Below are 44,239 nucleotides of genomic sequence, written 5' to 3'. Positions count from 1 at the left end.
TCGGGGCCACGCGGCTGACTTCGTCGGCCCTGCGACTGGCGTCGCAGCTCAGAAGTCTTCGGGCTGCGCCCGAATTCGCTGCGCTCTCGGGGCCACGCGGCCGACTGTCGTCGGTGACACTCTGCTCCTTTACTTGAGCAATGCGATCTCTTCGTAGCGCTTGCCGAGGATCTGTTCGACGTCGCCACCGAGCCAGTCGAGGCAGGCGGTGAACATCAGCCGGGGATCGAGCTGCGGGCGAAGATCGCCGTCGAGGAGGTCGCTGGTGTCGAGCGCTCCGAACAGCGCGCCGTTGACGGAGTTGCCCATGAGGAACGACACACCGGCTGCGCCGTGGTCGCAACCTTCGCTGGCGTTCTGAGCGACGCGTCGGCCGAACTCGCTGGTCGTGGCGAGCAGAATTCGATCGCTGGCACCGGCGTCGTCGAGCGTCGCCCAAAACTGGGACAGCCCGTTCGCCAGGTCAGCGAGGAGTGCAGCATGGGTTTCCAACTGTTCGCTGTGCGTGTCGAACCCGTTGACCGAGATGGTGACGACACGCGTTCCGACGTCGCCGAGAATCATCTCGGCGGCGACGGCCAGCCCCGTCGTGTAGGCACCGGATTGGGCCCCGAGGGCATCGGCGGCGCGCTTCGGAGTGCGTGCTCGTACTGCGTCAGCGATCTGGTCGAATTCTTCGATGGCGCCAACCGAATCGACGAATGCTCGCTGGGCGGCAGCAACGATTGGGTCGTCGCTTTGCTGCTCGCCGAGCGCTCGAATGGTGGCGTTACTCAGCGTTGAGGGGAATGCGAACGCATCGACGTCATCAATCACCGTGGCGCTTTTTGAGGCCCCGATGGCTACTTCGCCGACAGCGCCGAGTGACGTGGCGCCGAGCGAGGTGAGTTCGTCCGGCAGCGTGTCAAGCCAACGACCGAGCCAGCCGAGGCTGTCGTCGAGTCGGTCAGCACGCGCCCACCGATCCATCGACACGAAGTGCGATCGGTTCGGATCGTCGAAACCGATGCCTGCGAGCGTTGCCATGCGCCCGCTTTCTACAAACGGGAGGAGCGGACTCAACGACGGATGCAGGCCATGACCCTGAAGCGCCGTGCTCATCATGATGTCGCTCTCCGCCAGCGACAACGTCGGACGGAGATCGCGGTACGCGCCCGTCAAGGGCGGCAAAGTGTTGACCGCGTCGTTACCGCCCCGCAGTTCGACGAGCACTAAGACAGGTTGATCGACCATGGCTGCTGATGCGAGTTCAGGTGGGGTTGACACGGTGGTGACCACGCCTGCAGTGGTGGTTGGGGCTGTGGTGGTCGGAGCAGATTTCGCTGACGACGATGGAGACGATGGGGATGACGCGGACGATGAAAAAGTCGGGTCGGCCGGCTGCGTGGCAGCGCACCCGGTGGCGAGGAGGCCGCCCGATAGGGCAAGGAAGCGGCGCCGTGAAATGACGATCATGCGAGAAGGCTTTCCGGGCAGACGAGCGCAACGGTGAGGCGTCCGACAGGATCTGCTGTTGAGCCGATGGCGCTGCGCGTGCCAGCGCCGAACGGTTCGCGTAGGCCCAGGTGTTCGGCAAGCTGATCGACGTCGTTGTCTTCAGCAGCGATGTGGAGCGGCTCGGATGGGTCAGTAGCTGCGGCGAGCGCTGCTGCAACGTTGGTTCGAGCAATGAGCGAACTCGAGGTCAGCCACTCGGTTCCCCGGGGCCAACCGGCGACGCTGGGCGGGAACAGCGGGACCTGACCCATCTCGCGTATCGACTGGGTTGCTGAACGACGGAGCCCGCTCAAGTCGACGCCGGTCGCACGAGCGCAAATCACGAGCCAGCGGATCGGGTCGAGCACGACAGTTGTCGATGCTCCTTTGAGGCCGAGCCGTAGCGCCTGTTCAATGACCGCATCGAGGCGCCGACCAGTTGCTTTGTACGTACTGATCAAGTCGCTTCGCACGTCTTCGCGGGTGTCGCCTGTGAGGTCCCCGAGATATTCGGAGATGATGCGGTCGGCAACGAAGCCCGGGTGAGCCGGATCGTTGATGACCGCGTCGATGACCGATCCGACGTCGTTGACACCGGTGGCGCCGAGCAGCGTTTGCGATGTGTCGTCGTGGCGTCGCCGAACGAACTTTGCACTGCGGTCTCGTCGATCGATCGTCCACCCGGTGAGCGCAATCGCCGCAGCCTGCACGTCGGCCTCGGTGTAGTTGCCTTCGCCGAGGCCAAACAGTTCCAGTAACTCCCGGCCGTAGTTCTCGTTGGGCGCTTGAGCGGTGGACGTCCTGCCGTCGAGGTAGACGAGCATCGCTCGGTTGATGGTCAGATCACCCAGGAGGTCGGCGAAGTCAACGCTGCCGGACTGTTCGAAGAGCTGGATCTGTTCGACCATCGCTTCGGGATTTGGCACCTTGTCCAGCGAGCTGACCAGCCATCCATGCAGCATCCAGGTTCTGCGATCGTGGAACGGACGGTCGCTCGCGATGAGGGCGCCGAGCCAGGCTCGAACAGCGGCGGCACGGCCCTTGTTCTGTGGATCGAGATCGGTGTCGGCCCAGATGTGGCGCGGCGTAGCTGGTGGAGCAAAGAAGGCATCGAGTGAGTCGTCGGGGTCGCGCTCGACTTCGGCCTTGAGGTCATTGGGATGGAGGCCGAGCCCAGCTCGGCGATGCAGCCATCCGGCTGCCTGTTGTCTGTCCATGTACACCATCGTCCATGCCGAGGGTAAGGCGCTGGCAAGAGCAGCGCAGGAGCCCGGTTCGAACGGAGCAGCGCAGCTCGCGTACGTTCCCGTACATGGAGACGATCTCGCTTGCCCGTACCGGCCACGTGGTGACCGCCACGATCGACCACCCGAACTCACCGATGAATGCCGTCGACGCGCAGTTGCATCACGACTTCGGCGAGCTGTTCCGCATGCTCAAGATGGCCGACGGCGAACTGCTCGACGGGGCGAGGGTGATCGTGCTGACCGGATCGGGCCGGGCGTTCTCGGCCGGCGGCGACATGGCCTGGTTCCCTGAACTGCGGTCCCCGGATCGATTGACGCGACTGCGCCGCGAAGGGAAACAGATCATCTGGGATCAGCTTGATGTAGAGATTCCGATCGTGTGCGGGCTGAACGGACCGGCGGTCGGCCTCGGCGCTTCGATCGCGCTCATGTGCGACGTGATCGTGATGGCCGAGACAGCCGCGATCATCGATCCGCACGTCCAGGTCGGTCTCGTCGCCGGTGACGGCGGGGCGGCAATTTGGCCACTCCTACTTGGCCCAATGGCGGCGAAACGACACCTGATGCTGGGGGACCCACTCACCGCCCTTGAGGCACTCCGGCTCGGTGTCGCAGCCGAGATTTGCCCGGCCGAAGATGTTGGGGCGGTCGCCCTGCGGTGGGCCGAACGAATCGCAGCACAGGCGCCGCTGGCGGTACAGGGCACAAAAATCGCGGTCAACCAGCAGTTGAAGCAAGCGTTGCTCACAAGCTTCGATTTGTCGATGGCCTTAGAGATGCCCTGCTTTAACTCTGCTGACCACGCCGAGGCTGTTGCCGCCTTCGTCGAGAAGCGCACCCCCAAGTTCGAAGGCAAGTAAAATGGCTGCCACGGAACCAGCCCCTACGTCGACGGAGCGGCTCGAGTTTGATCTCCTCGACCCCGACTTTTACAGCTCGAACCCACACGGTGCGTGGGCCTGGATGCGGGCCAACGAGCCCGTCTATCGAGATGATCGTAATGGACTCTGGGGAATCACTCGGCACGCCGACCTGATGGACGTTGAACGACGATCGACGGTCTTTCTGTCCGGGCAGGGTTACCGGGCCGTCTGGTCGCCGAGCGAGATCAACATGATTGCTCAGGACGATCCGCGACATCGCCAACAGCGGATGTTGGTGCAGGGTGACTTCACGAAGAAGTCAGTAGAGCAACGTCAGGCCGGTATCGATGACCTGGCGCGTGAACTCATCGATGCCGCGCTCGCAGCCGGTGACCACATGGAAGTCATCGATGCGATCTCGGGTCAGCTTCCGGCGAGGCTGACAGCGCAGCTGCTCGGTTATCCCGAAGAACGTTGGCCTGACCTGAAGTCGTGGTCCGAGCGGTTGATGCGAACCGACATGCGCGAGCGCGACGGCAAGGTCTTCCGTGAGTTCTTCGCCGCGAACATGGAGTTTGTCGAGGCGCTGCAGGCAGTGGCGATGGAAAAGTATGCCGACCCCACCGATGACTTGATCTCGCGATGGGTGCATGCCACCATCGACGGCGAGCCGCTGTCGCCGGAGGCAATCGTCCACGAAGTCGGCCTCTTCATTTCGGGTGGTGCGGAGACGACTCGAACCGCAATCAGCCACGGGCTGCGCACCTTCGTCGATCATCCCGAGCAGTGGGACGCCATGGCAGCAGACCCGAGCTTGGTACCTGGTGCGGTCGAAGAGATCTTACGCTGGGTGACACCGCTCAACAACATGTTCCGCCGCGCAGCTGTTGATGCCGTGGTCGGCGGGCGCAAGATCGAGCGAGGGGACCGCATCGTGTTGCTGTACCCGGCAGCGAACTTCGACGAGGCGGTGTTCAACGAGCCGTTGACATTCGACATCCGGCGCAACCCGAACCCGCACGTCGCATTCGGCTTCGGGACGCACTTGTGTATCGGTACCCATGTTGCGCGGGCGACACTCAGCGCTGTGTTTGGTCAGCTGAGCCGGCGCGTGACCAAGCTGACCGTCATCACCGAACCCGATGTCGAGTCGAACATTTTCGCTCGTGCAGTTCGCTCCTTCGAGCTCGGCTACCGGATTAGAAGATCAGGCTGAGATTGATGTTGCAGGTGCCCGCGGCTCGTTGCATCGCGCCGACGACGACGTTGTTGTCGGCAGCCGACGCAGCGAGGGTCAGGCCCTTGCCGAGACCGTCGAGACCGATGTCAGTGACGAGCGCGGCACCGAAGCATTCGCTTTGGTCTTGGCGGAGGCGGCTCGAGCCTCTCCGTGACGTCAATGTCTCGCCGATGTAGCGGGCGAAGTCAGGGTTGCCAGCGATGTCGAAGGTGATGACGTCAGGGCTGGTCGGGGCAGGATCAGCACGCACCTCGTCCAGCTCGGTCTGTGCCGACTTGAGTTCCTGGCGCAGCGTGGCGATCTCGTCGGCCAACTGCTCGTTGTTGACGGTCAAGTCATCCGCCTGCGTGCGGAGCTGAGCCAGGTCGTCTGCGCCGGCTTCGAGCTCGGAGACGGCCCCGTCACGCTCGGCGGTCAGTGCATCGGTGGAAGCCTGCAAAGCGTCGAGATCAGCCCGAGCGGTCGCGAGTTCTGACTCGAGATTCGCTTGTCCGGTGGCGCTGGCCCCAGCGTCGGCGATGGCGGTATCTCGTGCGGCTTCGGCATCGCCGGTCGCGCTCTTTGCCGACATCCACAGCAGGCCCATCCCGACTGCCAGGACGAGAGCGAGTACTGCGACGATGCCAAGAATCGTGAGTCGGCGTCTATCGCTATTGTCGGACGGATTCGGCGGTGGGAATGCCGGAGGCGGGCTCGAGAACGTCGGCGACGCTGTTGCAGGAACCTTCTCGACTTTGGTGGCGGAGTTCTCCAACAAGCCGGTCATGGAAATACCATATGGTCCGGCCGAGCGGAGAGGAGGGATGCGTCGTGCCCTGTTGCGCTGATGTTGCGCTGATATTGCGCTGATATTGGGTCATTGATCTCGACGTGTCTATTGTCACGTCATGAGCGCCATCACGAACGTCGCCGGAATCGTCCGCACACACGGTGTGGGCAGGTCCGAGCACACCGCCCTGATCGAAGGGCAACGGCGTCTGTCCTGGGCCGACGTCTATAAACGGGCGCAACGAACCGCCCAGGCGCTCGCGTCGGTCGGCGTCGGAGCAGAAGACCGTGTGGCATTCCTCGACAAGAACGGCATCGAACATTTCGATGTGTTCTTCGGTGCGTCGCTCCTCAACGCCGTAGCGGTCGACGTCAATTGGCGCCTTGCTCCGCCTGAAGTCGCCTTTATCGTGAACGACGCCGAAGCCAAGGTGCTCGTTGCCGGGCCTGACTTTGTGCCGATCCTTGACGCCATCAAGGACGAGCTCACGTCGACGACGAAGATTCTGGTCATCGGTGGGGTCGGTGAAGCAAATGGCGGCTACGACGACTTCGAAACCTGGATCAACGGTTTCGCTGCCGAAGACCCCGGCGTCGAAGCGGTTGGCGGCGACGTTGCGTTCCAGCTCTACTCGTCGGGCACGACCGGCCGCCCGAAGGGCGTCATGCTGTCCAACGACAACTTCTTCAGCTTGCTTCCGATGGCCAAGGAGATCTGGGAGCTGTCCGGCGACGCGATCAACCTCGCAGCGATGCCGCTCTTCCACATTGGTGGCGGCGGCTGGGCGACTGCAGGCATGTACGAAGGTTGCACCACGGTGATCCTCCGTGAGCTCGACCCGGCTGGCCTGATCGATCTCATTCAGAACGAGAAGGTCACCCACGGTTTTGTTGTGCCAGCAGTGCTGCAGTTCATGCTGATGATGCCGAACATGGAGGGCGCCGACTTCTCGAGCCTGCAGATCCTTGTCTACGGAGCATCGCCGATCAGCGAAGAAGTGCTGGCGGCCTGTGTCGAGAAGTTCAAGCCGTGCAAGTTTTGGCAGGCCTACGGGCTCACCGAGACGACGGGCGCAGTGTTCAACCTGCCGCCTGAAGACCACGACCCGAATGGGCCGAACAAGCATCGCCTCCGTTCCTGTGGTGTTGCCGGCCCAGGGGTCGAAGCACGGATCGTGGGCGACGGTGGTGAAGACGTTGGGCTCGGCGAGGTCGGCGAGATCTGGGTGCGCACGCCGCAGAACATGCTTGGTTACTGGAAGATGCCGGAAGAAACAGCCAAGGCACTCACGGACGACGGCTGGTTCAAGTCAGGTGATGCCGGCTACCTCGACGTCGACGGCTATCTCTACATCCACGACCGTGTGAAGGACATGATCGTTTCGGGCGGCGAGAATGTGTATCCGGCGGAAGTCGAAAATGTGCTGATGAAGCACGAGGCCATTGCCGACGTCGCGGTCATCGGCGTGCCGCATGAGAAGTGGGGCGAAACTGGCAAGGCCGTCGTGGTCGCAGCAGAGGGTGCCACCGCCGATGACGCCACGGCTGCTTCCATCATTGCGTTCGCTAAAACACAGCTCGCTGGCTTCAAGTGCCCCACGACCGTCGATTGGGTGACCGAACTCCCACGCAACCCCACGGGCAAGATCCTGAAGAAAGATTTGCGGGAGCCGTACTGGGAGGGCCACACCCGCCGGGTCGGCTGATTCGGCCTGGATCGCTTGGCCCCACATATCAGACAGCACCACGCCGAGGGCGATGATCGCAACGAATGCTCGCAGACCTCGGCTGTGACTGTGATGTGACGCGGGGCGCATCGATCGTTCGGTTGTGAAACGTGGATAGCGTGGTCAATCGTGTCTTCTACAGAAACAACCCAGACGCTCGCAGACGGACTGTCGTCGCGAACTGACATCCGCAACCTCGCGATCGTCGCGCACGTCGATCATGGCAAGACCACGCTCGTCGACGCCATGCTCCAGCAGTCGGGTGCTTTCAGCGCACACGAAGAAGTCATTGAGCGAGTCATGGACTCCGGCGACCTCGAACGAGAAAAGGGCATCACGATTCTCGCCAAGAACACGTCTCTCGTCTGGGATGACAAAGCGAGCGGCGAGAAGATCACCCTCAACATCGTTGACACGCCCGGCCACGCCGACTTCGGTGGCGAAGTTGAGCGTGCGCTTACCATGGTCGACGGCATCGTGCTTCTTGTGGACTCCGCTGAGGGCCCGCTCCCGCAGACCCGTTTCGTACTCCGCAAGGCGCTTGCTCGCAACCTGCCAGTGATCCTCGCGATCAACAAGATCGACCGCGCCGACGCTCGCACCGCCGAAGTCGTCGATGAGGTCTACGAACTCTTCTTCGATCTCGATGCCCGTGAAGACCAGGTCGAGTTCCCGATCGTTTACTGCTCAGGCCGCGACGGCTGGGCAACGCTCGACCTTGACGAGGCGCAGGCCATTGTCAAGGGCGACGTGACCGGCAAAGACCTGACGGCGTTCGTCAACGTCATTCTGGAGAGCATTCCCGCACCGACCTACACCGAGGGTGCACCACTGCAGGCATGGGTCACCAACCTCGATTCCTCGCCCTACCTCGGACGCATGGCATTGCTCCGCATCATGGAAGGCGAGATCCGTAAGGGGCAGCAGGTTGCCTGGTGCAAGGTCGACGGCACGATCGCCCGAGCAAAAATCTCCGAGCTGTTCCTCACCGAACACCTCACCCGCGTGCCGGTTGAATCGGCTCGTCAAGGAGACCTCGCAGCCATCGCCGGTATCGAAGACATCTTCATCGGTGAGACGTTGGCCGACCTGGAGAACCCGATCGCGCTGCCGTTGATCATTGTCGATGAGCCCGCACTGTCGATGACTATCGGCATCAATACCTCACCGCTCGCTGGCCGCGAGGGTAAGAAGCTCACCGCTCGCTTGGTCAAGGCCCGCCTCGACCAAGAACTGGTCGGCAACGTATCAATCCGCGTCCTCCCGACAGCGCGGCCTGACGCCTGGGAAGTGCAGGCCCGTGGTGAACTGCAGTTGGCGATCCTCGTCGAACAGATGCGTCGCGAAGGTTTCGAGCTGACCGTTGGTAAGCCGATCGTGCTGACCAAAGAAATCGACGGCAAGGTCCACGAGCCAGTCGAGCGTGTCACCATTGACGTCCCCGACGAATACCTCGGTGCAGTGACGCAGCTGTTGGCCACCCGCAAGGGTCGGATGCAGAACATGGGCGGTAGCGGTTGGGTTCGCCTCGACTACCTCGTGCCAGCCCGTGGCCTCATTGGTTTCCGTACACAGTTCATGACGGAGACCCGCGGCACCGGCATCATCAGCCACATCTTCGAAGGCTACGAACTGTGGGCGGGCGAGATCCGTGCTCGTGCGCAGGGCGTGCTGGTCAGTGACCGTATGGGTCCCGTCACCAACTACGCCATGATCAACCTGCAAGACCGCTCGGCCATGATGGTCAAGGCTGGCGACGACGTCTATGAAGGCATGATCATTGGCGAGAACTCCCGCGCCGGCGACATGGACGTCAACATCTGTCGTGAGAAGAAGCAGACCAACGTGCGTGCGTCGTCGTCCGACGACACCGTCAAGGTCACGCCACCGAAGTTGCTGTCGCTCGAAGGTGCACTCGAGTTCATCAGCGTCGACGAATGCGTCGAAGTCACGCCAGACAACATTCGTATCCGCAAGGTCGAGCTCGACCCCACGATTCGGGCCCGTCACGCCAAAAAGGTCAGCAACGAGCTGAAGGCCGAAGACGAAGCCCGTAAGGGCTAATCAACTGGGCTCGGGCATACTGGCTCCTATGGTCGCCACGCTCGATCCCGCACTTGCAGCGAAGATCGAGGCACTCGACGCTGGACTGCGTCTGCTCGGCAACACGGTCATTGCATTTAGTGGAGGCGCCGATTCTGCGTTCCTGGCGGCCTCCGCCCGGCGCGTGCTCGGCGCTGAACGTGCCCACTGCGTCACCGCGGTGTCGCCGTCGTTGGCCGGTGACGAAGAGCGAGACTGTCGGGCACTTGCCCAAGAGTGGGACCTGCGCTGGACGCCGGTCTCGACCAACGAGATGGAGCGAGCGGCCTACCGGCTGAACGACACCGATCGTTGTTTCCACTGCAAAGCCGAATTGATGGACGTCGTCGGGCCGATTGCGCAGGCCGAGGGTGCAACCATTGTGCTGGGCGTGAACGTCGACGACCTCGGCGATCACCGCCCGGGTCAGCAGGCGGCCGAACAGGCGGGGGCAGTATTCCCGCTCGTCGATGCCGGTTTCACCAAGGCCGATGTCCGCGCAGCATCGGCCTACCTCGGGTTACGCACGCACGACAAGCCTGCAGCGGCGTGCCTCGCCTCTCGGATTCCGTACGGCACCGAGGTGTCGGTCGGGATCCTCTCGCGAGTCGATCGCGCCGAAGCAGCGCTTCATCGGCTCGGGTTCGCGCAGGTCCGCGTGCGCCACTACGACGACATGGCGCGCATCGAGGTCGAATGCTCGGAGCTCTTCGGAGCCGTCGAGCGGCGCGTCGAAATCGTCGACGCGGTCAAGGGCGCCGGCTACAAATACGTCACGCTCGACCTCGAAGGTTTCCGCAGCGGCAACCTCAACGGCTGAGTCGATCAGCTCCGTTTGCTTCGCCTCGATTGTTCGAGTGCAGAGCTGTTCACGTATCGTCAGATCCATGAAGCTCTCTATGCAGATCAGCTACTCCGGTGACTTCCACGCCGACGTCGCAAAGGTTCAGGAACTCGAAAAGGCTGGCCTCGATGTCGTCTGGGTGCCCGAGGCGTACAGCTTCGACTCGGTGTCGCAAATGGGTTACCTCGCTGCCAAGACCGACACGATCGAAATCGGTGCCGGGATTCTGAACGTGTTCTCGCGTACCGCGACGTGCATGGGTCAGACCGCAGCAGGCCTCGACTTCGTGTCGAGTGGCCGGTTCATCCTTGGCCTCGGCGCCTCTGGACCGCAGGTCATCGAAGGCTTCCACGGCGTTCCGTACGAGAAGCCAATGCCGCGCATCCGCGATTACATCAACGTCTGCCGCATGGTCACCAAGCGCGAGAAGGTTGTGTACGACGGCCCGACCGTGCAGATCCCGCTGCCCGATGGTGAAGGAACGGGTCTCGGCAAGCCGCTGAAGCTGATCAACCATCCGGTGCGCGAGCACGTCCCGATCTTCTGGGCCAGCTTGATGGGCCTGTCCGTCACGGCAACCGCCGAGCACGCCGACGGCTGGCTGCCAATCTTCTTCGACCCGGAGAAGTTCCACAACGTCTGGGGAGCAGAACTGAAGAAAGGCACTGCCAAGCGTGACGCGTCGCTCGGCCCGGTGCAGATCTCCGCTGGTGGCATGGTTGCGATTGGCGAAGACCTCGTTGGCGACAAGGCCAATGCGGTGCTCGACATGGCCCGCCCAAGCGTGGCGCTCTACGTGGGTGGCATGGGCGCCCGCGACCAGAACTTCTACAACACGATCATGCAGAAGTACGGCTACGTGGACGAAGCCATCGCAATCCAGGACAACTACCTCGACGGCAGCAAGGAAAAGGCCGCCTCGCTCGTGCCCGCCGAGATGCTTGCCAACACGAACCTCGTCGGCCCAGCGAGCTACGTCAAGGAGCGCATCGCTGCGTACAAAGAGGCTGGGGTCACGCACCTGTCGGTCAACCCGGTCGGCGCTGATTCGACTGCCATGATCGAGCAGCTCCGAGGACTTATCGACTGACGGGAACCAACCCGGTGGCTGCGACGTCCAAAGGACATGCAGCAGCGCACACAACTCCAACGTCTCGTGGCCGCAGCGGCGGTACTCACGCTGCTGATGACCGCGTGCGGGAGTGACGACTCCCAAGTCGGCATCGGCGTGAGCGCGCCTGCCTCGACGTCGGCAACCATCGAGGAGACAGTTCCTTCGACACCGCCACCGACACCGCCACCCATGACGGGCGGATGGATTGGCGGTGAACCGGAGTGGTCGGGCGGCGTAGGCGAACCCAAGCTTGCTGCTGAGTCCGGCGTCCTTGAAGACGTTGCTAGCGACTCGCGTGCCGAGCCGCTGCCCTTTGAAGACCGGCCAATCGAGCCGCCGATCGATGGGCCCGTCGACACGACCCCCCTGCGTGCGGGAAGCGTCGACGACAATGCTGACTACCAGGGCTTTCTGGACTATCTCGACCGCATTCAAGGGCTCGGCATCGTCACCCGCGACCTCGATGCTGCTGGGCGCACGATTGTCCGCGTTGTCGACGCGGCAGGCAACCCGGTTCCGGGCGCAGTGGTTGAGGCATCGTCGAGCACCCTCACGCCTGACGGGATTCCGATCAAACTTCGGACCACGGCCGACGGCACTGTCCGATTCCACCCGGGCTTCTACGGCGGGGCGACAGATGGCATTGTGGACTTCGGTCTCGGCAGAGGCATGTCCGACATGGAGTTGGTGGCGGCCGCAGCAGGCGAAGACATCACGATCGTCGCTCCGTCCGCAACGATCGCCTCGCCGGTGCCGCTCGACGTCTTGTTCCTGCTCGACGCGACCGGCTCGATGGGCGACGAGATCGATCGGTTGAAGCAGACCATCGACACCGTTGCAGCTCGCGTCGCGTCACTCGACCCGGCGCCTGACGTGCGGTTTGCAATGACGCTCTACCGGGATGAGGGCGATGTGTTCGTCACCGCAAACTACGACTTCACGTCCGACGTCGAGCAGTTCCGTGCCGCATTGGCCGATGTTGTGGCCGATGGCGGCGGCGACTATCCGGAGGCACTCGACGAAGGGCTCGCCGATGCGCTTGCCAAGCCAGCCTGGCGTGATCCGGCCCAGGCGATCCAGCTGATATTCATCATCGCAGATGCCCCGCCCCAGGTCGGTCGTCAGGTGGCGACGCCGTACACCGACTCGGTCGTCACTGCGATAGAGCGTGGAATAAAGATCTTCCCGATCGCATCGTCAGAGAGCGATGACCAAGCAGAAGCCGTGTTTCGCCAATTGGCGCAAGCAACCGGTGCCCCGTTCGTCTTTTTGAGCAACGGAGCAGGCGGCGCGGCGACCGGCGGGTCGACCGATATTGCCTCCACCGACTACGAAGAGCTCGCACTCGATGAGTTGGTCGTGCGGCTGATTGCCGAAGAGCTGTCGGAGTTGTCAGCCTTGTCGGGCACTGGCGCAGGCAACGTAGCGGTACCCACGACGGTCCCTCCGGTGAGCACGAACCCTGACGGCCAATAACACGGACCGTGATATCGCTTCGACACAACCGGTCGAGCGGGGCTGCGGGGCTGGGGGGGTGCCGGCGTTGTTCTCGCTCAAGAATTTCGGCGGCGGTACCGAAGGCAGAGCCGTGGACGGACCCGAAGGGGCATTGACATTCCAACGAAGGACGAAAAATGACGAGCAATCCCAGCAATGCCGATGTACTTGACGCCGTTGCTACGGAGCTGAGCAGATCCAGTTGGGACGTCGTCACTCCGCCTTCGTGATGAAGTCGTTGGCGTCGGACAGGCGACCGTGTTGACGCTTGTCGACCACCTGTTCTCACTTGTCGAGTAGCCGACCCCCTGGCCAAGCGAGAGCGGGCAACGTTGACGGTGCAGCAAGAGGCCCCGCCCTACCGGTACGTCATGGTCGAAGGCCCGGTGACCTTGGCGCCGCATGACACGGACACGAAGAACATCGACACGAAGGAGCTGGCCACCCGCACCTGGGCGCCGCGATGGGCGCGTGGTACGCCGAGAACAACCCTCCGAGCGACGACTCGGTAGTGGCACGTCTGGTATCAGAACAGTGGCTGACGGTCGACTACAGCAAGGTGATGTAAGTCAGACCATGCCCCTGAGCCAATACAGGCTCAGTGCCCAAGCAAGTGAGAGCAGCAGGAACGAGGCCATGGCCCAACGCCAGGTCAACTCCTTGACGATCTCGATCTCTTCACCCAGGGTGTCGCCGAGCGAGGCCTGAATCTGATCGTACGCCTCGACCAGTTCGTTGCCGGTACGGGCCTCGAACGACGCTCCACCAGTGGCCTCGGCAACAAGTTCCAGATCGGCGGGGCGAACAGGCACCGGCACCGGCTGGCCACCGACCGGGTCGTTGATCACGCCAGCCTCGGTGCCGAAGGCGATCGTGAAGACGGGGATCCCCGCGTCGGCCGCATCTTGAGCCCCGTCGGAGGTGAGCCGGCCCACCGTGGTTTCGCCGTCGCTGAGGAGGACGATCACTCCGGGAGCGATGCCGGCATCGGATGCAGGGACGTTGGCGCCGTTTTCGGCGGAGGACGTTAAGAGGTCGGTGGCGGTGCTGAGGGCGTCGCCGATCGCTGTCGACTCGGCCAGGACCAGTCGGTCGAGCCCTCGATCGAGCGCACTGCGATCGAGTGTCGGAGGAACCGCAACGGTGACCCTGCCGGAGAACGAGATGAGTCCAACTTCGACGCCGTCATCCACTTCGTCGATGAAGTCGCGAGCTGCGGCGCGGGCCGACTCGAAGCGGTTGGGGTCGACGTCGGTGGCCTCCATCGAGAGCGACACATCGAATAAGACCAGAATGCGGCCCTCGCTGTTGGTCCGTTCGGTGGACCGGTCCACGGGTCTGGCGATCGCAATGACGGCTGCTGCGAGGCCGAGCAACTGAATTGCCGCGATCACATGCCGCCGCCACTTGGGACGTTCTGGAACGATCTTGTCGAGCAGGTCGATCTGCGTAAACCGCACAGCCGTGCGACTGCGCCAACGCAAAGAGGCCACGTAGAGCGCGCCCAGTGCGACGACGATCAGGAGAAACCAGAGTCGTCCGCCTGCGATGAAGTCGGTACTCATCGGCGCAGGACGCCTCCCCGCACGGCCTGGGTGCGGCGTCGTTGCACGTGTTGCACGATGGAGCCGAGCCAGTCACCGTGAGTAGAGAGCTCGATGATCTCTGCGCCGCTTCGGCCGATGGAATCGAGGCGGCTCGAGCGTTGCTCGGCGGCAGCATCGGCGAACTTGCGTTGCACGTTGGCGGTGACTCGAACTTCGCGTGTCCGTCCGGTGGAAGGATCGGTGAGGTGGACGAGGCCGATGGGCGGGATGTCGTACTCACGTTGATCGTGGATCGTCACAGCGAGGAGGTCATGGCGAAGTCCGAGGCGGCCGAGCGGATCGACCCAGGCGTCGCCGGCGAAGTCGGAGATGACGCCGACGAAACCGCGTCGCTTGCCAACAGCTCCGACTCGGTCGAGTGCTCCGGCGAGGTCGGCAGCGCCGCGTCCTTCGGACGGTGGCGCCGATGCGATTGTCGACAGGATGGCGCGTACCTGGTTCTTGCCGGCTCGTGGCGGCACGACGTGGATGTCGGGCCCCGCAACCAAGATGGCGCCGACGCGGTTCTGGTTGCGAGCAGTGAGGAACCCGATGACTGCAGCAGCAGACAGGGCCGTTGCTGCCTTGTCGTTCGGGACGGTGCCGAATCGCATGGTGGCAGAAGTGTCGACGACGATCCAGGCGGTGAGGTCATGATCGGCGATCTGGTTGCGAATGTAGGTCTCGTTCGTTCTGGCTGTCACGTTCCAGTCGATGCGCCGGACGTCGTCGCCTGGTTGATACGGACGAGACTCCCCGGGCTCGGTTCCGTGGCCGGGGATCAGGCCTTGGTAGTTGCCGTGGAGTACGCCATCGAGCCGACGACTGATCGTCAGATCGAGCGTCCGGAGGAGTTCGGTGACGGTCTCGGTGGGCGGACCTTGGGCCCAGGTTCCCACCGTGCCGGACCGCCCAGCGACATCGGCAGCGGTTGTAGGTGCCGGCATCGATCAGCTCCGCTCGAAGGCGTCGTTCGGCTTGGGCGACACCCAGTTCGCCGGAACGGTGGCCAAGATCCGCTGGATCACGTGGTCGGCCGTGATGTCGCGGGCAAGCGCGTCATACGTCAGCAACAGGCGGTGGCGCAGGACCTCAGGCGCCAGATCAAAGACGTCCTGCGGCGTGGCGTACGTGCGGCCTCGGAGCATCGCAATGGCACGAGCGCCCTTGACCAAGTTGATCGATGCACGCGGGCTGGCGCCGAGGCCAATCACCGTGCTGAGATCAGCGAGGTTGAAACGGTCGGGGTAGCGCGTGCATTGCACGAGGTCGATGGCGTACTGCGAGACCGAACGATCGACGAAGACTTCGTCAGAGCGTTGCTGCAGCCTGATGAGCTCGTCGAGCGTGATGACCTGCGCTGGCACCGGCGCGGCGGAGGCAACAGCCATCCGGTCGAGGATCATCATCTCCTCATCGGCGCTCGGGTGATCGAGGACGATCTTCATCATGAACCGGTCGCGCTGCGCATCGGGGAGTTGGTAGACGCCTTCGGACTCGATCGGATTCTGTGTGGCGACGACGAAGAACGGCGGCTGGACTGGGTGGGTGATGCCGCCAATGGTGACCTGCTGTTCGGCCATGACTTCGAGCAGTGCCGACTGGACCTTGGCGGGTGCACGGTTGATCTCGTCGGTCAGCAGGAAGTTGACGAACACGGGGCCGAGTTCGACGTCGAAGGTCTCACTGCCCGCACGGTAAATGCGTGTGCCGACAATGTCGGACGGCAAGAGGTCAGGCGTGAACTGGATCCGGGCGAACGACCCGCCGACCACAGCGGCAAGCGTTTCGGCGGCGAGCGTTTTCGCGAGACCCGGAACCGATTCGAGCAGGCAGTGGCCGCGACATAACACGCCGACGAGCAAGCGTTCCAACAATCGGGACTGGCCAACGATCACCTTGCGCAACTCGAAGAAGATTTTCTCGAAGGTCTCTGCAGTCGCCGCGTCATTCATCGGAGCGACGGGCGGAGTGCGGCCGCCGCTCGTCGTCGGAGTGCCAGCATTGGGCTGGGCCGGGTCGGTATCGGCCATCTCGAAGTCGCTCATTCAACGGCTGACGTTAGCTGTCATGCATCGACGTCACTGTTCGGGGCTGCCTGCTTCGCGGCAGCGTTTCTCAGTATTCTTTCTGCATGAGCGACGATCTCGACACCGCCGCAGCTGCGAATTCCGACCGAGCCCACCCTCAGGAACTCGCCGGGTCGGACGACGAGTTGCAAGCGCGAATCATCCGCGACCGAGAGGAGTATCGGGCGTCACGGAAACTCTCCTCGATCGAAGCCGGTCGTCGCAAGGGCGGATTGCTCGGTGCAGCGTTGGCCGGGGCCATGATCACCCTCAGCGAGCTGTACGAGGGCAAAGAGATCAAAGACGACATCGAAGAGGTGTCGGAGAGCGCCGGCAAAGTGGGCGATATCGACAAAGACGGCATCGGCCTAACGGTCGCTGGCGTCAACGTCCACACCGAGCTCCCTGGCTGAAACGGTGATGTAACTGTTTACACATCGACGAGCGTGATCACGCACTTGTCGGTGAGCGCTTCTAGCCTGCACAACGTGAACGAGACCGTGTCGACCGACGTGCTGGTGGTGGGTGGCGGCCCCGCCGGATCGGCCGCAGCAATCGCTCTCGCTCGGTCTGGGCGTGACGTCGTGTTGATCGATCGAGCGGTCTTTCCGCGCGACAAGTGCTGCGGCGATGGCCTGACCACGCTGGCGTTACGTGAGCTTGAACTACTCGCCTTCGATCCGGGCACGGTCGTCGACTGGTTTGAGGTCGACGGCGCATCGCTGCGTTCGCCGTCAGGTCGTTCGGTCGATGTTCCGCTCGACGGGCCGGGCACGTATGCCGCTGTTGCGCCGCGACTCCAACTCGACAACGCACTCGTCGATCTGGCGCGAACTGTCGGAGTCGATGTGCGCGACGGATCCGGATTCGAGTCGATGATCGAGCATGATGACCGGATCGAGGTCGTCGCCGATCACCTCCACATCACCACTCGCTACGTGATTGCTGCCGATGGCATGTGGAGCCCAGTGCGCAAGGCACTCGGGATCAACGAGCAGGGTTACCTGGGGGAATGGCACGGCTTTCGGCAGTACGGGCGCGGTGCAACCGGCACAGCAGCAAAGCAGCTGCATGTCTGGTTCGACGCCGACCTTCTGCCGGGGTACGCCTGGTCGTTTCCCCTGCCGAACGGCCGATTCAACATCGGCTTTGGGGTCCTGCGCGGTGGCGAAGTCAAGACCAAAGACATGAAGGAACTGTGGCTCGACTTGCTCGAACGCCCGCACATCGTCGAGGCATTGGGCCCTGACTTCGAGCTGGAGGATCGCCACACCGCCTGGCCGATCCCGGCGCGTGTCGACGAAGCGGTTCTGGCTCGCAGGCGCGTCTTGTTCACCGGCGATGCCGCGATGGCGACCGATGTGATGACGGGCGAAGGCATCGGTCAAGCATTACTGACAGGCCGACTCGCCGCCGAGGCGATAGACGCCGCCGGCGCGCTCCACCCGAGCGTTGCAGCAGGCATTTATGAGCGGGAAGTCGCGTATCACCTGTTCGCCGACCACAAAATGTCACGGGCGCTCGGCAAGGTGCTCGCCAAGCCGTGGGGTGCTCGAGGTGCGATCAGAGTCGTCGCTGCGAGTGGCGTGTGGGGCAAACGCAACTTCGCCCGCTGGATGTTCGAAGACGAGCCGCGCTCCATCGCACTCACGCCGAGTCGATGGCACCGCAAGTTGTTCAAACGACCCGGCGTCACCCTCAAATAATTACGCATGGGGTCAGGCCCCTTTCGCAACTCTGTGCGGGCAGTGGTCTCCGACCCGATCAATCAATCCGCAGATTCATACAGTCGTCGGCATGGCACGACTCTGTGAAGGCAAGATCGCAATCGTTACTGGCGCAGGTCGCGGTATCGGCCGAGAGCATGCGTTGAGCTTGGCTCGCCACGGAGCGAAGGTTGTCGTGAACGATCTCGGTGGCGAACGCGATGGCACGGGAACCGACGTGTCACCGGCCCAGCAAGTCGTCGACGAGATCGTCGCCGGCGGTGGCGAGGCAATTGCGAACGGCGACAACGTGGCCGATTGGGACGGTGCCAAGCGGATGGTCGATATGGCGATTGAGACCTTCGGTGGCCTCGACGCGGTCGTCAACAACGCCGGAATCCTTCGCGACCGGATGCTTGCCAACATGACGGAGCAGGAATGGGACGCAGTCATCAACGTGCACCTGAAGGGCACGTTTGCTCCGGCTCGTCACGCAGCCGCCTACTGGCGTGAGCAGTCAAAGGCGGGCAATGCGGTTGCTGGCCGAATCGTCAACACGTCGTCGGTTTCAGGCATCTACGGCAACGTCGGCCAGTCGAACTACGGCGCAGCGAAGGCGGGCATCGCGGCGTTCACACAGATCACGTCGATGGAGCTCGGTCGTTACGGAGTGACGGTGAACGCTGTCGCACCGGTGGCGCTGACCCGCATGACCGAAGACCTCGGCCCAGCGCCGGAGACCGACGAGGAGCGCGAGGCTCGGTCGCCGAAATGGATCGCTCCGATTGTCACGTGGCTGGTCTCAGACGAGGCGGCCGACGTGACCGGTCGTGTCTTCGAGGCGTCCGGACAGTTCCTTGCTGTCGCGGAAGGTTGGGTGCGCGGACCGGCCGTCGACCCCACCGACGATCCTGAGTCGCTCGGGCCGATTGTTGAGTCGCTGCTTGCCGACGCCCGCGGGAGAACAGGCATGGACGGCAAGACCGTCACAGGCTGAACGCGAAGGAACCTCAGAAACCCCACAGCAAACGTCGACCAAACCAGGGAGCAACATCATGCCAATCAACCCCGATGCCGTCGGATCCACGAGCGATCCGGTCGAAGCCAGTTGGAACTCGAAGGATGCGTTGCTCTACGCGGTCGGCATCGGTGCCGGCCACGACGACTTGCCCTTCACGACCGAGAACAGCAACGACATCGAGCAACTTGTGTATCCGACGTTCCCCGTCGTCGTCGGGTGGGGGCGAGGCTCGGCGATGGGCAAGATCGGTTCGTTCAACCCGGCAATGCTCGTCCACGGTCAGCAGGCGGTCACGCTGCATCGCCCGATTCCCGTCGAAGGTACGGTCACCTTGACCAGCAAAATTACGGGTATCTATGACAAGGGCAGTGCCGCTGTCGTGGTGTCAGAGACGGTCGCCGTGATGGACGGCGAGCCGCTCTACACGAACGTGGGCTCATCATTCATGCGTGGCGAAGGGGGCTGGGGCGGCGACCGTGGTCCGTCCGGCCCGAAGAACGTGCCACCGGAGCGGCCTTGCGACCACGAAGTCACCTACGTGACCGATCGTGACCAGGCGTTCATCTACCGCTTGTCAGGTGACCGCAACCCGTTACACACCGATCCGGCCTTTGCCGCGATGGGTGGGTTCGACACGCCGATTCTGCACGGCCTCTGCTCATATGGCTTCACTGCCCGAGCGCTCCTGAGTGCATTGTGTGACAACGACCCGGCGCGTTTCCAGCACATCGAAGGTCGCTTTGCCTCACCGGTCATCCCCGGCGATGCGCTGCGAGTGCGTATGTGGTCGACCGAGAGCGGCGAAGCGATGTTCACCACGAGCGCACTGCCAGCCGGAGGCGGCGATGAGCGGGTCGTGATTGACCAGGGCTTGGTGCGCCAGAGGAAATAGTTGCGAAAGGGGCCTGACCCCAGGCGTAATTATCTGGCGAGGGCGATGAGATGGTCGACGATTGCTGAGGTCGAGATGTCCTCGCGCTCGCCGGTTTTGCGATCTTTGACCTCGATGGTCGGGTCGTCCTCGTTGCTCAGCCCGCGGCCCACAACGACGATCGTCGGGACGCCGATCAATTCGGCGTCCTTGAACTTGACGCCGGGTGAGGTCTTTGGCCGATCGTCGAGGAGGACGCGCAGGCCGGCGGCCTCGAGCGAGGCAGCCAACTCTTCGGCGTACGGCCCGTGCGCTGTGCCCTCTTTGCCGGCGCTGACGATGTGGAAGTCGGCGGGCGCAATCTCGCGCGGCCAGCACAACCCGTTGTCGTCGAGGGATGCCTCAGCGATAGCGGCGAGGCAGCGCGACACTCCGACTCCGTACGAACCCATGGTCGGGGTGACCGGCTTGTCGTTCTCATCGCGCACGGTCAGTTCAAGTGCTGCGGCGTACTTGGTGCCGAGCTGGAAGATGTGGCCAATCTCGATGCCGCGCGCGATTTCAATGCTCGAGCCACAGGACGGGCACACGTCGCCGTCGAGGATCTCGGCAGCTTCGACCACCCCGTCACCTGTGAAGTCGCGACCTGCAGTGAGGTGCAGAACGTGGTGGTTGTACTGGTCGGCGCCGGTGATCCACTGGGTACCATCGACGATGCGAGGATCGAGGAGGTAGCGGATGCCAGACGCTTTGTCGGCGCCGAGTGCGCCCGGCCCGATGTAGCCCTTTTTCAGGGCGGGGTACTTCTTGAAGTCGTCTTCGTCGAACGGGGCGACTTCGGCCGGAGCGACCTGAGCTTCGAGGCGCTTCATGTCGACCTCGCGGTGGCCTTCGAGGCCCACGGCCAGCGGTTCGGTTGTGCCGTCGGGGTGCCTCAACGTGACGACGACGTTCTTCAACGTGTCGGCAGCGGTCCAGTCACGGTCCGGGTGGCGCAGCGACGCATCGCCGTTCTCGCCGACACCATTCACGTAGTCGACGAGCTTGGCAATCGTCGGCGTCTTCGGCGTGTTGTGCACCATCGACGCGGGCAACCCATCGAACGGGATCGCATCGGGCACCGGCGTATGGACGGCCTCGACGTTTGCTGCGAAGTCGCAGGTGGTGCAGCGGACAAACGTGTCTTCACCAACCGGCAGGGGAGCAAGGAACTCTTCCGATGCCGAACCGCCCATAGCGCCGGAGGTGGCGGCGACGATGACGAACGGGAGCTGCATCCGCTCGAACAGCTTGATGTAGGCGTCGCGATGCGCTTGATAAGCGGCGTCGAGGCCGGCCTGGTCGAGGTCGAAGCTGTACGAGTCCTTCATCGAGAACTCGCGAGTGCGCAACAGACCTGCTCGCGGACGTGCTTCGTCACGAAACTTCGTCTGGATCTGGTAGATCACCAGCGGCAGATCGCGGTAGGAGCTGTAGAGGTCCTTCACCGTGAGGGTAAACATCTCCTCGTGCGTCGGCGCGAGCAGGAACTCGGCGCCGTGACGGTCTGTCAGGCGGAACAGATTGTCGCCGTATTCCTCGTAACGGTTGGTGGCCTCGTAGGGCTCTTTCGGCAGCAGTGCAGGGAAGTGGACTTCTTGGAATCCGGCAGAGTTCATCTCTTCGCGTACGATGCGCTCGACGTTACGAAACACCTCCCAGCCAAGGGGGAGCCAGCTGAATCCCCCGGGTGCAGCGCGGCGGATGTAGCCCGCACGTACCAGGAGACGATGGCTGGGAACCTCGGCGTCAGACGGGTCGTCACGCAAGGTTCGAAGGAAGAGACTGGACATCCGGAGCACGTGACGAAGCTACCGGCTGCTGTTCAGACAGTTCGCCTTCGGTTGATGGAGGTTCGTACGGTTTGGCCAGAAACGGTGCTCACCGCAACCGTCTGAATCGACGCTGCCATTCAATCGCGTTCCGAACCTCATGGCTCCGAACCCTTTCACAACTTCGACCTGGCAGGCGACGTGTTTCCAGTGAGCGACGAAGACACTGATTGGTTCGGCAATGGGTCTTGCCGAGTAGTAACCACCGTTCGGCCCGGCCCGGCCCGAACGGTGCGGTCTTCTGCTATCATTGAGATTCGCAATTTGGTTCGTGACCAAGGCGTGGGGCTCTGCCTCACGCCTTGTTCTTTGAACGGGTACAGAACAGTTACAGAAAGGAGGCAGATCGACATGACCGAGAACAGTGAGCTCGCACGCGTCCGTGAAATCGTCGAACCGATCGCCTCCGACCTTGACCTTGACGTGTATGACATCGAACGCCGAGGTGTCACGGTTCGCGTCACGCTCGACACGCAACCCGGTTCCGACGGTGGCATCACGCTCGACAATCTGTCGCTGGCTACTCGGCTGATCTCTCGTGAGATCGACCACGAAGATCCGATCACCACACGGTTCACGCTCGAAGTGACGAGCCCGGGCCTCGAGCGGCACCTCCGCACTCCACGCCACTTCCAGCGCGAGGTCGGCAAGGACATCACGGTCCGATTCCGTGATCCCAACGCCGATCCCCGTCGGATCGAGGGGCAGCTGACTGCGGCGGACGAAACGAACGTCACGATGCTGCTCGACGACGGCACTTCATGCACGTTCACGATCGATGAGGTCGATAAAGCGCGCACAATGTTTGAGTGGGGGCCGGGTCCGAAGCCGGGCGCTCCGAAGCAACACCCAAAGAACGCCGGGAAGAAGCAAGACGGCAAAAAGCAGCCGGCCAAGAACCAGGCTGCGAAGATGAACACGACCGCTACTCAGAAGGAGACGCAGACGTCATGACCAATATGGACATGAGTGAAGCAATTGGCATGTTGGCCCAGGAGAAGGGCATCTCCGAAGAGGCGCTCCTGCACGTCCTCGTCGACGCGCTGGCCTCGGCCTACAAGCGCCGCGACGATGCCGCCGACGAAGTCGTCGTCGAAGTGAACCCCGAAACGCTGGAGTTCTCCTTCATTGCGTACGACGTTGACGAAGACGGCAACTGGGTCAACGAGCGTGACGACACGCCGCGTAAGGAAGAGATGGGCCGCATCGCCGCCATGACCTTCCGTCAGGTGATGAGCCAGCGCATCCGCGAAGTCGAATCGGACCGCAAATTCGAAGAGTACGCGAACCGCGAGGGTGACATCGTCACCGGCATCATCCAACGCACCGACGCCCGCTACACCCTTCTCGACCTGGGCCGCGCCGAAGCGCTGCTGCCGCAGGCCGAGCAGGTGCCGTTCGAGCGCCCCGCCCAGGGTGATCGCCAAAAGGCATACATCGTCGAAGTTCGCCGGACGCCGAAGGGCCCGCAGATCGTCGTCTCCCGTACGCACCCCGGCCTCATCAAGCGGCTCTTCGAACTTGAAGTTCCCGAGATCGCTGACGGCATCGTCGAGATCAAAGCCTGCGCCCGTGAACCCGGACACCGCACCAAGATCGCCGTCTGGTCGAACGACCACAACGTCGATCCCGTTGGGGCCTGCGTCGGTGCGCGTGGTGGCCGTGTTCGTATGGTCGTCAACGAGATGCGTGGCGAGAAGATCGACATCGTGCCGTTCAGTGAAGACCTCGCCGACTTTGTTGCCAAGGCACTCTCGCCGGCAAAGGTCACACAGGTCATCATCTCTGAGGACGGCACCGCTGCCGACGTGATCGTGCCCGACCACCAGCTCAGCCTTGCAATCGGTCGCGAAGGCCAGAACGCCCGTCTGTCTGCCCGCCTCACTGGCGTGCGAGTTGACATTCGCTCTGAGACGCAGCTCGCCGAAGGAATCCCAGCCGGTCACGGCCGTGACTCCGACGTGGAGTACGCCGTCGGCGAGTGGCGCCCGAACCTCGAGACCGGGGAGAACGAGTGGCACGCAGCCGACGGTTCCGTCATCTCCGAGTCTGAGTGGAACAAGAAGGCTGAAGAGGCGCAAGCCGAAGCCGAAGCCGCCGCTGCTGCTGACGCCGAAATCCCCGAAGTGCTCGAAGAGCTCAAGGCCGGCCCCTGGGCTGGCTCGGTGATGCCGATGTCTGACCCCGATCAGGTGCCCCCGGGCTTCGAGATCAAGGGCAACGAGCAGTCAGAGATGTACCACGTCCCCGGCTCGCGTTACTACGACGCGACGAAGGCCGAGCTGTGGTTCCGTAGCGTTGACGCTGCCGAAGGTGCTGGCTACACGCCGCCCGGCGGAAGCGACGACACGTCCGAGTCTGACGTCGATGCAATCGCCGACGTCGAGGAAGAGGTCGCTCCAGCACCCGTTGAAGCTGCCGAAGCCCCCGCCGAAAGAGACGAGGCACCTGCTGAAGTTGCAGAAGCTTCGGCCGACGACGCAGCAGCTCCCGCTGCAGCAGATGACGCAGCAGATGACGAAGCGACAAGTGAGGAAGACGACTGAGATTCCTGGCCCCGTCCGCAGCTGCATCGGCTGCCGCGCCAAGCGACCACAATCCGAACTTGTTCGGATCACTCGGTCGCCCAGCGGTATCACCGTCGATGGTTCGAGCAGCGGGCGAGGGGCATGGGTCTGTCGAGATCAACGAAACGGTGGTGTGGCGGGGGAGTGTCTCGACACCGCAATCACCAAGCGAGCGTTTGCTCGTGCCTGGCGCAGCGACGTCAGTAGTGACGACATCACAAACATCAAAGAACAATCCAGCCGTCCATGACACCAGCCGTCGGAAATCCGACGGTCTGACGGGTGAAACGAACACCGCGCGATGTGCATTCATTGACACATCTGTGAGGGAATGACGACTGGGAAAGGTTGAATCGAAGCGTGGCAGCAAAGAAGATAAGAATCCACGAGCTTGCCAAAGATCTCGGGATGACAAATGCGGAGGTCATTGGCCTCTGTGGAGTACTCGGTGTTGCCGCGAAGGGACCTTCGTCGTCGCTCGCAGAGGCATACGCCGACATGGTGACTCGTCGCGCTCAGCGTGATGGGTTGACGCGTGACGAGCAGCCCGAAGAGGCTAAGCCTGTCAAGAAGACTGCAGCTAAGCAGAAGGTCGCAGCCAAAAAGGCGCCGGCCAAGAAGGCGGCCGCAGTCACGACTGAATCCGTTGCCGACGACGCCGTCGACGATGTTATTGACGACGCCGTCGACGATGTCGTTGACGTCGTTGAGTCAGCGGTCGACGAGCCAGCGCTCGACGAACCAGTTGAGGCTCCAGTCGCTGACACCCCGGTCGAGGCAGTTCCAATTGCCGAGGAGCCTGCACCAGCAACTCTGGTTGCTGCGGAGCCAACGCCAACACCCCCCGTAGCTGTCGATGTACCTGCAGATGTGCCTGTTCCGGCTGCTGCTGAACCGGCGCCTGCGCCGAAGCCGGCTCCAGTTCCCCAGCCCGCTCCGGCACCGGCTCCGGCTCCGATGAGCGCCGCCGATGCAGTGGTCGCCGCCGCCGAAGGCCGCCTGCCCGTCGTTCCTTCTGCACCGCAGCCCGCACCCGCACCGCAGCCCGCACCGGCACCGCAGCCCGCACCAGAGCCGCCATCGCGCGTCATCTCGAGCGCGCGGCCCGATGCGAGTGGCCGTCCGCCTGAACAGTCAGCTACGACGGCTTCCGCCACCGACGCACCCGCATCGACGGCGCCCAAGCCCTTGTCGCCCAGCGGCAAACCGGTGCCGCCTCCTCCTGGCCGTCCGCTGTCGCCCAGCGGCAAGGTGATTCCGCCTCCTCCTGGCTCGGCTCGTCCTCAGCCTGGTTCCAACACGCGTCCCGGTGGTCGTCCGGGCGGTTACGCCCCGCGTCCCGGTGGCGCTCCCGGAGCACCTCGCCCTGGTGGCGGTCCTGGTGGCGCTCCTGGTGGCGCTCCTGGTCGTGGACCGGGTAACCGGCCCAGCGGCCAGCGCAGGCCCCCGCGTCGTACCGGCCGTCGCCGGCGTCGTCGCGATCAAGACGATCTACAGCCCCAGGCAATGCAGTACACGTCGTCAGATGTACCCGTACCCGACGGCGTCGTTGTCATCGAGCGCGGCGTCTCGGCGCAGGAGTTCGGTCCCAAGCTGAACCGTACGTCTGCGGACGTGCTCCGGTTCCTGCTTACGAACGGTGAAATGGTCACTGCGACCATGACGCTCGGCGACGAGCAGATGGAGCTCTTTGCCCTCGAAGTTGGCGCCGAGATCCTCATGGTCGAGCCTGGCCAGCAGGAAGAGCTCGAGCTGCAAGCGTTGTTCGACGATTCCGACGATGAAGAGGACATGGAGCCTCGCCCGCCGGTCATCACTGTCATGGGTCACGTTGACCACGGCAAGACCACGTTGCTCGACCGCATCCGCGGCGCCAATGTCGTCGATGGCGAAGCTGGTGGAATCACGCAGCACATCGGTGCGTACCAAGTGCACAACGAGCATGGTTCGGTCACGTTCCTCGACACCCCTGGTCACGCTGCGTTCACGCAGATGCGTGCCCGCGGTGCCGATGCAACCGACATCGTCGTGCTGATGGTTGCTGCTGACGACGGCCTGATGCCCCAGACGATTGAGGCCATCAATCACGCACGTGCCGCAGATGTGCCGATCGTCGTCGCTGTCAACAAGATCGACAAGGACAACGCCGACCCGCAGCGCGTGCTCACACAGCTCGCCGAATACGAACTCGTTCCAGAGTCGTGGGGCGGCGACACGATTGTCGTCGAGATGTCGGCCCTCCAGGGTGTCGGCGTCGACGAGCTGATCGAGCAACTTCAGGTCGTCGCCGAAATTGAAGACCTCCAGGCCAATCCCAACGGCCGCGCCAAGGGCATCGTCATCGAAGCCCAGCTCGACAAGGGACGCGGCCCTGTTGCCACGATTCTTATCGACAAGGGCACGCTCAAGATCGGCGACCCAATCGTCGCCGGTGGCGCCTGGGGCAAGGTCCGAGCCATGATCAACGACAAGGGCGAGATGATCAAGTCTGCCGGTCCGTCCACACCGGTGCAGGTCCTCGGCCTGTCCGATGTGCCTGAGGCCGGTGACGAGTTCCGCTCTGCGCCGAACACCAAGATTGCTCAGACCGTCGGCGAGGCGCGTGCGCTCCGTTTGAAGGCACGTCATCTTCGTGAAGACAGCCGGGTCAAGACCGGCACCAAGCTCGAGGATCTGTTTGCACAGATCCAGGCCGGCGAAAGGGCATCGCTGAACATCATTCTTAAGGCTGATGTCCAGGGTTCGCTCGAAGCCGTCACCGAGTCGTTGCGTCGACTCGAGCGTCCGGAAGTCGACCTGCAGTTCGTACATCGTGCTGTCGGTGGCATCACCGAGAACGACATCACGTTGGCCAATGCGACCAACGCGACGATCCTCGGCTTCAACGTCCGCCCTGACGGCAAGGCCCGCAAGTTGGCCGAGCAAGAAGAAGTGGAGATCCGTACCTACGAGATCATCTACAAGCTGCTTGAAGACATCGAGCAGGCTTTGATTGGAATGCTCGACCCCGAGTACGAAGAAGTGGTCACCGGCGAATGCGAGGTCCGCGAGATCTTCCGGGTGCCGAAGCAGGGTGCGATCGCAGGTTGCATGGTGACGTCCGGAACCATCACACGCGGCTCCAAGGTGCGTTTCCTCCGAGACGGTACGGTCATCTGGAAGGGCGCAATCGCAACACTGCGTCGCTTCAAGGACGATGTCCGCGAAGTCCGCGAGGGCTTCGAATGCGGTATCGGTCTCGACGACTTCCAGGACCTCAAGCCCGGCGACCTCATCGAGACCTTCGAAGACCGCGAAATTCCTCGTACCTGATCGGGCTGCGGTCACACTGTGCCAGGCACAGTGTGACCGATAGGGTTCTTTTCATGGCACATCCCGATGCGACCAAGCAACCGGATCTTGATTTTTTTTGGGATCCCGTTTGACCGTGGGCCTGGATCACCTCCCGTTGGGTGGTGGATGTGCAACAGCAGCGCTCGTACGAGGTCGACTGGCGATTTATCTCGCTGTGGATCCTCAACGAGGAGACCAAGCAGGAGTGGTACACGCCTGCGTACCGGGCTGGCCACTATCTCGGCCACAAGGGGCTCCGTATCGCCAATGCGATCCGACTCCAAGAAGACGGTGAGGCCGTCGGCTCGTGGTACACGGCGCTCGGAGAGGCCCTGCATCTCAACGACCGTCGCGACGAAGCGCGGGCTGATAACGAGGCGTTCCTCGAAGCCGTGCTCGACGAGGCCGGTTTCTCAGCGGCGTACCTGAGCGATGCCGACGACGAAAGCCATGACGAATACATCAGAGCAGAAACCGAGTTGGCGCTGAGCCGAGCAGGTCAGGACGTCGGCACGCCGATCCTCACCTTCCGTCCCGGTAGCGACAAGGAAGGCAGCTTTTTCGGCCCGGTCATCTCGAAAGCGCCGAAGGGCGAGGAAGCATCCGAACTCTGGGATGCCGTCGAAAAGCTCGCCACGTCAGGCGTTGCCGAACTCAAACGATCCAACCGGGACGCACCCGACTACACCTGAGTTTCAGTTGGGGTCAGACCCCATCTGAAACTGACATGAGAGGATGCCGACATGGCACAACGACGCGGCCGCAACACAGGCCAGAAATACCCGAGAAGCGCCCGCGTCGGAGAGACGCTGCGCGAGATTATCGCAGACGATCTGGTCCGACTCGACGACGAGCGGCTCGCCTTCGTCACAATCACTTCGGTCGATGTTGACCCCGAACTGAACCGCGCCATCGTCTTCTTCGACTCGCTCACCGGTGAGGAAGGCGACGATGACATCGTTGAGACGCTCGGCGAGTACCGCATCAAGCTCCAGTCGTCGATCGCTCGACAGATCAAAGCAAAGAAGACACCGATCCTCAGCTTCAGGCCGGACATGGTGATCCGATCAGCCGAGCGCATCGACACGATTCTGCGCGCCGACCGCGAGCGCGATCAATACCGCTCACCCGAAGCCACCGACTGATCGCTGCGGTACTGATATGGCTCGCAAGAAGCCGCCGACGACGCACGGCATCGTTATCGTCGACAAGCCGACGGGCGTCACCAGTCACGATGTTGTCGCCATGCTTCGGCTTCGTTTCAACGAACGCCAGGTGGGCCACGGTGGAACGCTCGATCCGAGCGCCACCGGGGTTCTCGTCGTCGCTGTCGGCAAGGCCACGAAACTTCTTCGATTTGTCGAGAAGACACGCAAGGCCTACCTCGGCGAGATTGTGTTTGGAAGCGAGACCGACACGCTTGACGCCGATGGCAAAGTGACCGCCACCTACGATATGGGTGAGGTGGTGCTCGCCGATGCCCAAGCGTTGGTCGCCGAGCATTTCACGGGTCAAATCCAACAGATTCCACCGATGGTCTCAGCGATTAAGATCGATGGAAAACGGCTCCATGAGCTGGCGCGCCAAGGGATTGAAGTCGAGCGGCCGCCGCGGCCCTGCACGATCTACTCGTTCCAGCTGTTGCCGACTGACGAACCCAACGTGTTTCTCGCAGCGGTGGAGTGCACCCCGGGCACCTACATCCGCACGCTTGCCGCAGACCTCGGCAAAATGCTCGGCGGTGGCGCCCACCTCCGCAACCTGCGCCGCACGGCTGTTGGACGATTCACGATCGGCGAGGCGGCCGGGCCCGACGACTGCGAACTGCTTCCCGTCGAAGAAGCTGTCCGCACGCTCGATCGCGTCGACATCACCGACGACCTCGCTGCGGTCGTCGCAAACGGTCGCGTGCTGCCGCACTTCGAAGGCGAAGGGCCCTGGGCGCTGTTTGATCCAGCCGGTTCGCTCATCGCCGTCTACGAGTCGTACCGAGGCGAGGCCAAGCCCGCTGTCGTGGTCCCGCAAGGATAGAGAGCGCACGGTGGCACCGTTCGCTCGAATGGTGCCTGATGGGCACCCACCGATAGCGTCGAGCCCGATGCAGACCGTCAACGATCAAACCGTTCTTGCGTTCCCTGGTGAGCGGACCGTCATCACCATTGGCGCTTACGACGGGGTGCATCTTGGCCATCAAGCAGTGATTTCTCACGTCCGACAACGTGCGCTTGAGCTCGGAGCGAGGTCGGCTGTCGTGACGTTCGATCGTCACCCCGCTTCGGTGGTGCGGCCAGAGTCTGCACCGTTACTCCTCACCGGTCCGGAACAGAAGATGGAGCTGCTTGAAGCGACCGGCGTCGACGCCGTCGTGGTCGTCCCGTTCAACGCGGACCAAGCACGGGAGTCGCCCGAGTCATTCGTGCAGCGTGTGCTCGTCGAGTGTCTCGCGACGAAAGTGGTCGTTGTCGGAGAAGACTTCCACTTCGGTCGACATCGTGACGGCAACGTCAATCTGCTGCGCAAGCTTGGCGCCGAGCACGACTTCGAGGTCGAGCCGCTCGGGCTTTTGCCGCGTGTCGACGGTGTCGACGAGCCGGTCAGCAGCACCGCAATCCGTCGTGCGCTCGCCGGCGGCGATGTCACCCGCGCGAACGAGATGCTCGGGCATACGTTCGAAGCACGTGGATTGGTCGTCACCGGTGATCAGCGCGGCCGGCTGCTCGGATTCCCGACGGCGAACGTCGAAGTCTCGAACTCGATCTCGCTGCCAGCTGATGGCGTGTATGCCGGCTGGTACGAACGTGCATCGGGTGAGTCCCATGCCTGCGCTATCAACCTCGGCCGCCGCCCGACGTTCTATGAACATGCCGACAGCTCACTCCTTGAAGCTCACCTTCTCGACTTTGAAGGCGACCTGTACGGCGAACGAGCACGAGTCCGTTTCACTCATTTCTTGAGAAGCGAGCGAAAGTTCGACGGGATCGAGTCGTTGAAAGAACAGCTCGACCTCGATATCTCCCACGCTCGAGGCCTGCTCAGCAACTAGGGCGCAGCCGAGCAGCGACGTTTCAGCTGGGCCAGATCACCACGTCGTTGGAGTCGTAGATGCTGGAGATGATGTCGTTGTCCAGGCGTGACGCAGCATCGGGAGTCTTTTTGTCGCCAAACAGGCCGACGGCGGCATACGCATCGAGTTCGGCCTGCAGCATGGCTGCGTCGGGAATGCCGAATGCCGTGCCCTCGGGGGTTGTGTCGATGATCAGCTTGGCGTCGGTTTCCCATCGGAACACTTCACCTTCAGGGGAAAGAAAGTTCGGGTTGCCGTTGGCGTTGACCTTTTCGACCGCGATGTTGGCGGTGGCGACCGGGTCGGCGAGTGAGTCAGCGAGCCCTCGCATCGTGGCCCTCATGAAGTCTTCGGCGGCAGTGGGGTGATCGGTGACGAAGGTCCGGTTGGTGTAGATCGCACCGAACGAGCCCGGAATGTTGAAGTCGAGCGGGTCGAACGTCTGGAAGCCGATACCGGCCCGGTTGAGCCCGCCCGGCTCGTTGCTCTTGAAACCGGGGAAGCCGACGATGGTGGGAATAGCGATGTGTTGCGTCGGATCGAATCCGTCGAGCAGCACAGTTTCGAAATTGACGCCCTCCGCCAGACCAGCACCCAGCAGCATGGCTTCGATACTCGGCGGCAACTTGCCCTTCACGCCGATGGTCGAGCCGGCGAGGTCCTCGAGCTCAGCAGCCTTGCCAGCCTTGACGATGAGGGTCTCGATTGCTGTGCGTCCTTCGACAGCGGTGACAACGAAGTCAGCATCGTTCGCTACGGCGAATGCAGCCACCTCACTGAACGAACCCCCCGAGGCGAATTGCGCAGTGTCGTCGGCGACCAGCGGGTAGTTGGCAACGGAGAAGCTGGCTTTAATGTCGACGTCGAGGCACAGATCGGTGTAGTAGCCGGCTGCCTCGGCGGCGATGACCTCGACGATTGAAGCTGCTGCCGCGAAGTCGAAGCCGGTCAGGTACGTAATCGTGCCTGCGGCCTTGTTGGCTTCACATCGAGCATCCGGGAAAGGCTCGCCTGCGATGACGTCAGTGTTGGCAGCTGCATCGGTGGCGGCCACGGCGGTGTCTGCTTCGGAACCAGGAATCGATGCGCTGGTCGAGATGTCGCTGCTGCACGCGCCGAGCAGCATGAAGGTGGCGCTGGCGAGAGCGGTGAGGTGTCGCGATCGCATGTGAGTCTCCATTGAAGTGCGATGGGGGGGGTGGGTGGACAGCGTCGAAGACGGCGGGACTGACGGCGCCCTTTCGGGTGAGAGAATGCTAACGATCACGTACAGAGCGACGAGGTATCGGAACGATCTTCACTCAATCGTCGCTCCATCGACATACTCCGCCTCGGCGCTCCACAGGACTGTTTAGCGTTGGGACACGTGCCAGCGCAGGGCCGCACGTTCGATGGCAGTGATGATGCCGAGTCCGATGAGTCCGAGCGCTGCGGTGGTGACGATAGTGGCCCAGAGTGTGGGGCCGTTGTTGAATGCTGCGGCTCGTTTCCCGGCGGCGCCGAGCCCCTCGTTCGACAGCGCCGCACCTTCGCTAAAGTACGCCGCAGCGAGGCCAAGGCCCACGGCGAACCGGGCCGTCGTAAAGATGGATGGCAGAGCGGCTGGCAGTCGGAGCCGGAAGAGCACGTCGATTCGGCGGGCATCGATCGAAGCAAAGAGCTCCCGGGCCGACTGATCGGCGGACTTCATGCCACCGACGACGCCGAAGGTGAAAATCGGCAAGGACGTAAACGCAACCATGAAGACGATCGGTGCCTCGCCAAAGTTGAGCCAGGTGACGACTGAGGTGACGTACGCAACCCACGGGGTGACAAGGATCAAGACGAGGACTGGTTGTGTTGCCTCCTCGATGAATCTGGCCGACGCCATGACAGCCCCAATGCCGATTGACACGATCAGCGAGATCAACAAACCGATCACCATGTGGCGACCGGTGACCAAAGCGTTCTCGACGAAGAAGCCCGGTGTGGCCATCAGTTCAGTGCCGATCTCCGAAGGCGCAAGCAGCACAAACGGGCGGACATCGAAAATCCGAACGACGGCTTCCCAGAGGCCAGCGAACACGACCACGCCGACAAACGGGGCGATCCACCAGGCGCGCATTAGGCGCGTCGTGATCAGGTTGAGTCGGGTCACGATGGAGCTCGACCCTTACTGAGCTCGTGCCGCAGTTGCCGGGTGATCGCGAAAAACTCCGGGTCATCCTCGAGGTCGGGTTGCCGAGGACGACCGAGCGGCACGTCGATCAGTTGCGTGATCCGGCCCGGTCGACCGGACATGACAGCAACACGATCGGAGAGGAACACGGCCTCAGAGATCGAATGCGTCACGAAAACCAGCGTCGAATTGCGCTGGTCTCGGAGTTGGACCAGGAGATGGCGCATGTCGGCTCGAGTGAGTTCATCGAGAGCGGCAAACGGCTCGTCCATCAGAATGAGCGGGGCGTCGAGCGCGAAGGCGCGGACGAGGCCGACCCGCTGTTGCATCCCGCCCGACAGCTCGTGCGGATACGCCTCAATGAAGTCGCCGAGGCCGACCGACCGCAGGAGTTCGTCGACGTTGGCGGAGTTCTTGTTGCCAGCGTTGGGGTTCACGTCGAGGAGGACGCGGGCGTTGGCAGCGACCGTTCGCCAAGGCAGCAGTGCCGGCGCTTGCGGGACGAAGGCGATCTGTTTGCGCGACCGCGTTTGGGCTGGGAGATGTCCATCGATCGTGATCGAACCGCTTGTGGTGCTCTCCAAGCCGGCGATCAGACGGAGCAGCGTTGTCTTGCCGCACCCGGACGGTCCGAGCAGCGTGACTGCCTCGCCCGGTTCGATCTCGAGATCGACCGACGCGAGGGCATCGACGGGCCCGGGGCCACGTCGGCCGCGGCTCGCAAAGGTCTTGGAGACCTTCGAAATGGAAACGGCGCCGCGCACTTGGGCGAGCGTAACCGTGCTGTTTGCATCGATGTGGATTTGGCCCGTTGTGGCTCCGTCAGTCACGCCGTAGCATTGCGGAGTCCGTTCAGGCTTTGGCGTGGGCGCGATGCAGACCGGCTCACCCGAGGCGGCTGCGACCTCCACAACGGTCGGCCCGCAGCCGGCACAATGGTCAGCGTCATGCTGACACGGAAGGCAGTCTTATGCCCAACAAGGTTCAGACCATCGAAAACAATCGGATTCACGAGACCGACACCGGTTCCCCCGAGGTGCAGATCGCGCTCATGACCGAGCGCATCACCCACCTCACCGAGCATCTCAAGATGCACAAGAAAGACCACCACAGCCGTCGTGGACTCCTGATGATCGTCGGCCGTCGCCGTCGCATGCTCGACTACGTCAGGGGCATCGACGTCGAGCGCTACCGCAAGATCGTCGCTGACCTCGGCCTCCGCCGATAGTCCGCTGAGACGGGTCAGCTTTCCCTCTCGCTGCGTCAGCCGAATGACTCATTGACCCAACGTCAACGTCGTCATCGGTTTCCTTGCGAGAGAAAAACCGTGTTCCCGTCTCAGTAGCTCGGGACCAAGAACTGATTGAGTGAAGCGGCTGCTCGCCTTGGCGGGTGGCCGGTTTACGTTTTCGGGGTCCGCGTGTGGTTGGTGCCACCTTGGGTACACTTGACACCTGACCGGAACGTCCGGTCGACGGAGTTCTGGCGCTTGTTGCCGGTGGATGACTCCGAGATGTCGTGCGGAGTCTTTGATTTCAAGCCGTCGATCTCGGGTCAGAACTGGGAACCGGCTCCTTTCTTCGCACAGAAGCCACGCGGCAGGGTGTCGCGTGTTCGAAAGGAATCACTATGGCTGAAGCCATTACCGTGTCCGGACCCATTTCTGGGACCGACAAGACACTCACGTTTGAAACGGGCAGGTTTGCCCCCCAGTCGATGGGTGCCGTCGTGGCATCGATCGGTGCAACACAAGTACTGACCACTGCCAACGCAGCGAAGTCCGTACGCGAAGGCATGGACTTCTTCCCGCTCACGGTCGACGTCGAAGAGCGCGCCTACGCCGCCGGCAAGATCCCCGGATCGTTCTTCCGTCGTGAAGGCCGCCCGACCGAGGATGCAATCCTCACCTGCCGACTCACCGACCGGCCGCTGCGCCCCTCGTTCCCCGAGGGCTTCCGCCACGAGACGCAGGTTGTTACCACCGTCCTCGGCGCTGACCAGTCGAACCCGCACGACGTGCTCTCGATCAATGCAGCCTCCGCCGCCCTGATGATCTCGGGCATCCCGTTCGACGGGCCGCTCGGCACCGTCCGCCTGGCCTACAGCCAGGAAGGCGAATGGATCCCGCATCCGACCTACGAAGAGTCCGAGAACGGTACGTTCGAAATCGTTATCGCCGGTCGCGAGCTGGAAGACGGCGACGTTGCCGTGATGATGGTCGAAGCCGGTGGCTCCGAGAACGCGTTCTACTACTACGACGATGGCGCCAAAAAGGTCACCGAAGAAGTGCTCGGCGACGCCCTCCAGGCCTGCAAGGTGTGGATCAAGGAATCAATCGCACTGCAGCGTCAGCTCGTTGCCTCGGTCATCGCCACACACGGCGCGATCGAGCCCATGTCGTGGACCCCGGTCTTCGACTACACCCCGGAGATCTTCGATGCCGTCGAAAAGATCGGCGCCAAGGGCATGGCCCCCGCCGTCAAGATCGCTGCCAAGGGTGAGCGCAACGCCGCAGTCGACGCTGTTGCGGCCGACTGTGTTGCACAGCTTTGCGGTGACGATGGCGAGTTCTCCGGCCAGGCCAAGATGGTCAAGGAAGCCGTTCGCTCCCTCATGAAGAAAATGGTGCGTCGCCGCGTCCTCGACGAAGGTATTCGCATCGACGGTCGTGGACCAGCTGACCTCCGCGAGATCAGCGCCGAAGTCGGCGTGCTCGCAAGCGCGCACGGTTCCGGCCTTTTCCAGCGTGGCGAGACGCAGGTCCTGAACGTTCTGACGATGGCGATGCCGCGTATGAACCAGATGATCGACTCGCTGTCGCCAAACGACACGAAGCGTTACCTGCACCACTACAACATGCCGCCGTGGGCCAACGGCGAGACTGGCCGTGTCGGCTCGCCGAAGCGCCGCGAAATCGGCCACGGTGCTCTCGCTGCTCGCGCAGTTCTGCCGACCATCCCGAACCAGGAAGACTTCGCGTACACACTGCGCCTCGTCTCCGAGGTCATGGCCTCCAACGGCTCGACCTCCATGGGTTCTGTCTGCGCTTCCAGCCTCTCGCTGATGGACGCTGGCGTGCCGGTGCGTAGCCACGTGTCGGGTATCGCCATGGGTCTCATCTACGAAGATGGCAAGTACATCACGCTCACCGACATCCTCGGTGCCGAAGACGCCATGGGCGACATGGACTTCAAGGTCGCTGGCACCGAAGACGCCATCACGGCCCTGCAGCTCGACACCAAGATCGACGGCATCCCCGCCGACGTTCTCTCCGCCGCGCTGGCCCAGGCTCGTGTCGCTCGTCTCGAGATTCTCGAAGTGATGAACGCCTGTATCCCGGCGACCCGTGATGAAATCGCCGAGACGGCGCCGAAGATCAGCACCATCTACATCCCGATGGACAAGATCGGTGAAGTCATCGGCCCGAAGGGCAAGGTCATCAACACGATCCAGCAGGAGACCGGAGCCGACATCGCTGTCGACGACGACGGCGCCCGCGGTATCGTCACCATCGGTGCAGTTGAGGCATGGCGTATGGAGGAAGCCAAGACGGCCATCCTCAACATCGTCGATCCGCCGAAGGCTGAACTCGACAAAGAGTACGACGGTCGTGTCGTGAACATCACCAAGTTCGGTGCGTTCGTCAACATCCTCCCGGGTCGTGACGGTCTGCTGCACATCTCGAAGATGGGTGGCGGCAAGCGCATCAACTCGGTGGACGACGTCCTCGAACTCGGCCAGGTTGTCAAGGTCAAAGTCGAAGAAATTGACGACAAAGGCAAGGTCAGCCTGATGCTCTCCCAAGAACTCGACATCCCGGAGGGCGCCGCGAGCGGCTCTGACGGTGGCGGTGGAGACCGTGACAACGACCGTGGTGGCCGCGAAGAGCGTGCACCACGTCGTGAGCGCAGCGAAGAGCGTGGCAACGATCGGGGTGGCGACAAGTCCGCTCCGGCCAGCGACGTTGTCGAAGTGAGCTTCGAAGACAGCTTCGACGCCGAACTCGCCGGTGAACTCGGCGACCTCGGCCCGAAGAGCGAACGCCCGGCTGCTGACCGTGACGGTGGCAACCGTCGTGGTGGCGGCGGTGGTGGCGGTAACGGCGGCGCTCGCCGTCGTCATCGCTGATCCACTCCAGCACCTGAAAAACTGAACAACCGAAGGACGTCGTGGCCAAGTGCCGCGGCGTCCTTCGTCGTTTTCCGGTACCAACCTCCCGAAATAGAGACCATCTTGCAGCACTGGCGCGTCGTGATGGTCTCGGTTTGCGTGCGCTTGGATGAGCACCCCGAAATGGAGACCGTTGCGACGCGCTGAGTGCACGGGTCGGTCCATTTTTCGGGAGACGTGCGAGACTGCCTGCATGCGCGTTGGAGTAAGTGGAGCAGCAGGTCAGATGGGGCGGACTGTGTGTGCTGCGGTGGAGAACGACCCTGATCTGGAACTGGTCGCAGCGGTCGATCGCAACAGCGCTGGTCAGGCGATCTCGGGTATCGAGATCAGGACCGATCTGCGCGCCTTCGCCGATGCCGGGTGCGAGGTCGTTGTTGATTTCACCGTTGCCGACGCGGCCCGAACGACGCTCCCATGGCTCGCGATGCACGGCATCCACGCCGTGGTCGGCACCACCGGGTTTACTGCTGAGGACCTCGCACTCTTTGAATCGACCTTCGGAGGCGATGCGAAGGAGGTGGGAGGACCGAACTGTTTGATCGCGCCGAACTTCGCGATCTCGGCGGTCTTAATGATGCGCTTTGCCGAGATGGCTGCGCCTTGGTTCGACACTGCCGAAGTGATTGAACTGCACCACAACCGCAAGGTTGACGCTCCATCAGGCACCGCAGTGAAGACGATCGAGCGAATGGCCGCCGCACGTGACACCGATTTCAAGGAAGACCCCACAGAGATCGAGATCTATCCGGGAGCGCGCGGGGGAGTGGGCCCACGTGGCATCCGGGCCCATGCGATCCGGATGGAGGGCATGGTGGCCCATCAGGAAGTGATCCTCGGTGCGCAGGGCCAAACGATCACGATCCGCCAGGACAGCTACGACCGATCGAGTTTCATGCCCGGCGTCGTTCTTGCGTGCAAAAAGATCCGGATGCACCCGGGCTTGGTCCTCAGCCTCGACCCCTACCTCGACTGACCGCGAAAACAACGAAGGCGTGAGGTAGGTGCGCCCAAGGCGCACCAACCTCACGCCTTCGTTGAGTGAATGGGTTGGATCAGATGCTTCCCAGGGCGGCGTCGTAGTTCGGCTCCTGAGCGATTTCGCTGACCATCTCGGTGTGCTTCACGTTGCCGTCGGGGCCGATAACGACCACGGCGCGAGCGAGGATGCCTTCAAGCTTGCCGTCGACGAGAGTGACGCCGTAGTCGGCACCAAAGGTCGACTTGAAGGTCGAAGCGGTCTTGACGTTCTCGATGCCCTCGGCGCCGCAGAAGCGACCTTGAGCGAACGGGAGGTCAGCTGAGACACAGAGCACGACGGTGTTGTCGAGGCCAGCGGCGCGCTCATTGAACGTGCGAACGCTGGTTGCGCAGGTTGGTGTGTCGACGCTCGGGAAGATGTTGAGTACGACGTTCTTGCCGGCGAGGTCGCTGCTGGCGATGCTGCTGAGGTCAGCAGCAGCAAGGTCGAACGACGGTGCGGCACTGCCCACGGTGGGGAGGTCGCCGGATGTGTGGACGGGGTTGCCGCCAAGGGTTACTTCAGCCATGGCGTAGTTGTAGCAGAACAATTGGCAACTCGGGTCAGCGACGGAGGTTGCGGGCGTTCACGAGCACAACAAGACCAACGGAGGCGCCGACGGCCCACCACTGGTATCGCTGCAGCCATTCGAGGACGTCGACGAGCTGATCTTCGAACGTTCGAGCCAGCCACCACATCAGGGTGAGCCGGCCTGCAATGCCCACGGTCAGCAGGGCGAAGAGTTTTACTGGTGGCGTCTGCTTCACGCCGCTCAGTGCAGCGACGATGTTCGATCCTGCGAAAAACGGGATCAGCGCCCACTCGGCCTTCTCGAAGCCGCGGTCGAAGGCGTCGAGCGATTCCTTGGTGAGGCCGAGGTACTTGGTGAACCAGCCCATCACGTCATCCCGGTAGGCGCGGCCGACGAGATGGCAGACAACGAATGCCGCACCGACGCGCAGAAATCCGATAACGACGTAGAACGGCAGGGAAACACCGGCTGCCAACGTGAGCGCCAGGTAGCGGTTGCGCGAGGACAGCAGGAGCAGGCCCTCAGGGTTGGTGTTAACCCAGCGAGCCCAGACCGCCGACGCGATGTTCGAGCAGATCACGAGGCCGACGAACGCCGCCAAGGCCAGTGGAGCCCAAGCAGGCCGGACGTGCGGTTGCTCGTTCAATTCGAGAGTAGTCGCGTCGCTCACAGGCGCAGACGGTAGCTGTTCGAATCACAGCTGAGGGGCCGGATCCACTACGTTTTGCCGACATGCAAGGGCTCATGCAAAACGTACCGCTCACGATCAACCACATCTTCGACCGGGCTGAGACGTACCACGGCCACAAGGAGATCATTACGTCGACGGGGACAGGCCTTGAACGGACGACATATGCTGAGTTCGCTCGACGCACCAGGCAGTTGGCCGGCGCGTTGGACACACTTGGCATCTCCGCCGACGGCCGTGTTGCAACGTTTGCCTGGAACACAGCTCGTCACCTCGAGTTGTACTTCGCTGCGCCGTGCACGGGACGAGTTCTCCACACGCTCAACATCCGTCTGTTCCCCGAGCAACTGACGTACATCGTCAATCACGCCGACGATGAAGTGATTTTTGTCGACCGTTCGATTTTGGCGCTGCTCGCACCACTCCTCCCGACGTTCACGAACCTCAGGCATCTCGTGTTGATGGACGATGGAAAGGGCGATATTCCAGAGGATCTCGCAGGCCACACATTGCTCAACTACGAAGACCTCCTCGCTACCGAAGAGCCGATCGACTTCCCTGAAATCGCTGACGAACACCAAGCCGCGAGCATGTGCTACACGTCCGGCACCACGGGAAATCCGAAGGGCGTCGTCTACAGCCACCGGTCGACGTTCATGCACACCATGGGGGCGATGATGGTGGACAGCCTTGCGGCCTGTGAGTCCGATGTGATTCTGCCCGTCGTGCCGATGTTCCATGCCAACGCGTGGGGCCTCGCACACGCGGCGGTCGCCACGGGCGCATCGCTGGTCATGCCTGGCGCTGACCTTTCAGGTTCGGCGCTTGCTGATTTGATCGTTGAGCAACGAGTCACGGTTGCTGCGGGGGTGCCGACCATTTGGATGGCCGTGCTCCCTGAGCTCAAGGGTCGAGACACGTCGTCGCTTCGGTCGATTCCGTGTGGCGGCTCAGCGGTTCCGCGCTCGTTGTCAGAGGCTTACCGTGAGCAGACTGGCCTGCCGATTTTGCAGGCGTGGGGGATGACCGAGACCAGCCCGATCGCGTCGGTCTGCCATCTCGATGTCGATCAGCGGTTGCTCTCGGTCGACGAGCAAGCCGATCTGCGGACCCAGGTCGGTCGGATCTCGTTCGGCATCGAAGCGCGCGTCGTCGAGCCCGGTTCGACCATCCCCGTCACATGGGACGGCGAGCAGAGCGGCGAATTGCAATGTCGTGGCCAGTGGATTGCTTCGTCCTACTACGACGACGAGCGCTCAAAGGAGAGCTTCACAGACGACGGCTGGTTGAAGACCGGTGACGTTGCGACCGTGGACGCGCGAGGCCGAATCCGGCTCGTCGATCGCACCAAGGACCTCATCAAGTCGGGTGGCGAGTGGATCAGCTCGGTCGAGTTGGAGAACGAGATTATGTCCCACCCTGACGTCGCTGAAGCTGCCGTCGTCGGCATCGTGCATCCGAAGTGGGGCGAGGCAGCGCTCGCTTGCGTAGTGCGTACCGATGATTCCCTCACCGAAGAAGCAGTGCTCGCTCATCTCGAGGGCAAGGTTGCTAAATGGCAGATGCCCAAGGGCGTCGTCTGGATCGATGAAGTGCCGAAAACCAGCGTCGGCAAGTTCTCGAAGAAGACGTTGCGTGACGATCACGCCAACCTGTTCATGGACCAATGAGGTTGTCGAACTGTGCGCTGGCTCCTCTTCTCGGGCTGGTCGTCATGGTTGGAATCGTCGCGTGCGCGCCCGACGGCCCTGATGCCTATTCAGCGCCGATGCAAGGCGCTGTGGTGACGACTGAGCGCGTGCTGCCGTCGACAACGTTGCCGCCCGAGCCGGGCGAGGCAGTTCCACCGTCGACCACAATCGCTCCGGCCGCACCCAACGGCGAGGTCCTGCAGGTCCGATCCCTTGACAACTCGTATCGGCTCCCGGATGTCGAGGTCTCGGCAGGTACCGAAATTTGGTGGACCAACAACGGTCGCAACGACCACAACGTCCTGCCGGTCAACGATGATGACGCGTGGGGTGTCGACACCGAAGACTTCGCGCCGGGCGACGAATACCGTCACGTTTTCGACACGCCCGGCACCTACTTGTACTACTGCTCGATCCACGGCACGAAGGCTGCTGGCATGATCGGTTCCGTCACAGTTTCGGCGAGGGGCGCCTGATCTGCCAACATCTGGACAGAACGCAGGGCGATGTGGGGCCTGGCGCAAGCTCGTTCACTGACACCAAGGGGAACCATGAAACGCAAACTTGCCGTGGCGCTGGCCGCCGTGCTCACGCTTGCCGCCTGCGGAAGCAGTGGAAGCAGTGGAAGCGACGACTCAGCAGAAACGACTGACGCTGCAATCGAAACCGATGAACCGGCGGAGAACGTCGCGCCGGTTGAAACCGATGCACCGGCGGAGACTGATGCACCAGCCGCGACCGACGCACCGGGCGAGACCGATCCGCCAGCCGGCGCCGATGGCGTGCTCCGCGTGCCGGACGACTTTGGTGCAATCCAGGAGGCGGTCGATGCAGCTGCACCAGGCGACCTCGTGCTGGTCTCACCGGGCATCTACAACGAAGCGGTCAATGTCGTCACCGACGAGATCACGATCCGTGGCACCGACCGTGCTGGCGTGGTGCTCGATGGCGAGTTCGAACTTGACAACGGCATCCGCGTCCTCGGAGCGAAGGGCGTCGTCGTCGAAAACCTGACCACGCAGAACTACACCAGCAACGGTGTGTTCTTCACCTCTGCGATCGGCTATCGGGCCTCGTACGTCACGGCGATCCGCAACGGTGACTACGGCATCTATGCCTTCGACTCGATCAACGGCCAGATTGACAACTCGTACGGGTCGGGCAGCCCCGACGCTGGCTTCTACATCGGCCAGTGTTTCCCGTGTGATTCGATCATCGACAACGTGATTTCCGAGCACAACGGTCTCGGCTATTCGGGCACCAACGCCGGCGGCAACCTGGTCATCATGAACTCGACGTTCCGCAACAACCGTGCCGGCATCGTGCCGAACTCGGGCAGCTACGAACTGTGTTACCCGGAGCGCGACACCACAATCGTCAGCAACATCGTGCACTCCAACAACCAGGCCGACACGCCGGCCATCGACGTGGCGATTCTCGCTATGGGCAACGGCATCCTGGTGCCCGGCGGTATCGACAACACGATCACGAAGAACCTCGTGTTTGACCATGACAAGACGGGTATCGGCCTGGTTCCCTTCCTTGAAGAGGGCGCCAACGACGACCTACCCACGCCTGATGAGTGGGACGTCGGCTGCGCCGAACAGCGCGAAGAGCCGCCGGCGGAGGAGATCCCAGACACGCTCCTCTGGGAAGCACAGAACAACCGCGTGACACTCAACGACGTCAGTGACAGCCGTGTTGCTGACATCGCTGTCGAAGGCGTTGGCATGGCGACCGAAGAACTCGGCAACTGCTGGGGTGGAAATATCTTCAGTACCTCGGCGCCGCAGAACCTCGAGAACCTCGCACCGTGTGAGGGCGAGGGCAGCGGCGACTGGACACTCGGCGTGCTGAACGTGCTGACGTGGTTGGCCGACATCGACACCGCACCGCCGCCGGTCAACTACAAGGAAGCAGTCATCCCGGACCCGCCGGAATTGCCGAATATGCCGGACGCCGAAACTGCGCCGGTGAACCCGGCCACCAACATCGTCGTCGACATAGACCTCGATGCGATGGTCGTGCCGGCCAAGCCAGCCTGATCAACTTGACACCTGAGATCGAACCGATGGTGGGGCAGTGGTGAACATTGCTGCACCATCGGTCGACCGGACCGAGCGTTCTCTACGCTGCTCGCTGTGAAGCGATGTCGATCAGCGGTGCTCGTCGCCACACTGCTGGTGCTGGCCTCCTGTGGATCGAGTGCACAGTCCGGCGCCACTCGCGATCCGGACCCCGAGCGCCGTGGCCCTCAGGGGCGACTCGCCCAGTTCGTGGTGCAGTGCGACCTGAGCCACGTTGCGTTCGACGACCCCCTCGTGCTGCCGTGGCAGCCGGGCAAGAGCCACCTTCACCTGTTCTTCGGAAACAACGCGGTGGACTCGAACCCGGGCTACAGCGACCGGCTACTGAATGCGAACACATCGTGTGAGCAGCGTCGTGACACAGCTTCGTATTGGGCCCCGGCCCTCCTCGATCCGACTGGGCGAGCCATCGAGCCGATCAGCCTCACCGCCTACTATCGGCCGGGTCAGGGTGTTGACCACGAAGACATCGTTGCCTATCCCGAGGGGCTGATGCTGATCGGTGGCGACTCCGCATCGCAGCAGTCCCAGTCGACTGACATCGTTGCTTGGTCGTGTGGAACGGGAGCAGCGCGAGAAGATGCACCGCTCCAGTGCGGTGCCAGCTCGACGCTGCGCATGATCGTCACGTTCCCGGACTGCTGGGACGGTGAACGGCTCACCGGCTTTGGATCGTCGGCACATGCCCGGTACAGCAGTGTCGAGACCAACGGCTGCCCTGAAAGCCACCCGGTGGTGCTGCCGCAGCTGACGATCGGGATCGACTATCCGCCCGTCGATCCGGCCGACCTGTCGCTGAGTTCGGGGGGCGTCGAGACGGCACATGCCGACTTCTGGAACGTGTGGGACCAGGCGAAGCTCGAGGGCGAAGTCGCCAACTGCCTCAACCGCGATCTCGTCTGCGGCGTTTCGAGTTAGCAGTGGCCGGGTGTGTGAGCGCCGGCCG

At 62.7% G+C, this 44,239-nt stretch carries 38 protein-coding genes; 26 read left to right on the top strand and 12 right to left on the bottom strand.

Going from position 1 to position 44,239, the window contains the following annotated elements; translation table 11 throughout:
- Positions 1-129 precede the first annotated feature (129 nt).
- Both ACH2EI_RS16290 and ACH2EI_RS16285 read right to left on the bottom strand, forming a co-directional pair.
- On the bottom strand, positions 130-1,266 hold the full coding sequence (locus ACH2EI_RS16290) for a DUF1501 domain-containing protein (protein ID WP_395152778.1): 1,137 nt from the start codon (positions 1,264-1,266) through the stop codon (positions 130-132).
- Between the two features lie 185 nt (positions 1,267-1,451).
- On the bottom strand, positions 1,452-2,693 hold the full coding sequence (locus ACH2EI_RS16285) for a DUF1800 family protein (protein ID WP_395152777.1): 1,242 nt from the start codon (positions 2,691-2,693) through the stop codon (positions 1,452-1,454).
- A gap of 95 nt (positions 2,694-2,788) precedes the next feature.
- Here ACH2EI_RS16285 and ACH2EI_RS16280 point away from each other — a divergent pair, with 95 nt between their 5' ends.
- Positions 2,789-3,583, top strand: a complete 795-nt coding sequence (locus ACH2EI_RS16280; RefSeq protein WP_395152776.1) for an enoyl-CoA hydratase/isomerase family protein — start codon at positions 2,789-2,791, stop codon at positions 3,581-3,583.
- Between the two features lies 1 nt (position 3,584).
- Positions 3,585-4,802, top strand: a complete 1,218-nt coding sequence (locus ACH2EI_RS16275) for a cytochrome P450 (protein ID WP_395160785.1) — start codon at positions 3,585-3,587, stop codon at positions 4,800-4,802.
- Here ACH2EI_RS16275 and ACH2EI_RS16270 read toward each other — a convergent pair.
- On the bottom strand, positions 4,786-5,592 hold the full coding sequence (locus tag ACH2EI_RS16270) for a hypothetical protein (protein ID WP_395152774.1): 807 nt from the start codon (positions 5,590-5,592) through the stop codon (positions 4,786-4,788). The genes ACH2EI_RS16275 and ACH2EI_RS16270 overlap by 17 nt on opposite strands.
- Positions 5,593-5,713: 121 nt before the next feature.
- On the opposite strand from ACH2EI_RS16270, the gene ACH2EI_RS16265 reads away from it, so the two are divergent.
- The 5 genes from ACH2EI_RS16265 to ACH2EI_RS16245 all read left to right on the top strand — a co-directional run bounded on the left by ACH2EI_RS16265 (position 5,714) and on the right by ACH2EI_RS16245 (position 12,837).
- Positions 5,714-7,300, top strand: coding sequence for a long-chain-fatty-acid--CoA ligase (locus tag ACH2EI_RS16265; protein WP_395152773.1), 1,587 nt, complete (start codon positions 5,714-5,716; stop codon positions 7,298-7,300).
- A gap of 150 nt (positions 7,301-7,450) precedes the next feature.
- A complete protein-coding gene (gene typA / locus ACH2EI_RS16260; protein ID WP_395160783.1) occupies positions 7,451-9,385 on the top strand; it encodes a translational GTPase TypA in 1,935 nt (644 codons plus the stop codon).
- A gap of 28 nt (positions 9,386-9,413) precedes the next feature.
- On the top strand, positions 9,414-10,223 hold the full coding sequence (larE, locus tag ACH2EI_RS16255) for an ATP-dependent sacrificial sulfur transferase LarE (protein WP_395153009.1): 810 nt from the start codon (positions 9,414-9,416) through the stop codon (positions 10,221-10,223).
- A gap of 67 nt (positions 10,224-10,290) precedes the next feature.
- Complete coding sequence (locus tag ACH2EI_RS16250) at positions 10,291-11,337, top strand: LLM class F420-dependent oxidoreductase (protein ID WP_395153008.1); 1,047 nt, start codon at positions 10,291-10,293, stop codon at positions 11,335-11,337.
- A 36-nt stretch (positions 11,338-11,373) separates the two neighbouring features.
- Positions 11,374-12,837 carry a VWA domain-containing protein gene (locus ACH2EI_RS16245; RefSeq protein ID WP_395153007.1) on the top strand — a complete coding sequence of 488 codons (1,464 nt, stop codon included), beginning with the start codon at positions 11,374-11,376 and terminating at the stop codon, positions 12,835-12,837.
- Positions 12,838-13,427: 590 nt separating this feature from the next.
- On the opposite strand, the gene ACH2EI_RS16240 is transcribed toward ACH2EI_RS16245, so the two are convergent.
- Genes ACH2EI_RS16240 through ACH2EI_RS16230 form a run of 3 tightly spaced genes read right to left on the bottom strand, consistent with a single transcriptional unit; the run spans position 13,428 to position 16,492 of the window.
- The gene (locus tag ACH2EI_RS16240; RefSeq protein ID WP_395153006.1) at positions 13,428-14,423 is read right to left on the bottom strand and encodes a VWA domain-containing protein; all 996 of its coding nucleotides are present in this window, start codon (positions 14,421-14,423) and stop codon (positions 13,428-13,430) included.
- On the bottom strand, positions 14,420-15,391 hold the full coding sequence (locus ACH2EI_RS16235; protein ID WP_395153005.1) for a DUF58 domain-containing protein: 972 nt from the start codon (positions 15,389-15,391) through the stop codon (positions 14,420-14,422). Before ACH2EI_RS16235 ends, ACH2EI_RS16240 begins: the two co-directional genes overlap by 4 nt.
- 3 nt (positions 15,392-15,394) lie before the next feature.
- A complete protein-coding gene (locus ACH2EI_RS16230) occupies positions 15,395-16,492 on the bottom strand; it encodes an AAA family ATPase (protein WP_395153004.1) in 1,098 nt (365 codons plus the stop codon).
- An 86-nt stretch (positions 16,493-16,578) separates the two neighbouring features.
- Between ACH2EI_RS16230 and ACH2EI_RS16225 the strand changes: the two genes are divergently transcribed.
- From ACH2EI_RS16225 to ACH2EI_RS16210, 4 genes are all read left to right on the top strand, one after another.
- Positions 16,579-16,926 (top strand): hypothetical protein, encoded by a 348-nt coding sequence (locus ACH2EI_RS16225; protein ID WP_395153003.1) that lies wholly within the window; start codon positions 16,579-16,581, stop codon positions 16,924-16,926.
- A 75-nt stretch (positions 16,927-17,001) separates the two neighbouring features.
- Entirely contained in the window at positions 17,002-18,219 is a 1,218-nt protein-coding gene (locus tag ACH2EI_RS16220; RefSeq protein WP_395160781.1) for a geranylgeranyl reductase family protein, read from the top strand.
- Between the two features lie 91 nt (positions 18,220-18,310).
- A complete protein-coding gene (locus ACH2EI_RS16215) occupies positions 18,311-19,216 on the top strand; it encodes an SDR family oxidoreductase (protein ID WP_395153001.1) in 906 nt (301 codons plus the stop codon).
- A gap of 58 nt (positions 19,217-19,274) precedes the next feature.
- A complete protein-coding gene (locus tag ACH2EI_RS16210; RefSeq protein ID WP_395153000.1) occupies positions 19,275-20,132 on the top strand; it encodes a MaoC/PaaZ C-terminal domain-containing protein in 858 nt (285 codons plus the stop codon).
- Between the two features lie 29 nt (positions 20,133-20,161).
- On the opposite strand, the gene ACH2EI_RS16205 is transcribed toward ACH2EI_RS16210, so the two are convergent.
- Positions 20,162-21,943, bottom strand: coding sequence for a proline--tRNA ligase (locus tag ACH2EI_RS16205; protein ID WP_395152999.1), 1,782 nt, complete (start codon positions 21,941-21,943; stop codon positions 20,162-20,164).
- 390 nt (positions 21,944-22,333) lie between these two features.
- Between ACH2EI_RS16205 and rimP the strand changes: the two genes are divergently transcribed.
- From rimP to ACH2EI_RS16165, 8 genes are all read left to right on the top strand, one after another.
- The gene (rimP, locus tag ACH2EI_RS16200) at positions 22,334-22,936 is read left to right on the top strand and encodes a ribosome maturation factor RimP (protein ID WP_395152998.1); all 603 of its coding nucleotides are present in this window, start codon (positions 22,334-22,336) and stop codon (positions 22,934-22,936) included.
- 11 nt (positions 22,937-22,947) lie between these two features.
- The gene (gene nusA, locus ACH2EI_RS16195; RefSeq protein WP_395160779.1) at positions 22,948-24,528 is read left to right on the top strand and encodes a transcription termination factor NusA; all 1,581 of its coding nucleotides are present in this window, start codon (positions 22,948-22,950) and stop codon (positions 24,526-24,528) included.
- On the top strand, positions 24,485-24,799 hold the full coding sequence (locus ACH2EI_RS16190) for a YlxR family protein (protein WP_395152996.1): 315 nt from the start codon (positions 24,485-24,487) through the stop codon (positions 24,797-24,799). The genes nusA and ACH2EI_RS16190 overlap by 44 nt, the downstream gene beginning before the upstream one ends.
- 158 nt (positions 24,800-24,957) lie before the next feature.
- On the top strand, positions 24,958-27,861 hold the full coding sequence (gene infB / locus ACH2EI_RS16185; protein WP_395160777.1) for a translation initiation factor IF-2: 2,904 nt from the start codon (positions 24,958-24,960) through the stop codon (positions 27,859-27,861).
- Between the two features lie 125 nt (positions 27,862-27,986).
- A complete protein-coding gene (locus tag ACH2EI_RS16180; RefSeq protein WP_395153011.1) occupies positions 27,987-28,574 on the top strand; it encodes a hypothetical protein in 588 nt (195 codons plus the stop codon).
- 51 nt (positions 28,575-28,625) lie between these two features.
- Positions 28,626-29,027: a 30S ribosome-binding factor RbfA gene (gene rbfA, locus ACH2EI_RS16175; RefSeq protein WP_395152994.1), complete on the top strand. Its 402-nt coding sequence runs from the start codon at positions 28,626-28,628 to the stop codon at positions 29,025-29,027.
- Positions 29,028-29,043: 16 nt separating this feature from the next.
- Positions 29,044-29,913, top strand: a complete 870-nt coding sequence (gene truB, locus ACH2EI_RS16170) for a tRNA pseudouridine(55) synthase TruB (RefSeq protein ID WP_395152993.1) — start codon at positions 29,044-29,046, stop codon at positions 29,911-29,913.
- A gap of 67 nt (positions 29,914-29,980) precedes the next feature.
- Entirely contained in the window at positions 29,981-30,925 is a 945-nt protein-coding gene (locus ACH2EI_RS16165) for a bifunctional riboflavin kinase/FAD synthetase (RefSeq protein WP_395152992.1), read from the top strand.
- A gap of 22 nt (positions 30,926-30,947) precedes the next feature.
- On the opposite strand, the gene ACH2EI_RS16160 is transcribed toward ACH2EI_RS16165, so the two are convergent.
- From ACH2EI_RS16160 to ACH2EI_RS16150, 3 genes are all read right to left on the bottom strand, one after another.
- A complete protein-coding gene (locus tag ACH2EI_RS16160) occupies positions 30,948-32,114 on the bottom strand; it encodes an ABC transporter substrate-binding protein (RefSeq protein WP_395152991.1) in 1,167 nt (388 codons plus the stop codon).
- 183 nt (positions 32,115-32,297) lie between these two features.
- Positions 32,298-33,083, bottom strand: a complete 786-nt coding sequence (locus ACH2EI_RS16155) for an ABC transporter permease (RefSeq protein ID WP_395152990.1) — start codon at positions 33,081-33,083, stop codon at positions 32,298-32,300.
- Positions 33,080-33,934: an ABC transporter ATP-binding protein gene (locus tag ACH2EI_RS16150; protein WP_395152989.1), complete on the bottom strand. Its 855-nt coding sequence runs from the start codon at positions 33,932-33,934 to the stop codon at positions 33,080-33,082. Before ACH2EI_RS16150 ends, ACH2EI_RS16155 begins: the two co-directional genes overlap by 4 nt.
- A gap of 140 nt (positions 33,935-34,074) precedes the next feature.
- Here ACH2EI_RS16150 and rpsO point away from each other — a divergent pair, with 140 nt between their 5' ends.
- The 3 genes from rpsO (at position 34,075) to dapB (ending at position 38,250) form a co-directional block, all read left to right on the top strand.
- Positions 34,075-34,332, top strand: a complete 258-nt coding sequence (gene rpsO, locus ACH2EI_RS16145; protein WP_395152988.1) for a 30S ribosomal protein S15 — start codon at positions 34,075-34,077, stop codon at positions 34,330-34,332.
- Positions 34,333-34,733: 401 nt separating this feature from the next.
- Complete coding sequence (locus ACH2EI_RS16140) at positions 34,734-37,232, top strand: polyribonucleotide nucleotidyltransferase (protein ID WP_395160775.1); 2,499 nt, start codon at positions 34,734-34,736, stop codon at positions 37,230-37,232.
- 235 nt (positions 37,233-37,467) lie between these two features.
- The gene (gene dapB / locus ACH2EI_RS16135; protein ID WP_395152986.1) at positions 37,468-38,250 is read left to right on the top strand and encodes a 4-hydroxy-tetrahydrodipicolinate reductase; all 783 of its coding nucleotides are present in this window, start codon (positions 37,468-37,470) and stop codon (positions 38,248-38,250) included.
- A gap of 79 nt (positions 38,251-38,329) precedes the next feature.
- Here the strand turns inward: dapB and tpx are convergent, their stop codons facing one another.
- Together tpx and ACH2EI_RS16125 are read right to left on the bottom strand one after the other, a co-directional pair.
- Positions 38,330-38,824, bottom strand: a complete 495-nt coding sequence (gene tpx / locus ACH2EI_RS16130; RefSeq protein WP_395152985.1) for a thiol peroxidase — start codon at positions 38,822-38,824, stop codon at positions 38,330-38,332.
- Positions 38,825-38,858: 34 nt separating this feature from the next.
- Complete coding sequence (locus tag ACH2EI_RS16125; protein ID WP_395152984.1) at positions 38,859-39,497, bottom strand: hypothetical protein; 639 nt, start codon at positions 39,495-39,497, stop codon at positions 38,859-38,861.
- 62 nt (positions 39,498-39,559) lie between these two features.
- On the opposite strand from ACH2EI_RS16125, the gene ACH2EI_RS16120 reads away from it, so the two are divergent.
- From ACH2EI_RS16120 to ACH2EI_RS16105, 4 genes are all read left to right on the top strand, one after another.
- The gene (locus ACH2EI_RS16120) at positions 39,560-41,185 is read left to right on the top strand and encodes a long-chain fatty acid--CoA ligase (protein WP_395152983.1); all 1,626 of its coding nucleotides are present in this window, start codon (positions 39,560-39,562) and stop codon (positions 41,183-41,185) included.
- 44 nt (positions 41,186-41,229) lie between these two features.
- Positions 41,230-41,682 carry a plastocyanin/azurin family copper-binding protein gene (locus ACH2EI_RS16115; RefSeq protein ID WP_395152982.1) on the top strand — a complete coding sequence of 151 codons (453 nt, stop codon included), beginning with the start codon at positions 41,230-41,232 and terminating at the stop codon, positions 41,680-41,682.
- Positions 41,683-41,757: 75 nt separating this feature from the next.
- Positions 41,758-43,251, top strand: coding sequence for a right-handed parallel beta-helix repeat-containing protein (locus ACH2EI_RS16110; protein ID WP_395152981.1), 1,494 nt, complete (start codon positions 41,758-41,760; stop codon positions 43,249-43,251).
- Positions 43,252-43,347: 96 nt separating this feature from the next.
- Entirely contained in the window at positions 43,348-44,211 is an 864-nt protein-coding gene (locus tag ACH2EI_RS16105; protein WP_395152980.1) for a DUF1996 domain-containing protein, read from the top strand.
- The last annotated feature ends 28 nt before the right edge of the window (positions 44,212-44,239 follow it).

Origin of the sequence: Ilumatobacter sp. (genome assembly GCF_041688325.1) — a bacterium.
In the GTDB taxonomy this organism is placed as follows: domain Bacteria; phylum Actinomycetota; class Acidimicrobiia; order Acidimicrobiales; family Ilumatobacteraceae; genus Ilumatobacter_A.
The sequence above is the reverse complement of the archived record's forward strand: the minus strand, read 5'-3'. Positions and strand labels throughout refer to the sequence as shown.

Bases quoted from the DNA above. Each gene is read 5' to 3' on its own strand.
- ACH2EI_RS16140 (WP_395160775.1), top strand. From the start codon at position 34,734: ATGGCTGAAGCCATTACCGTGTCCGGACCCATTTCTGGGACCGACAAG.
- tpx (WP_395152985.1), bottom strand. From the start codon at position 38,824: ATGGCTGAAGTAACCCTTGGCGGCAACCCCGTCCACACATCCGGCGAC.
- ACH2EI_RS16110 (WP_395152981.1), top strand. From the start codon at position 41,758: ATGAAACGCAAACTTGCCGTGGCGCTGGCCGCCGTGCTCACGCTTGCC.
- dapB (WP_395152986.1), top strand. From the start codon at position 37,468: ATGCGCGTTGGAGTAAGTGGAGCAGCAGGTCAGATGGGGCGGACTGTG.
- rpsO (WP_395152988.1), top strand. From the start codon at position 34,075: ATGCCCAACAAGGTTCAGACCATCGAAAACAATCGGATTCACGAGACC.
- rbfA (WP_395152994.1), top strand. From the start codon at position 28,626: ATGGCACAACGACGCGGCCGCAACACAGGCCAGAAATACCCGAGAAGC.
- ACH2EI_RS16245 (WP_395153007.1), top strand. From the start codon at position 11,374: ATGCAGCAGCGCACACAACTCCAACGTCTCGTGGCCGCAGCGGCGGTA.
- ACH2EI_RS16225 (WP_395153003.1), top strand. From the start codon at position 16,579: ATGAGCGACGATCTCGACACCGCCGCAGCTGCGAATTCCGACCGAGCC.
- rimP (WP_395152998.1), top strand. From the start codon at position 22,334: ATGACCGAGAACAGTGAGCTCGCACGCGTCCGTGAAATCGTCGAACCG.
- ACH2EI_RS16190 (WP_395152996.1), top strand. From the start codon at position 24,485: ATGACGCAGCAGATGACGAAGCGACAAGTGAGGAAGACGACTGAGATT.
- truB (WP_395152993.1), top strand. From the start codon at position 29,044: ATGGCTCGCAAGAAGCCGCCGACGACGCACGGCATCGTTATCGTCGAC.
- ACH2EI_RS16115 (WP_395152982.1), top strand. From the start codon at position 41,230: ATGGTTGGAATCGTCGCGTGCGCGCCCGACGGCCCTGATGCCTATTCA.
- infB (WP_395160777.1), top strand. From the start codon at position 24,958: ATGACAAATGCGGAGGTCATTGGCCTCTGTGGAGTACTCGGTGTTGCC.
- larE (WP_395153009.1), top strand. From the start codon at position 9,414: ATGGTCGCCACGCTCGATCCCGCACTTGCAGCGAAGATCGAGGCACTC.
- nusA (WP_395160779.1), top strand. From the start codon at position 22,948: ATGAGTGAAGCAATTGGCATGTTGGCCCAGGAGAAGGGCATCTCCGAA.
- ACH2EI_RS16265 (WP_395152773.1), top strand. From the start codon at position 5,714: ATGAGCGCCATCACGAACGTCGCCGGAATCGTCCGCACACACGGTGTG.
- ACH2EI_RS16285 (WP_395152777.1), bottom strand. From the start codon at position 2,693: ATGGACAGACAACAGGCAGCCGGATGGCTGCATCGCCGAGCTGGGCTC.
- ACH2EI_RS16270 (WP_395152774.1), bottom strand. From the start codon at position 5,592: ATGACCGGCTTGTTGGAGAACTCCGCCACCAAAGTCGAGAAGGTTCCT.
- ACH2EI_RS16120 (WP_395152983.1), top strand. From the start codon at position 39,560: ATGCAAGGGCTCATGCAAAACGTACCGCTCACGATCAACCACATCTTC.
- ACH2EI_RS16235 (WP_395153005.1), bottom strand. From the start codon at position 15,391: ATGCCGGCACCTACAACCGCTGCCGATGTCGCTGGGCGGTCCGGCACG.
- ACH2EI_RS16210 (WP_395153000.1), top strand. From the start codon at position 19,275: ATGCCAATCAACCCCGATGCCGTCGGATCCACGAGCGATCCGGTCGAA.
- ACH2EI_RS16205 (WP_395152999.1), bottom strand. From the start codon at position 21,943: ATGTCCAGTCTCTTCCTTCGAACCTTGCGTGACGACCCGTCTGACGCC.
- ACH2EI_RS16160 (WP_395152991.1), bottom strand. From the start codon at position 32,114: ATGCGATCGCGACACCTCACCGCTCTCGCCAGCGCCACCTTCATGCTG.
- ACH2EI_RS16230 (WP_395153004.1), bottom strand. From the start codon at position 16,492: ATGAGCGACTTCGAGATGGCCGATACCGACCCGGCCCAGCCCAATGCT.
- ACH2EI_RS16165 (WP_395152992.1), top strand. From the start codon at position 29,981: ATGCAGACCGTCAACGATCAAACCGTTCTTGCGTTCCCTGGTGAGCGG.
- ACH2EI_RS16280 (WP_395152776.1), top strand. From the start codon at position 2,789: ATGGAGACGATCTCGCTTGCCCGTACCGGCCACGTGGTGACCGCCACG.
- ACH2EI_RS16240 (WP_395153006.1), bottom strand. From the start codon at position 14,423: ATGAGTACCGACTTCATCGCAGGCGGACGACTCTGGTTTCTCCTGATC.
- ACH2EI_RS16215 (WP_395153001.1), top strand. From the start codon at position 18,311: ATGGCACGACTCTGTGAAGGCAAGATCGCAATCGTTACTGGCGCAGGT.
- ACH2EI_RS16275 (WP_395160785.1), top strand. From the start codon at position 3,585: ATGGCTGCCACGGAACCAGCCCCTACGTCGACGGAGCGGCTCGAGTTT.
- ACH2EI_RS16250 (WP_395153008.1), top strand. From the start codon at position 10,291: ATGAAGCTCTCTATGCAGATCAGCTACTCCGGTGACTTCCACGCCGAC.